This window comes from Streptomyces sp. NPDC093568 (genome assembly GCF_044764945.1).
Classification (GTDB): Bacteria; Actinomycetota; Actinomycetes; order Streptomycetales; family Streptomycetaceae; genus Streptomyces.
In genome coordinates, this window is sequence record NZ_JBIWJD010000020.1 from 1 (window position 1) to 57107 (window position 57107).

51 protein-coding genes and 5 pseudogenes (1 of these 56 running past the window's edge) are annotated in these 57107 nt (G+C 69.6%); 37 read left to right on the plus strand and 19 right to left on the minus strand.

The genetic code is table 11. The features are described 5' to 3' along the window. The 4 genes and pseudogenes from ACIRD7_RS40070 to ACIRD7_RS40085 form a co-directional block, all read left to right on the plus strand. A pseudogene (locus tag ACIRD7_RS40070) lies at positions 1-206 on the plus strand (IS110 family transposase); the annotation flags it as partial. A 23-nt stretch (positions 207-229) separates the two neighbouring features. After that, a pseudogene (locus ACIRD7_RS40075) lies at positions 230-1116 on the plus strand (IS630 family transposase); the annotation flags it as partial. 384 nt (positions 1117-1500) lie between these two features. After that, entirely contained in the window at positions 1501-1722 is a 222-nt protein-coding gene (locus ACIRD7_RS40080; protein ID WP_403460997.1) for a hypothetical protein, read from the plus strand. A 291-nt stretch (positions 1723-2013) separates the two neighbouring features. After that, positions 2014-2463: a hypothetical protein gene (locus ACIRD7_RS40085; RefSeq protein WP_403460999.1), complete on the plus strand. Its 450-nt coding sequence runs from the start codon at positions 2014-2016 to the stop codon at positions 2461-2463. Positions 2464-2596: 133 nt separating this feature from the next. Here the strand turns inward: ACIRD7_RS40085 and ACIRD7_RS40090 are convergent. After that, positions 2597-2903, minus strand: a pseudogene (locus tag ACIRD7_RS40090) (transposase); the annotation flags it as partial. 183 nt (positions 2904-3086) lie between these two features. Here ACIRD7_RS40090 and ACIRD7_RS40095 point away from each other — a divergent pair. Then, positions 3087-3905: an SAM-dependent methyltransferase gene (locus ACIRD7_RS40095; RefSeq protein WP_403461000.1), complete on the plus strand. Its 819-nt coding sequence runs from the start codon at positions 3087-3089 to the stop codon at positions 3903-3905. 129 nt (positions 3906-4034) lie between these two features. On the opposite strand, the gene ACIRD7_RS40100 is transcribed toward ACIRD7_RS40095, so the two are convergent. Then, positions 4035-6959: an AAA family ATPase gene (locus tag ACIRD7_RS40100; protein ID WP_403461003.1), complete on the minus strand. Its 2925-nt coding sequence runs from the start codon at positions 6957-6959 to the stop codon at positions 4035-4037. Between the two features lie 152 nt (positions 6960-7111). Here ACIRD7_RS40100 and ACIRD7_RS40105 point away from each other — a divergent pair, with 152 nt between their 5' ends. Together ACIRD7_RS40105 and ACIRD7_RS40110 are read left to right on the plus strand one after the other, a co-directional pair. Next, positions 7112-8113 (plus strand): GNAT family N-acetyltransferase, encoded by a 1002-nt coding sequence (locus ACIRD7_RS40105; protein ID WP_403461004.1) that lies wholly within the window; start codon positions 7112-7114, stop codon positions 8111-8113. 319 nt (positions 8114-8432) lie between these two features. After that, positions 8433-9659, plus strand: a complete 1227-nt coding sequence (locus ACIRD7_RS40110; protein ID WP_403461005.1) for a glycosyltransferase — start codon at positions 8433-8435, stop codon at positions 9657-9659. Between the two features lie 24 nt (positions 9660-9683). Here ACIRD7_RS40110 and ACIRD7_RS40115 read toward each other — a convergent pair whose 3' ends face one another. Then, a complete protein-coding gene (locus ACIRD7_RS40115) occupies positions 9684-10736 on the minus strand; it encodes an ABC transporter ATP-binding protein (RefSeq protein WP_403461007.1) in 1053 nt (350 codons plus the stop codon). 181 nt (positions 10737-10917) lie between these two features. On the opposite strand from ACIRD7_RS40115, the pseudogene ACIRD7_RS40120 reads away from it, so the two are divergent. Then, a pseudogene (locus ACIRD7_RS40120) lies at positions 10918-12193 on the plus strand (RNA-guided endonuclease InsQ/TnpB family protein). Here ACIRD7_RS40120 and ACIRD7_RS40125 read toward each other — a convergent pair. Together ACIRD7_RS40125 and ACIRD7_RS40130 are read right to left on the minus strand one after the other, a co-directional pair. Beyond that, a complete protein-coding gene (locus ACIRD7_RS40125) occupies positions 12173-13663 on the minus strand; it encodes an ABC transporter permease (RefSeq protein ID WP_403461009.1) in 1491 nt (496 codons plus the stop codon). The pseudogene ACIRD7_RS40120 and the gene ACIRD7_RS40125 sit on opposite strands and share 21 nt — an antisense overlap. Before the next feature lie 171 nt (positions 13664-13834). Then, positions 13835-14881: an iron ABC transporter substrate-binding protein gene (locus ACIRD7_RS40130; protein WP_403461012.1), complete on the minus strand. Its 1047-nt coding sequence runs from the start codon at positions 14879-14881 to the stop codon at positions 13835-13837. Positions 14882-15102: 221 nt separating this feature from the next. Between ACIRD7_RS40130 and ACIRD7_RS40135 the strand changes: the two genes are divergently transcribed. The 8 genes from ACIRD7_RS40135 to ACIRD7_RS40170 all read left to right on the plus strand — a co-directional run bounded on the left by ACIRD7_RS40135 (position 15103) and on the right by ACIRD7_RS40170 (position 26138). After that, entirely contained in the window at positions 15103-17673 is a 2571-nt protein-coding gene (locus ACIRD7_RS40135; protein WP_403461013.1) for an AMP-binding protein, read from the plus strand. A 415-nt stretch (positions 17674-18088) separates the two neighbouring features. Then, the gene (locus ACIRD7_RS40140; RefSeq protein WP_403461014.1) at positions 18089-18973 is read left to right on the plus strand and encodes an alpha/beta hydrolase; all 885 of its coding nucleotides are present in this window, start codon (positions 18089-18091) and stop codon (positions 18971-18973) included. A gap of 592 nt (positions 18974-19565) precedes the next feature. Then, complete coding sequence (locus ACIRD7_RS40145; protein ID WP_403461016.1) at positions 19566-19847, plus strand: hypothetical protein; 282 nt, start codon at positions 19566-19568, stop codon at positions 19845-19847. A 258-nt stretch (positions 19848-20105) separates the two neighbouring features. After that, the gene (locus tag ACIRD7_RS40150) at positions 20106-21122 is read left to right on the plus strand and encodes a DNA-directed RNA polymerase subunit alpha (RefSeq protein WP_403461017.1); all 1017 of its coding nucleotides are present in this window, start codon (positions 20106-20108) and stop codon (positions 21120-21122) included. A 1378-nt stretch (positions 21123-22500) separates the two neighbouring features. Beyond that, entirely contained in the window at positions 22501-23109 is a 609-nt protein-coding gene (locus tag ACIRD7_RS40155; RefSeq protein WP_403461019.1) for a hypothetical protein, read from the plus strand. Between the two features lie 13 nt (positions 23110-23122). Next, entirely contained in the window at positions 23123-24463 is a 1341-nt protein-coding gene (locus ACIRD7_RS40160) for a Dyp-type peroxidase (RefSeq protein ID WP_403461021.1), read from the plus strand. Positions 24464-24490: 27 nt separating this feature from the next. After that, on the plus strand, positions 24491-25579 hold the full coding sequence (locus ACIRD7_RS40165) for a catalase family protein (protein WP_403461023.1): 1089 nt from the start codon (positions 24491-24493) through the stop codon (positions 25577-25579). 58 nt (positions 25580-25637) lie between these two features. Continuing rightward, positions 25638-26138, plus strand: coding sequence for an LmeA family phospholipid-binding protein (locus ACIRD7_RS40170; RefSeq protein WP_403461025.1), 501 nt, complete (start codon positions 25638-25640; stop codon positions 26136-26138). Here the strand turns inward: ACIRD7_RS40170 and ACIRD7_RS40175 are convergent. Continuing rightward, the gene (locus ACIRD7_RS40175; RefSeq protein ID WP_403461027.1) at positions 26099-26734 is read right to left on the minus strand and encodes a TetR/AcrR family transcriptional regulator; all 636 of its coding nucleotides are present in this window, start codon (positions 26732-26734) and stop codon (positions 26099-26101) included. The two genes, ACIRD7_RS40170 and ACIRD7_RS40175, sit on opposite strands and share 40 nt — an antisense overlap. Positions 26735-26868: 134 nt before the next feature. Between ACIRD7_RS40175 and ACIRD7_RS40180 the strand changes: the two genes are divergently transcribed. The 8 genes and pseudogenes from ACIRD7_RS40180 to ACIRD7_RS40215 all read left to right on the plus strand — a co-directional run bounded on the left by ACIRD7_RS40180 (position 26869) and on the right by ACIRD7_RS40215 (position 35100). Beyond that, complete coding sequence (locus ACIRD7_RS40180) at positions 26869-28014, plus strand: VOC family protein (protein WP_403461028.1); 1146 nt, start codon at positions 26869-26871, stop codon at positions 28012-28014. 29 nt (positions 28015-28043) lie between these two features. Next, a complete protein-coding gene (locus tag ACIRD7_RS40185) occupies positions 28044-28982 on the plus strand; it encodes a fumarylacetoacetate hydrolase family protein (RefSeq protein WP_403461030.1) in 939 nt (312 codons plus the stop codon). A gap of 19 nt (positions 28983-29001) precedes the next feature. Continuing rightward, positions 29002-30585 (plus strand): bifunctional 3-(3-hydroxy-phenyl)propionate/3-hydroxycinnamic acid hydroxylase, encoded by a 1584-nt coding sequence (locus ACIRD7_RS40190; RefSeq protein ID WP_403461032.1) that lies wholly within the window; start codon positions 29002-29004, stop codon positions 30583-30585. After that, positions 30582-32561 carry an acetoacetate--CoA ligase gene (locus tag ACIRD7_RS40195; RefSeq protein WP_403461033.1) on the plus strand — a complete coding sequence of 660 codons (1980 nt, stop codon included), beginning with the start codon at positions 30582-30584 and terminating at the stop codon, positions 32559-32561. Before ACIRD7_RS40190 ends, ACIRD7_RS40195 begins: the two co-directional genes overlap by 4 nt. Next, a complete protein-coding gene (locus ACIRD7_RS40200) occupies positions 32558-32902 on the plus strand; it encodes a DoxX family protein (protein ID WP_403461035.1) in 345 nt (114 codons plus the stop codon). The genes ACIRD7_RS40195 and ACIRD7_RS40200 overlap by 4 nt, the downstream gene beginning before the upstream one ends. Before the next feature lie 226 nt (positions 32903-33128). After that, positions 33129-33329: pseudogene (locus ACIRD7_RS40205) on the plus strand (hypothetical protein); the annotation flags it as partial. A 340-nt stretch (positions 33330-33669) separates the two neighbouring features. After that, positions 33670-34590, plus strand: coding sequence for an NADP-dependent oxidoreductase (locus tag ACIRD7_RS40210; protein ID WP_403461036.1), 921 nt, complete (start codon positions 33670-33672; stop codon positions 34588-34590). 381 nt (positions 34591-34971) lie between these two features. After that, positions 34972-35100 carry a hypothetical protein gene (locus ACIRD7_RS40215; RefSeq protein WP_403461037.1) on the plus strand — a complete coding sequence of 43 codons (129 nt, stop codon included), beginning with the start codon at positions 34972-34974 and terminating at the stop codon, positions 35098-35100. Between the two features lie 288 nt (positions 35101-35388). Here ACIRD7_RS40215 and ACIRD7_RS40220 read toward each other — a convergent pair whose 3' ends face one another. The 5 genes from ACIRD7_RS40220 to ACIRD7_RS40240 all read right to left on the minus strand — a co-directional run bounded on the left by ACIRD7_RS40220 (position 35389) and on the right by ACIRD7_RS40240 (position 38312). Then, entirely contained in the window at positions 35389-36030 is a 642-nt protein-coding gene (locus ACIRD7_RS40220) for an MMPL family transporter (RefSeq protein WP_403461082.1), read from the minus strand. A 189-nt stretch (positions 36031-36219) separates the two neighbouring features. Then, the gene (locus ACIRD7_RS40225) at positions 36220-36795 is read right to left on the minus strand and encodes an MFS transporter (RefSeq protein ID WP_403461038.1); all 576 of its coding nucleotides are present in this window, start codon (positions 36793-36795) and stop codon (positions 36220-36222) included. Positions 36796-36931: 136 nt separating this feature from the next. Continuing rightward, the gene (locus tag ACIRD7_RS40230; RefSeq protein WP_403461040.1) at positions 36932-37102 is read right to left on the minus strand and encodes a hypothetical protein; all 171 of its coding nucleotides are present in this window, start codon (positions 37100-37102) and stop codon (positions 36932-36934) included. Positions 37103-37182: 80 nt separating this feature from the next. Beyond that, entirely contained in the window at positions 37183-37977 is a 795-nt protein-coding gene (locus tag ACIRD7_RS40235; RefSeq protein WP_403461042.1) for an SDR family oxidoreductase, read from the minus strand. Next, positions 37878-38312 (minus strand): MarR family winged helix-turn-helix transcriptional regulator, encoded by a 435-nt coding sequence (locus tag ACIRD7_RS40240; RefSeq protein WP_403461043.1) that lies wholly within the window; start codon positions 38310-38312, stop codon positions 37878-37880. The genes ACIRD7_RS40235 and ACIRD7_RS40240 overlap by 100 nt, the downstream gene beginning before the upstream one ends. A gap of 173 nt (positions 38313-38485) precedes the next feature. Here ACIRD7_RS40240 and ACIRD7_RS40245 point away from each other — a divergent pair, with 173 nt between their 5' ends. Continuing rightward, the gene (locus ACIRD7_RS40245) at positions 38486-39025 is read left to right on the plus strand and encodes a GNAT family N-acetyltransferase (RefSeq protein WP_403461083.1); all 540 of its coding nucleotides are present in this window, start codon (positions 38486-38488) and stop codon (positions 39023-39025) included. A gap of 405 nt (positions 39026-39430) precedes the next feature. Here the strand turns inward: ACIRD7_RS40245 and ACIRD7_RS40250 are convergent, their stop codons facing one another. From ACIRD7_RS40250 to ACIRD7_RS40270, 5 genes are all read right to left on the minus strand, one after another. After that, a complete protein-coding gene (locus ACIRD7_RS40250; protein WP_403461044.1) occupies positions 39431-39910 on the minus strand; it encodes a diadenosine tetraphosphate hydrolase in 480 nt (159 codons plus the stop codon). A 272-nt stretch (positions 39911-40182) separates the two neighbouring features. Beyond that, positions 40183-40968, minus strand: a complete 786-nt coding sequence (locus ACIRD7_RS40255; RefSeq protein WP_403461045.1) for a hypothetical protein — start codon at positions 40966-40968, stop codon at positions 40183-40185. Between the two features lie 519 nt (positions 40969-41487). Further along, complete coding sequence (locus ACIRD7_RS40260; RefSeq protein ID WP_403461046.1) at positions 41488-42237, minus strand: hypothetical protein; 750 nt, start codon at positions 42235-42237, stop codon at positions 41488-41490. Positions 42238-42687: 450 nt separating this feature from the next. Next, positions 42688-42909, minus strand: coding sequence for a helix-turn-helix domain-containing protein (locus ACIRD7_RS40265; RefSeq protein WP_403461048.1), 222 nt, complete (start codon positions 42907-42909; stop codon positions 42688-42690). Then, positions 42909-43400, minus strand: coding sequence for a DUF2975 domain-containing protein (locus ACIRD7_RS40270; RefSeq protein ID WP_403461049.1), 492 nt, complete (start codon positions 43398-43400; stop codon positions 42909-42911). Before ACIRD7_RS40270 ends, ACIRD7_RS40265 begins: the two co-directional genes overlap by 1 nt. Positions 43401-43449: 49 nt before the next feature. On the opposite strand from ACIRD7_RS40270, the gene ACIRD7_RS40275 reads away from it, so the two are divergent. The 4 genes from ACIRD7_RS40275 to ACIRD7_RS40290 all read left to right on the plus strand — a co-directional run bounded on the left by ACIRD7_RS40275 (position 43450) and on the right by ACIRD7_RS40290 (position 46825). Then, positions 43450-43941, plus strand: a complete 492-nt coding sequence (locus tag ACIRD7_RS40275) for a hypothetical protein (RefSeq protein WP_403461052.1) — start codon at positions 43450-43452, stop codon at positions 43939-43941. 598 nt (positions 43942-44539) lie between these two features. Next, on the plus strand, positions 44540-44950 hold the full coding sequence (locus ACIRD7_RS40280; RefSeq protein WP_403461086.1) for a hypothetical protein: 411 nt from the start codon (positions 44540-44542) through the stop codon (positions 44948-44950). Positions 44951-44988: 38 nt separating this feature from the next. Then, a complete protein-coding gene (locus ACIRD7_RS40285) occupies positions 44989-45525 on the plus strand; it encodes an MFS transporter (protein ID WP_403461084.1) in 537 nt (178 codons plus the stop codon). Between the two features lie 352 nt (positions 45526-45877). Further along, complete coding sequence (locus ACIRD7_RS40290) at positions 45878-46825, plus strand: PLP-dependent cysteine synthase family protein (protein ID WP_403461054.1); 948 nt, start codon at positions 45878-45880, stop codon at positions 46823-46825. A gap of 109 nt (positions 46826-46934) precedes the next feature. On the opposite strand, the gene ACIRD7_RS40295 is transcribed toward ACIRD7_RS40290, so the two are convergent. Further along, positions 46935-47615, minus strand: coding sequence for a type III effector protein (locus ACIRD7_RS40295; RefSeq protein ID WP_403461055.1), 681 nt, complete (start codon positions 47613-47615; stop codon positions 46935-46937). A 129-nt stretch (positions 47616-47744) separates the two neighbouring features. On the opposite strand from ACIRD7_RS40295, the gene ACIRD7_RS40300 reads away from it, so the two are divergent. From ACIRD7_RS40300 to ACIRD7_RS40310, 3 genes are all read left to right on the plus strand, one after another. Next, on the plus strand, positions 47745-48176 hold the full coding sequence (locus ACIRD7_RS40300; RefSeq protein WP_403461056.1) for an Hsp20/alpha crystallin family protein: 432 nt from the start codon (positions 47745-47747) through the stop codon (positions 48174-48176). A gap of 98 nt (positions 48177-48274) precedes the next feature. Further along, positions 48275-48670 carry a DUF2267 domain-containing protein gene (locus tag ACIRD7_RS40305; protein WP_403461058.1) on the plus strand — a complete coding sequence of 132 codons (396 nt, stop codon included), beginning with the start codon at positions 48275-48277 and terminating at the stop codon, positions 48668-48670. Between the two features lie 113 nt (positions 48671-48783). Beyond that, positions 48784-49164: a DUF2267 domain-containing protein gene (locus ACIRD7_RS40310; protein ID WP_403461085.1), complete on the plus strand. Its 381-nt coding sequence runs from the start codon at positions 48784-48786 to the stop codon at positions 49162-49164. An 866-nt stretch (positions 49165-50030) separates the two neighbouring features. Here the strand turns inward: ACIRD7_RS40310 and ACIRD7_RS40315 are convergent. Together ACIRD7_RS40315 and ACIRD7_RS40320 are read right to left on the minus strand one after the other, a co-directional pair. Continuing rightward, the gene (locus tag ACIRD7_RS40315) at positions 50031-51320 is read right to left on the minus strand and encodes an MFS transporter (RefSeq protein ID WP_403461059.1); all 1290 of its coding nucleotides are present in this window, start codon (positions 51318-51320) and stop codon (positions 50031-50033) included. Between the two features lie 120 nt (positions 51321-51440). After that, positions 51441-52406 carry a LysR family transcriptional regulator gene (locus tag ACIRD7_RS40320; RefSeq protein WP_403461061.1) on the minus strand — a complete coding sequence of 322 codons (966 nt, stop codon included), beginning with the start codon at positions 52404-52406 and terminating at the stop codon, positions 51441-51443. A 141-nt stretch (positions 52407-52547) separates the two neighbouring features. Here ACIRD7_RS40320 and ACIRD7_RS40325 point away from each other — a divergent pair, with 141 nt between their 5' ends. From ACIRD7_RS40325 to ACIRD7_RS40345, 5 genes are all read left to right on the plus strand, one after another. Next, the gene (locus ACIRD7_RS40325) at positions 52548-53546 is read left to right on the plus strand and encodes a fumarylacetoacetate hydrolase family protein (RefSeq protein WP_403461062.1); all 999 of its coding nucleotides are present in this window, start codon (positions 52548-52550) and stop codon (positions 53544-53546) included. Beyond that, positions 53543-54538 carry a cyclase family protein gene (locus ACIRD7_RS40330; RefSeq protein WP_403461063.1) on the plus strand — a complete coding sequence of 332 codons (996 nt, stop codon included), beginning with the start codon at positions 53543-53545 and terminating at the stop codon, positions 54536-54538. The genes ACIRD7_RS40325 and ACIRD7_RS40330 overlap by 4 nt, the downstream gene beginning before the upstream one ends. Before the next feature lie 104 nt (positions 54539-54642). Beyond that, positions 54643-55797 (plus strand): FAD-dependent oxidoreductase, encoded by a 1155-nt coding sequence (locus ACIRD7_RS40335; RefSeq protein ID WP_403461064.1) that lies wholly within the window; start codon positions 54643-54645, stop codon positions 55795-55797. Next, positions 55794-56819 (plus strand): amidohydrolase family protein, encoded by a 1026-nt coding sequence (locus ACIRD7_RS40340; RefSeq protein ID WP_403461065.1) that lies wholly within the window; start codon positions 55794-55796, stop codon positions 56817-56819. The genes ACIRD7_RS40335 and ACIRD7_RS40340 overlap by 4 nt, the downstream gene beginning before the upstream one ends. A 17-nt stretch (positions 56820-56836) precedes the next feature. Next, positions 56837-57107 carry the beginning of a VOC family protein gene (locus ACIRD7_RS40345; RefSeq protein ID WP_403461066.1) on the plus strand. Its footprint extends 692 nt past the window's final position, so the window shows 271 of its 963 coding nt (coding positions 1-271); it begins with the start codon at positions 56837-56839; its stop codon lies beyond the right edge, outside the window.

Below are 57107 nucleotides of genomic sequence, written 5' to 3' on the forward strand. Positions count from 1 at the left end.
GCTACCTGTGGGCCTTCTCCGCTCTGCGGTCCTCTCCCGGCGCGGACGCCCACTACCGGCGCCGACGCGAGCAAGGAGACTGGCACGCCGCCGCCCAGCGACACCTGTTCAACCGCATGATCGGCCAGCTCTACCACTGCCTTCAGGCAGGCGAACTGTTCGACGAACACATCGCCTTCCCCTCCGAACTGGCCGCAGCAGCTTGACGACTTGGCATCGTGAGATGTCTCAGTGGGCGGGAGGCCGTCCCCGCCAACTCAGCGATGACGACGAGGACTTCGTCATCCAGACGGCCACCACCCGCCCCACCAAGCTCGGCCAGCCTTTCACTCGCTGGTCACTGCGCAAACTCGTCGCCTACCTGCGCAAAGTCCACGGCCGGGTGATTTCTCATCGGCCGCGAAACCTGACGCGGCCTCTCGCCCGCCGCAGAATCACCTTCCAGCGCACCAAGACATGGAAGGAATCCCCCGACCCGGATCGCGAGGCGTAACTGGACCGGATCGAGGAGGTCTTTGACCGCTTCCCCGACCGGCTATTCGCCTTCGGCGAATTCGGCCCGCTCGGGATCCGGCCCATCGCGGGCTCGGACTGGGCCGAACGGAAGCACCCCGACCGGGTGCCGGCCACGTACCACCGCACCCACGGGGTGCGGTGCTTCCACGGCTGCTACTCGGTCGCCGACGACCGTCTGTGGGGCGTCAACCGCCGCAAGGAAGGCGCCGCGAACACGCTGGCCGCACTGAATTCGATCCGCGCCGCCCGGCCCGCCGGGGCTCCGGTCTACGTGATCCTGGACAACCTGTCCGCCCACAAAGGCGCCGACATCCGCCGCTGGGCCGTGAAGCACAAGTTCGAGTTGTGCTTCACCCCGACCTATGCCTCGTGGGCCAACCCGATCGAGGCACACTTCGGGCCGCTGCGGCAGTTCACCATCGCCAAACCCCACCACCCCAACCACACCGAGCAGACCCGGGCCCTACACCCCTACCTCCGCTGGCGCAACGCCAACGCCTGTCACCGGGACGTCCTGGCCGCTGAACGCAAGGAACGCGTCCGCATCGAAGGGAGAAGGGCATCCGCTGGGGCGGACGCCCTCTCAAAGCCGCAGCCTGACCGCAACCCGGCGAACCTGCGCGGTCACAGCGCTGTCCCGGGGTGGTCATGTCTACGCTGGCGCCGTGACATTGGTGTGGGTGACGGGCAATTCAGGAACTGGTAAGTCCACGGTCTGCGGGGTGTTGCGAGCGCGTGGCTACGTCGCGCTCGACGCCGACGAGGACGGCTTCAGTCGCTGGATCGACCGGGCTAAGGGCGAAATTGTGGTGGATCCCCCGGATCCGGTTCCTGGGGGCTGGCTCGACCGATACGGGTGGGCGATCGTCCGTGAGCGCGTTGAGAGCCTCGTCGAGGAATCTCGTTTCCGAATCGCGTTCTTGTGCGGGTCGGCGGAGAACGAGGCAGACGTCCGCGATCTTTTCGACCCTCATCGTGTGCCTGGTGATCGACGAGGACACCCTCCGCCACCGACTCGCGACCCGCACTACGAACACATTTGGGCAACACCCCGAAGAGCTCGCAGCGGCCCTGAAGTGGAACCCTCGGATGCGAGCGATCTACGAAGGCCATGGCGCGACGATCATCGATGCGTCTAAGCCGCTGACCGAGGTGGTGGACAGCGTGATCGACGCAGTTCAGGGGCTGAGAGGGTCCACCCAATAAGGGGAAGCAGTACTTCACCGCATCGCTCATCGGCAGCCCAACCGCCATGACCCCCGACCCGCCGAACCTATGTGGCCGAGCACCAGCAGCCAGGTGTTCGATCTGACCAGCACCCACACACCAGACAGGCCGTTCGCCCGGGCCTCGACCCCAACGACCGTGTCGGTCACTCCGACCGACTCCACTCTGAGAGCACTCTTCGGTGTGTCGGGCTAGCCTCGAGGTCAGCGCCGTCCGTGAGTGGCGAGGCTTGCTTGGGGTGGGCAGCGGACGGCAGGACAGGAGTGCTCGGTGGGGACGATCCTCAAGGGCATGAGTCGCGTTCGGTGGCACGAGCTGACGCATGCCTACGGATCCGCACGAGACGTTCCGGGCCGGCTGTCGAGGGTGGCTTGGGGCGACGCCAGGACGAGCGCCGATGCGCTGAGCGATCTCGGCCTGTGGATCGGTGAGCTGGCAGTCTTCGACGCGACCGTCGCAGCGGTTCCGTTCCTCTGGGACCTTGCCGTGACCGATTCGGTCACCAGCCGACCCGGAGTGATCGAACTGCTGCAGGCGATCCTCGAACACGGCAATCCTCCGCAGATCACCGTGCAGCGCGCAGCTCACCAAGCCGTGCTCAGCGGCAGTGGCACAGTAGTCGTACTGACCAGCGACGAGGATCCCTCGGTGCGGGCAGCGGCTCGCGACCTGGCGACCGCGATGGACAGCCACGCCTGTGAAGCCTGCCCTCCAGCCTGATAGTCGTTGGCAGGCCCCGGCTCTTCTCGTGTAACGCAGCCGTCCCGAGGCAGGCACCCAGGCGCTTCCAGAACTCGGCGACGTGCTCTCCCCCCGCGAGACCGGCCCCCTCGCCCTCGAGTAACAAGCGTATTCAGCGTGTCTTTTGGCCTCTGCAACTGTTGTCGCGTTCAATGCTGCTCTCGCGGCGCCTGGTCTCCTTCCTGACGTCGAAGTGGATCCGGGGGGACTGCTTCGTGAACCAAGTGGCTCTCTTGGTCCGGGTGTTGCGGGGTTTCGACCGCGGGCCGGACAGTGCAGGTGCGGGCGGAGGTTCCGAAACCCTCGGCGGACTCGGGCCGGGGTGAGCCGTGCGGGCGCCGGCTGGCTTGTCCTGGGGGCGGCGGAGGGCCGCTGGGGTTACGTGTGAGCCGGAGTCTTGTGTGGGCGGCGATTATCAGTCACATCGGCGGTCTCCGGCACCTTCGGGGTGAGCGGTGCTTGCCTTGTAGGGACGGTGGCGCTATGGCCGGATCGGCCCGCGGGACGACACGCTCACACACGCGGGACAGTTCGCCGCCGACCCTGACGACCCTTCCGTTCCGGGTGGTCAGGAAGGTCTGTCGCGGGCGAAGATGGTGGTCATGACTGGTGAGGGCACCTCGATCGACTCCACCACGCCCAGTATCGCGCGTGTCTACGACTATCTGCTGGGCGGCAAGGACAACTACGCCGTGGACCGGGAGATCGGCGATGTGTTCAAACGGGACCTTCCCGGCTCGGTGGGAATCGCCTTCGCCAATCGCGCCGCACTGACGCGAGCGGTGAAGGAGATCGTGACGACGACCGACGTACGGCAGTTCATCGACCTGGGCAGCGGTCTGCCGACGGCCGACAACGTCCACCAGGTGGCGCAGCGGCACGCTCCGGAGTCCCGCATCGTGTACGTCGACATCGATCCCCAAGTGCTGGTCCACGGCCGCGCACTGCTGGAGCAGAACGACCGCACCCGCGTCGTCGCGGCCGACGTACGCAACCCCGAAGACGTCTATCAGCACCCGGACACCCAGGAACTGATCGACTTCGAGCGCCCGGTGGCCGTGATGTTCAGCGCCATCCTTCATCACGTCAACGACGACGAGGACCCGGCACGGATCGTCCGCTACTGGCGCGACCGTGTGCCCTCCGGAAGTTGCTTCTTCGTCAGCCACTTCCGCTCCGGCAACAACTCCGAGACGAGGGAAGCGGAGAAGGTTCTGCAACAGACCTTCGGCCGTGGCCGGTGGCGCAGCGACGAGGAGATCGAGCATCTGCTGGACGGTCTGGAGATCCTCGACCCCGGCATCGTTCCCGCACCCCTGTGGCGCCCTGAAGCGGTCGACAGTCAGTGGCCCGACGCCGGTGAACGGGAACTCACCGTCTGGGAGCACCTGATCACGGCCGGGCTGGCACGCAAGCCCTGAGCCCGCGCGCCGGCGCGGTCGTGAGGGATCTCAGCACCGTGCAGGCGAGGGTCCCGGCTGGGGGCGGTGACGGCCACGCCGCGGCGCACGCTGGCTGGCCGGTTCCGTGGACGGGTGGCCTGAGCCAGGTCACAGACTCGGGTCGGCCTCGGCGTCTTGGCCCAGCAGCTGGGGAAGTTCGGTCCGGGAGGTGATGCCGAGCTTGGGAAAGGCTCGGTAGAGGTGATGGCCGACGGTGCGGGGGCTCAGAAAGAGCTGGGTGGCGATCTCGCGGTTGGTTGCGCCGGTGGCGGCCAGCCGGACGACCTCGCGTTCCTGGGGGCTGAGCCGGGCCAGCGGGGCGTCCGCGCGGTCGTCCGGGCCGAACTGTTCGCCGGTGGCCTGGAGTTCGGTACGGGTACGGGTGGCCCAGGGCCTGGCGTCCAGGGTCTCGAGGGCTTCGAGAGCGGCACGGAGGTGGCTCCTGGCGTCGGTGCGGCGACGTTCGCGGCGCAGCCACTCGCCGTACAGCAGCTCGGTACGAGCACGCTCGAAAGGGCGGCCCTCGTCGTTTCCGCCCGCCTCGTGGCGGCTATCATCATGGTGGCGCAGCGCTTCGTCGAAGTGCCGCTCGACGTCTCCGGGTTGCTCGAAGGGCCCGGTCAACGCGCGGCAGCGATGGAGCAGGGCGAGCACCGCCGGGTGCTTGGATGCCGTCGCCCACTCGGTGAGGCGGCCGATCGACTCGGCGGCCCGGTCCGGGTGGCCGGCGCGTACCGCTGCCTCGACGAGATCGGGCAACAGCCAGGCCGACAGCACCGGATGGCCCAACCGGGCGCGCGCTCCCTCCAGGTGGACGAGCGCGCTCTCGGCAGCGCCGAGCCCGAGGTCGAGCAGCCCCAGGGCCCGGCGGGCGTGGGCGGCGGCCAGCGCGATGCCGTGGGCGTCGGCGTGCTCTAGGGCCGCCTCGGCGAGGGCGACGCACCGGTCTTGGTCGCCGCGCAGCGCGGCCAGCGTTGCCAGGGTCGCCCGCAGGTACGTGCCCCGGTGGTCGCGGCCGTACTCCTCGGCGATCGCCAGGCCCTCCTCGGCGGCGACCTGCGCCTCGGCGTAGCGTCCCAGGGCCAGTTGGGCCTCGGCGAGCAGGTGCAGAGCGGTATGGAGCCAGCCGACCACGTCCTGGGCGCGGCAGTCTTGTACGCAAGCGGAGGCTATCTCGTACGCGGTGCTGTGGTGGGCGAGCAGTTGGGCGTGCAACCCGGCGGTGATCCGCTCGGCGAAGTCGGCGGCGGGGGTCGTCGGGACCGCGATGGCCGCCGTGCCGGCCGTCACGGTGGGGACGCTTGCTGCGGCTGGAGCGCCTGCCGGGTTCCGAGCCTCGGCGGTGCTCAGGGCTCCGGCCACGTCCGGGGCGCCCTCCCCCGCCCGCAGTGCCGCGCCCGGCACGGCACCCGCCGTGTCATGGGATCGCGGCGCTTCGCCGGCGGACAGGTCCGTCATCGCACGCATCACCACGTACTCCGGCGTGTCAGGGATTCGGGCCGCCACCTCGGCGAGGAGGTGCCGGTCGCCGGAGGAATACGCTGCCTGGACGGCCTCGGCGAGAAGGGCGCGGAGGTCGCCGCCGTCGCCGATCCGGTCCGCGCAGGCGAGGAGGATACGGGTAGCCTCGCCCGGTGATCCGCGGTCCAGTTCGACGATGGCTCGGACGCGGGCGAAGTCCGCGAGCGTCTCCGGGGCGAGCGCGAGCGCGTTGATCCGGTCGGTCAGGGCCGCCGTACGGGCGAACTGCCCGGCCTCCGCCGACGTGAAGGCCGCCGCGGCCAGCAGTCGGGCGCGCCTGGCCGGGTCCGTCGTGAGCTGCGCCGCACGCTCGTACGCGGCGGAGGCGGCGGACGTGCCCTGCCGGCCGCCGGCCCGCCGCGCGGCGGCCACCATCTCGTCCGCGACCCGCTCGTCCGTCCCGGTGGTGGCGGCGGACAGGTGCCAGGCCCGCCGGTCGGCCTGCCGGTCGCCGCCGGACGCCCCCTCCAGCGCGTCGGCCAGCGATCGGTGGGCGGCGAGGCGGCGGGCCAAGGGGGCGTCCTGGTATGTGGCCGACCTGATGAGAGGGTGGCGGAAGGATAGGGTGTGCTCGGTCAGCAGGACGAGCGTGGCGCGTTCTGCCGGCTCAAGGTCCTCCAGCCTGGCGCCGAAGCGGGTCGAGGCCCGCAGCACGAGGTCGAGGTCGCCCGTGTCGTCGGCGGCTGCCACCAGCAGCATCGCCCGGGTGGCCTCGGGCAGCCGGCGGATGTGGTCCTGGAACGACTCCTGGATACGGCCGGCGGGCGAGGACAGTCCGGCGGGCAGGGTGACCGGGTTCAGCCGGCCCGCGCTCTGTTCCGCGGTGAGCGCCGCGGGCAGTTCGAGCAGCGCCAGCGGATTGCCCTGCGCCTGCTTGACGATTTGTTCCCGCGCGTAGGGCGACAGTCCGGCGGCCCGGTCGGTGAGAAGGGCGTCGACGGCCGCGGCGTCCAGTCCGCTCAACCGCAGACTCGGCAGGCCCGTGATCCGACCGCCCGGAACACCGTCACGGACGGCGAACAGCATCACCACACCCTCGGAGCGCAGGCGGCGCGCCGCGAAGGTCAGTGCGTCCAACGATGCCTGGTCCAGCCATTGCGCGTCGTCGATCAGACACAGAAGCGTCTCGTCACCGCCCGCGGCCTGCGTGAGGGTCGCCAGCACCGCCGTCCCCACAGTGAAGCGGTCGCTCACCGCCTCGCCCGCGAGCCCCAGCGCCGCCTTCAGAGCGGCGGCCTGTGTCTCCGGGAGCCGGTCGAGCCGGTCGGTCACGGGCCACAGCAACTGGTGCAGGCCGCCGAACGGCAGCTCCATCTCCGACTCGATGCCCACGGTCCGCAGTACCCGGGCGGGCCCGGCGGCCGCGGAGACGCACGCGTGCGCGTACGCCAGCAGTGCCGTCTTGCCCATGCCGGCCTCGCCGTGGATCACCAGCGCGCCGCTCTCGCCCTCTCGGGCACGCAGGAGCAACTGATCGATCCGGTCCTGTTCGGTCCCCCGCCCGTACAACATCCGGTCAACCTACCTAACGTTCACGAGCTTTCGGCGTCGTGTTACGTCGTGCCGACCGATGCGGCGGTCGGTCAACCGTCCCTATCTTCATCGGGGTTGAACATCTCCAAGCTCGTTCACCTCGATCCCTCCCCGTCTCAGGAGTCGCCGTCTTGGCCGCACACGTGCACATCACCCCTCTCCACCGCATCACCGTCACCGAGACCACCGCCTGGCATCAGGTCGTCGCCGCCTCAACCGCCCACGATCTGCCGGGAGTTCCACCGCCCGGCCCCGGGCAGATCCACGCCCAGCTGACCAAGCCGGCCCTGGGCAGCCAGCGGCTGGCATGGATGGCGACGGACGAGGACGGCACCGCGGTCGCCGTCGCCGGCCTGCGGCTGTTCACCCAGCCCGGACAGGAGCACCTGGCCGAGCTGGAACTGCACGTCGCCTCCGAACACCGCCGCCGGGGCACCGGATCCCGCCTGCTGGCGGCCGTCGTCGCCGCCTGCCGCACGGAGAACCGGCGCAGCCTGGTCGTCGCGACCGGCGCCGACGGGCCGGGCGAAGCCTTCGCCGAACGGTGGCATTTCAAGCCGGTCCTGACCCTCGACCACCTGATCCTGGAACTCGACCAACTGGACCGCGACGCGATCCGGGGCGTCGCCGACGCCGAACACCCTGGCTACCGGCTCACCCGCTGGACCGGCACGGTCCCCGACGACCTCGCCACAGCCTTCGCCTGCGCCAAGAACGCGATGAACGACATGCCCATGGGCGACGTGGACTACGGGCACGTCGCATGGGACGCCGACCGCGTCCGCGAGATGGCCCGCGTCGTCGTGGACCGCGGCGACACTCTCCTGACCGTCGCCGCCCTCCACGACGACGCCACCATGGCCGGCTACACCGAAGTCGTCCTCCCCCACGGCGCCTCGCCACGGGCCCAGCAGTACGACACCGCGGTCGTGCCCGCGCACCGAGGGCACGGTCTGGGCCTGTGGCTGAAGGCCGCGATGGTGCGCCGCCTGCGCGCCGAACACCCCGGTGTCACCGAGGTCGAGACCGACAACGCCGAGGACAACGTACACATGCTGGCCGTCAACCGGGAGCTGGGCTTCCGCGCCTACCGGCGTACGCGCGAGTTCCAACTCGACTTGACCGCAAACTGATCCGCCAACCGAAACGCGCCTGGCCGTCCGCCGCTCCTCATCCACCTCCCGCCCGGAAATGAGGTGCACCATGACCATCGAGCACTCCGCCTGGACCGGCATAGTCCCGGTCGACGACACCGCCCTGGCCGCACGGATGGGCACGGTTCCAACATGCCGAGGCCAACCTCGAACTCCCCGGCCGTCGACCGCGTGAGCGTACCGACCCGGTACGTGATCGGCACCGGCGGCAACCGGGCCATCGGCGAGGAGGAGTACGCGCACCGTGCCACACAAAAACAAGCGACCATTGCTTGATCGGACGAAAGGGAACTGTCACATGCGAGTGGTGTTGTCGTCTTACGGATCGCGCGGGGACGTCGAGCCGATGGCGGCGCTGGCGATCTCCCTGCGCGCACTCGGGGCCGAGGTGCGGGTGTGTGCGCCCGAGGACGAGGAGTTCGCCGAGCGGCTTGCCGGCGTGGGGGTGGAGATGGTGCCGGTCCGTCTTTCGATCCGCAAGCTGGCGGCCGGCGCGAAGTCCACGGCCGCGCCCTCCATGACCGAGCGGGTGGCGATGCTGGCCGCCGCCCAGTACGAGGCCGTGACCCTGGCCGCCCAGGGAGCGGACACGGTCGTCGCGACCGGCCTGTTCCCAGCCGTGGCCGGGGCCAGGACAGCCGCCGAGATGCTGGGGCTGCGGTTCGCTTACGTGTCCTACTTCCCCGGCATGCTGCCATCGCCGCACCACCCGCCGTACCCGCTGCCCGGCCGTCCCCTCCCCGAGGGCGTGACCGACAACCGGACGCTGTGGGACTTGGACGTCGAGGGCCAGAACGCGGTCTACGGCCCCGGACTCACCTCCTTCAGAAAGGAGGTGGGGCTGCCGCCGCTGGACAGCGTCCGTGATTACGCGATCACCGGTCGGCCCTTGCTGGCCGCGGACCCGGTGCTCGGACCGTGGCTGGAGCCGGCGGATCTCGACGTCCTGCAGACCGGCGTCTGGGTCCAGCCCGACGAACGCCCCCTCCCCGCCGACGTCGAGGCCTTCCTCCAGGCCGGGGAAGCACCGGTGTACGTAGGGTTCGGCAGCATGGCCATGCAGGGTTCGTCCGACGCCGCCCGGGTGGCCATCGAGGCCGTACGCGCCCAGGGCCGCCGTGTGCTCGTCTCCCGCGGCTGGGCCGACCTGGCGCTCATCGACGACCAGGACGACTGCCTGGCCGTGGGAGAGACGAACCACCAGGCGCTGTTCCCGCGCACGGCCGCCGTCGTCCACCACGGAGGAGCGGGCACGACCACGACGGCGGCGAGGGCAGGCGTGCCCCAGGTGGTGATTCCACAGCTCGTGGACCAGCCGTACTGGGCAGGCCGGGTGGCCACCCTGGGCATCGGCGCGGCCCACGACGGCCCGGTCCCGACCATGGAGTCCCTGTCGGCCGCCCTGGCAACGGCCCTGACCGCCCAGACCACCGCCACAGCAAGGGAGTTGGCGACCGCCATCCGCACCGACGGCGCGGAGAAGACCGCCAAGCTCCTCCTCGACGGCTTCGGCGAACACGCCTGACCAGACCCACCCGTCCCCACACGGCTACGGGTGGAGGTCGGCCTCGCCCACCACGCGGATGCCCGTCTCCTCCCCCGGCCGCACGGACAGGGGGCCCGCCACTCGGATGCCGACCGGGGTGTCGTGGCCCTGGACGGTCACAGTGACCATGGCGTCGTGGCCGTAGTACGCGACGTCCGCCACCGTGCCTCGGGCCGATCCCTCGGAGTCCGCGTCGGTCAGCAGGAGTTGTTCAGGGCGGAGCAGGACCGTGCCGGTGCGCAGTCCTTCGGGCAGAGTGGCGAGGGGGACGGCGCCCAGGGCGGTCAGGGCCGTGCGGGCGCCTTCGACGGTGCCGGGGAGCAGGACGGCGTCGCCGACGAAGTCGGCGATCCAGGGGTCGGCGGGGTGCCGGTAGAGGTCCTGGGGGGTGGCGCACTGGGCGACCTGTCCGTCTCGTACGACGGCGACGAGGTCGGCAGTGGACAGGGCTTCCTGCTGGTCGTGGGTGACGAGGACCGCCGTGGCGCCGGTCACCCGGAGCGCGGCCCGTACGTCCGCCCGCACTCCTGCCCGCAGGGCGCTGTCGAGGGCGTTGAACGGTTCGTCGAGCAGCACGAGCCCGGGTCGTGGGGCGAGTGCGCGGGCCAGGGCGATGCGTTGTTGCTGGCCGCCGGACAGTTCGTGCGGCATGCGGTCGCCGTAGCCGGCGAGGCCGACCAGTTCGAGCATCTCCTCGGTGGTGCGCCGCCGCTCGGCCCGGTCGGTGCCGGTCAGTCCGAAGGCGACGTTGCGGGCCACGCTCAGGTGCGGGAAGAGGGCGCCTTCCTGGGGCACGATGCCGATACGGCGCCGCTCCGGCGGGAGGTGGACGCCGGGCCCGCTCAGGAGCCGGTCACCGAGTCGGACGGTGCCCGCGTCGGCGTGCAGGAATCCGGCGACGACTCGCAGCATGGTGGTCTTGCCGCAGCCGGAGGGCCCGAGGACCGCCGCCAACGCGCCTGCGGGGACGGAAAGTTCGAGGCCGCGAAGGACCGGCTCTCCGGCTCCGTAGGACTTGGTGAGCCCGTCGACGTGCAGTGCGTTCGCGTCGTTCATCAGGTCTCCTTCGTGGATACCCCCGGCTTCAGCCGGGAGGAATCGAAGCTCCCGCGGGAGCGGGGTCGGGGAAGGCGATTCGCTGGCAGGGCGGATCGCCGTACACCAAAAAGCGCAGGTGAGGCAGCCCGCTCAGGGCAGGAGCTCTCAACTGTCAGTCCTGCCGGGTAGGTTCGGATGCATGACGACAGAAGCGATCACGGAGAGGTCCGGGCATTGCCGGTACACCTACCGTCTGCGTTTTTCGTCTACGGCCCGCTCTGCTCTTGATGCGGAGTGGGACCGGTTGCGCTGGGTGTGGAATGAGTGCGTCGCCAAGTCCAAGGCTGTGCACGCGCACAACCGGGCGACCGGCGAGAGGACGACGTGCGGTCCGGTGCAGCTCGCGGCGATGCTGACCGAGGCCCGCGCCCGGACACCATGGCTCCGGGAAGGCGCGTGCGTTCCTCAGCAGCAGGTGATACGAGACTTCGGCAGGTCCCGCGCCAAGGCGCTGAAGGACATCAGGGCCGGTGTGCCGATGCGGCGGCGGGCCGGGATGCCGAAGTGGAAGAAGAAGCGTGAGGCGCTGCCGACGCTTGAGTACACCCGGCGGGGGTTCCGTCTGAAGGATGGTCACCTGTATCTGGCTGGCGGGATTGTGGTGCGGCCGGTGTGGTCGCGGCCACTGCCCAAGGCCCCGTCCAGCGTGCGTGTGTACCGCGATGCGGTCGGGCACTGGTGGGCATCCTTCGTCGTCCCTGCCGTGACCGAACAGCTCCCCTCCACCGGGCGGGTGATCGGGATCGACTGGGGTGTCAAGGAGACCGCGACCACCACGTCCGACGACCACGACCTTCCCCACCCGCAACACGGCCGGACGGCCGCGCAGAAGCTTGCCCGCTACCAGCGGATGATGGGCCGGCGCCGTCCGGCCAAAGGACAGGCGGGATCGAAGGGATACCGCGAGGCGCAGCGGCAGACCGCGAAGCTGCACCGGAAAGTTGCCGCCCAGCGGCAGGACACCAGCCGTAAGTGGGCCAAGAAGGTCGTACGCGACCACGACCAGATCGCCGTGGAAGACTTCCGGCCCAAGTTCCTCGCGAAGACCACCATGGCGCGCAAGGTTGCGGACGCGGCCGTCGGCACGACCAAGAAGGCGTTGATCGAGATGGCCAGGAAGCACGGCAGGATCGTGCACCTGGTCCACCCCGCGCACACCACAATGGACTGCGCCAAGTGCGGAACGAGAACCAAGCACGCACTACCTCTTTCCGAACGAACGTATACCTGCACCGCGTGCGGCGCCGTCTGTCCGAGAGACAAGAACAGCGCCCGCCTGATGCTGGTCCGGGCTGGTCTGCAACCCGGCTAGTGCTGATCGTGTAAGACCTGCACCCCCGCCGGGGATGAGGCAACGTGAGCTAGGAATCCCCCACCTTCAGACGGGGGAGGCGTCAATTCCGGTGCCTGCCTAGAAGGTAGGAGGGGACGGCGGCCAGCAGGATCAGCACGGCGGCGTACGGGGCGGCGGCCGCGAAGGAGCCGGCGCCGGTCTCGGTCCACAGCCGGGTGGCCAAGGTGTCCATGCCGGTGGGGCGCAGGAGGAGGGTTGCGGGTAGTTCCTTCATGCAGACCACGAAGGTGAGTGCCGCCCCGGCGGCGACACCGGGCGCGGCCAGCGGCACGGTGACCTCGCGCAGTACCTGCCAGGGTCGTCGTCCGAGCGAGCGTGCGACGTCCTCCAGGACGGGCGGCGCCTGGAGCACGGCCGCGCGGGTGGCGGCCACCGCGACCGGCAGGAAGAGGACGGCGTAGGCGCAGACCAGCAGCGGTAGTTGCTGGTACAGCGGGTAGGCGTAGCGGACGGCGAAGAAGACCAGGGCGAGGGCGACCGTGATGCCGGGCAGCGCGTGGCCCGCGTAGGCCGCCTGCTCCAGCAGTCGGGCGCCGCGCCCCCGGTGCCGGGCCGCGATCACCCCGACCGGCAGGGCGAGGAGCGTGGTGAGTCCGGCGCCCGCCGCGGCGACCCCGAAGGTGGCCCATGCTGTCGTCGCGAGCCCGCCCAGATCCCAGGTGGCCGAGCTGCCGATGGCCAGCCAGTACCCGAGGGTGCCGAGCGGGAAGGCGACGGCTACGGCCGTCACCGCCGCGCACCACAGCAAGGCGAGTGGTCGCCATGGGCCGAGGGCGATCGGAACGGCCGGGCGGGCGGTGCCCGTTCCGGTCCGTGCGTGCCCTGCGCGTCCGCGTGTACGGGCCTCGGCGGCCACGAGCGCGATGGTCATCACGACCAGCACCACGCTGAGGGCGGCGGCCGGGGTCCGGTCGAAGGAGGCACGGTAGGAGGTGTGGATGGCGCGGGTGAACGTGTCGTACCGCATCAGTGACACCGCGCCGAAGTCGGAGAGCACGTACAGCGCGACGAGCAGTGCTCCGCCCGCTGCCGCAGGCCGCAACTGTGGGAGCGTGACGCGGACGAAGGTGCGCAGCGGGCCGTGGCCGAGGGAGCGTGCGGCCTCCTCCTGTGCCGGGTCGATGCCCCGCAGCGCGGCGGCGACCGGAAGATGCACGTACGGGAAGCTGACCAGCGTCAGCGCGAGTGCGGCACCACCGAAGCCGGCGAGATCCGGCTCGGCCGACAGCCAGGCGAACGCGGCCACGTAACTCGGTACGGCGAGCGGCAGCGTGGCCAGCACCGACCAGGCGCGGGCCCCGGGCAGGGCTGTGCGCACGGTCAGCCAGGCCAGGGAGATACCCAGCACCAGACACGCCGCCACGACCACGGCGGTCAGGCCAAGGCTGCGGCCGAGGAGGTCGAGCGTCCGTTCGTCGGCGACGACGTCCCAGGCGAAGGCCGGGCCCCGTTCCAGGGCGCGGACGGCGAGGTAGCCGAGCGGCAGCAGGGCGAAGAGGGCGGCGACACAGGCGGGGACCAGCAGGATCAATGCCGGTCGGCGATCGAGCCCGCGGGCTTTGCCCGGCTTGCGAAGTACCCTGATCCGCGTGCGGATGGAGCGGGCCGTACGGCTCCCGCTTGCTTCGCGCACGCGCTCGCGCCCGGTTGGGTCCGAGGCTCCTTTCGGGCGCGAGGTGGACGACGGTGTGTGCACGGCGGGTCAGACCAGTCCGGCGTCCTGGAGCATGGCCAGTGTCTCCTGGAGGGACTCCAGCTTGCCGAGGTCGATGTCGGGTGATTCGAGCGAGTCGAACGCCGGCAGGCCCTCCACGGTGCTGGTGACGCCTGCGGCCAGCGGGTACTCCTTGGTGTTGTTTGCGAAGTAGGTCTGTGCCTCCTTCGACAGCAGGTAGTCCACGGCCTTCTGGGCGGTCGCGCTCTGTCCGTTGTCCTTGAGGATGCCCGCTCCGGCGACGTTGATGAGCGCGCCGGGGTCCTTGCCGGGCAGGAAGTTCAGCTTGGAGTTGACCTTGTCCTCGCCCTTCTCGGCGACGCGCTCGTACCAGTAGTAGTGGTTGACCAGGCCGAGTTCGACCTCGCCGGCCTCGACGGCGTCCAGGGTGGCGAGGTTGTGGGCGTAGGTCTTGGCGCCGTTCGCCTTCAGGTCCTCGAGCCACTTGCGGGTGACGTCGTCGCCCTTGAGGACCCGCATGCCGGTGACGAAAGCCTGGAAGGAGGCGTTGGTGGGCGCGAAGCCGACCTTGCCCTTCCACTCGGGCTTGACCACGTCGAAGACACTGTCCGGAGCCTTGTCCTCGGTGACCTTGTCCGGGTTGTAGGCGATGACGCGGACGCGCCCGGAGAGACCGACCCAGTCACCTTCGGAGCCGCGGTACGCCTCGTCGACCTTGTCCAGGGTGGCCGTGGGCAGCTTCTGCAGCATGCCCTCCTTGGACAGGGCGCCCAGTGCTCCGGCGTCCTGGGAGAAGAACAGGCCGGCCTTGGTGCGGTCGCCCTCCTCCAGGATCTGCGCGGCGAGTTCGGCGCTTTCGCCGTAGCGGACCTCGACCTTGCTGCCGACGGCCTTCTCCAGCTTGTCCAGCAGCGGCTTCACCAGCTTCTCGTTGCGGCCGGAGTAGATGACGAGGGCGGAGTCGCCGCTCCCGCTCCCGCTGTCCTTGTCGTCGGAGCCGCATGCCGCGAGGGCGGGGAGCAACAGGCCGGCCGCGACCAGCGCAGTGATCCGGCGAACCGAGGGGCGTCGCATGGTGTGTGCCTTCCTACGAGGCTCGCGGCGAAGCGATCCTATGGATTTGCTGTGGCTTGTTTTTGACCATGCTATGAATAAGGTAAAGCTTACCTAAACGTCAAGGGCCTCTGTGCTGATAGCGGACGTTGCCACAGAAAGGGCTCCCCGTGGTCCACCTCTCCGGATCCCTTCCGGCACCTGCCGCCCCCGGCACACCACCCGCACCGTGGCCGAAAACCGTGCCGTTCGCGCGCCAACTCCCGGCCTACGGCGACCGCCTCGCACTCATCACGCCGGACGGAGAGCTGTCGTACCGCGAACTGGCCCGGCGGGTGGCCGCTACCGCCGACCGCCTTGGGCCGGTACGGCGTCTGGTGCTGCTCGCCGGTGCAAACCGCACCGACGCGCTCGTCACGTACCTGGCCGCCCTGTCCGCCGGCCACCCCGTCCTGCTCGTCCCCGGCGACAGCGAGAGCACCATCCGCTCGCTGACCGAGGCATACGCCCCGGACGTCGTGGCCCGCCCGCACGCCGACGGGACATGGGACCTCGACGAACGGCACCCCGAGAGCGCCCACACCCTCCACCCCGACCTCGCCCTGCTGCTGAGCACCTCCGGCTCGACCGGCTCGCCGAAGCTGGTGCGGCTCTCCCACGACAGCCTCCAGGCCAACGCGGAGTCCATCGCCACGTACCTCGGCATCGACGAGACCGACCGCGCGGCCACCACGCTGCCCATGCACTACTGCTACGGCCTGTCCGTCATCCACAGCCACCTGCTGCGCGGCGCCGGACTCGTCCTCACCGAGCGGTCCGTGTCCGACGCCGCCTTCTGGGAGGAGTTCCGTGCCGCGCGCGGCACCTCGCTCGCCGGGGTGCCGTACACCTTCGACCTGCTCGACCGTGTCGGCTTCGAGCACAAGCGGCTTCCGCACCTGCGCCGCATCACCCAGGCCGGGGGCCGGCTCGCGCCCGAACGCGTCGCCCGGTACGCCGAACTGGGCCGCGGCTCCGGCTGGGAGCTGTTCGTGATGTACGGCCAGACCGAGGCCACCGCCCGCATGGCCTACCTCCCGCCGCACCTCGCCGCAGAACGCCCGGAGGCCATCGGCGTACCGGTACCCGGCGGCTCGTTCCGGCTGCAACCGGTCGACGGCCACGGTCCGGATGTCGGTGAACTGGTCTACTCGGGGCCGAACGTGATGCTCGGTTACGCCGAGAGCCCGGCCGACCTCGGTCTCGGCCGGATCGTGGAGGAACTGCACACCGGGGACCTCGCCCGGCGCGCGTCCGACGGGATGTACGAGATCGTGGGCCGCCGCAGCCGCTTCGCGAAGATCCTTGGACTACGGATCGATCCGCAGCAAGTGGAGACACTGCTGGACGCCCGGGGGGTCACCGCCTACTGCGCGGGCGACGGGGAAACGCTGGCGGTGGCCGCGCTCGGCAACACCGGCGAGGAAGCACGGATCCGGCGACTGGTCGCGCAGGAGTGCGGGCTCCCGCCTCGCGCGATACGCGTCCGAGTCCTGTCCGAACTTCCCCGCCTGGCCACGGGCAAACCCGACTACGAGGCCGTCAGACACCTCACGTGCGCCGAGCAGGAGGAGACGACCAGCACCGGTGAGGACCTGCGCAGCCTCTTTGCGGAGATCCTCGACCGCACCGACGTCACCGAGGAGAGCAGCTTCGTCAGCCTGGGCGGCGATTCCCTGTGCTACGTCGAGATGTCCCTGCGTCTGGAAGAAGCGCTCGGCCATCTGCCAGCCAACTGGCATACGAGGACCATCCGCGAGCTGAGGCCCTTGGCATCGCCCACAGCAGAGAGGCCCGAGGCCCAGGAGTGGCCGGCACCGACACGGCGAGCCCGGTCCGCGCCGGGACTCATGCGGGCGCTGCGCTCCTGGACCGCCCCGCGGTCCTGGCGGACCCGCCGCACCCTGGAAACCGGCATCGCCCTGCGCGCGGTCGGGATCGTCCTCATCGTCGGCTCACACATCCAGATCTTCGACATCAAGGGCTTCGCCCACATCCTCCTCGGCATCACGGGCTACAACTTCGCCCGCTTCCAACTGACCGACGCCGAACGCCGAGAACGCGTACGGCATTTCTGGCGCAGCATCGCCCGCATCGCGGCACCGAGCATGGTGTGGATCACCGGCGCGGTCGTCCTGACCGACTTCTACGACCCGGCCAACGCGGTGCTGCTCAACAGCCTGCTCTCCCAGGGCAACGACCGCTTCGACTGGGCCTACTGGTTCGTAGAGGCGCTGGTCTACTACCTGGTCATCCTCGCCGGGCTCATGGCCCTACCGCTGCTGGACCGGTTGGAGCGGCAGTACGCGTTCGGAGTGCCGCTCGCGCTCATGGCCGTCGGCCTGGTCGGCCGCTACGACCTGCTGGGTCTGGCCTCCGCCCGCCCCCAGCTGAGCCCCTCGGTGGTCTTCTGGCTGTTCGCACTCGGGTGGGCGGCCGCGCGGGCGGCCACCGTGCCGCAACGGGCCCTGCTCACGGCCGTGCTGCTCCTCACCGTGCCCGGACTGTTCCAGGACCAGCCCCTGCGAACAGCCCTCGTGATCACCGGGCTGGGGCTGCTGATCTGGGTACCGACCCTGCCCAGCATCGGCCCGCTCAGCGCCCTCGCCGGCGTCCTGGCGAGCAGTTCCCTCTACATCTACCTGACGCACTACCAGGTCTACCCCTACCTCCAGGAGGACTTCCCGCTCACCGCCCTCTTCGCCTCCCTCGTGCTCGGCGTCGGCTACGCGGCGGTCGTGACCCGGGCCGCCCGAACGATTCGGTGGCTGTGACGACAACCCTCGGACTGGGGCGCAGGCCGCCAGGCCGCCAGGCCGCCAGGCCGCCAGGCCGCCAGGCCGCCAGGCCGCCAGGCCGCCAGGCCGCCAGGCCGCCAGGCCGCCAGGCCGCCAGCAGAGGCTCAACAGGTGAGAGGACGAGCAAGCCATCAACCATCCGTGTGCCGTGCTCCACCAGACGGCGGAGGAATGGACCGCCCAGGTGGCTGGCACCGGCTTCACCATGAAACATGAGGGCGGGCCTGCCGAACCGGCGTGGCTCGGGCGACATGAGGACTGATGCCGGAGGACCTACGGTGCCATTGGCGTCCACCAGGGTGTCAGCGATTCGGCACTGCCGGCGAAGTCGAGGAGGGGCACCGTGACTGATGCCTCCACCGCCCAGGCGCCCCCGACTGACCCATCAGTCATGCTGGAGTCGCGTCATGGGCCGCTCTCCACGGACGTACGTCCGGTGACCCTCAAAGCGAACGGCATCACGCTGTCCGGCCTGCTCAGTGAGCCCTCGCACGGCTCTCCCCGTGCCGTCATCCTTGCTCTGCACGGCAGTGGCATGAACGCACGATATTTCGCTGGCCAGGCACATCCTGACGTGTCCCTGCTGTCCATCGGGGCCCGTCTGGGCTACACGGTGCTGGCACTGGACCGTCCGGGCTACGGAGCCTCGGCGGTGCGCCTGCCCGTAGGGCAGAGACTGATGGCACAAGCCTCCACCGTGCGAGCCGCAGTCGCGCAGTTCACCGCACGCCACGCGCAGGGAGCCGGGACGTATGTGCTGGCGCACTCCTTCGGAGCCAAGGTCGCCTTGGCGGCCGCCGCCGGCTGGGAGGAGACGAGTCTTCTGGGGATGGATGTCTCGGGGTGCGGACGCAGGCTGGCAGTCAGCCCCGGCCGGGTCGGTCGTGAAGGCGGCATGGGCCACCGAAAGTTGAACTGGGGCCCGTTGCACTTGTATCCGCCGGACACATTCCGACTGGCCCGAACCGTGGTGGAGCCCACGCCCACACTTGAGACCAGCACGGTGGTTGGTTGGGCGCGGCTGTCGGCGGCGATCCTGCCCCGCGTTCGCGTCCCGGTCCGGCTTACTTTCGCCGAGCACGAAGCCTGGTGGAGCCACGACGACGACGCTCTCGACGACCTGACCGCACGCCTGTCCTCAGCTCCACGGGTCGTCATCGACCGCCTGCCTCACGCCGGCCACAACATCAGCCTCGGCTGGGCCGCACGCGCCTACCACCTCAAGGCTCTCGCATTTGCCGAGGAATGCCTGAACTCCAATCCCGTACAACGCTGAGGGCGTCGGCGTAGTCGGCGGGCGTCCGTTTTGTGATCACGTGCGCTGAAGGAGGGTGAGCGGACGGTTCCCGGCTCACGGACGCTACGCCTCAGAGCTGTTGCGTCTGCCCGCACCGCCGGGTGGAGCCAGCCGAGTGGCCTGGGGGATGATCTCCTGCGTGGCTGTAGTGGCAGGTGCAGGTGCGGACGACGCTTGTGCATGGGATGAGCGACTGGGCTGGGCGTTCGGACTGATAGCGGATGATCCGGCTGCGAGGACCGCAGCGCTCGGCCGGCTGACCGAGGCACGGAGGCAGGTCTCGGACGCGCTCGTTCGGTCGAACGAGATGTGGCGGCTGACGTTGCCCCTGGGAACGGAGGAGCAGTACCGGGAGCCGGCCTTTCTTCAGGCACTTCAGAGGCATCACCAGGCGCAGAGACGTTCACTGCCTGACGGACTGTGGGATCGCCCTGCGAGCGGAGATCTGGCGACTTGGCCGGGGTTGCCCTATGCGTTGCTCTTCCTGGAGTGGGAAGCGAGATACCCGCGGGAGTGGACGCAACACGCGAAGGCGTGGGGTACGAAGCAGAGTCTTATCCGGGATATGGCCATGGCCCACCAGGAGGAGGCGATCAGGGCGAAGCTCACCGATCTGGTCGAGATCGTCGTCCTCCGCGCGTATCGCTGCAAGGACCGCGAGTACGTGCGGGTTGCCCGGGCTGTCGACAGCGCTGACCTGCGCGGCAGGCTCGATCGTGCGGCCGATTCGGACAGTCCGTGGGCCCGGTGCCATGCGGGGTATGTGCTCTGGCTCCTTGACCGCCCTGACATGCCGAACACACCTCATGTCTGGCGGGCCTGGGTGGCAGGCAAGGCTGCGGCGTTGATGTGACCTGGGGACGGTGCCGACAAGGTCCCGTGATCATGGAGTGCTCTACGCGCTCGTGACCGTGCGAGCACCGGAAATCAAAATCAGAAGCAGAAGCGGCGGCGGGCGGCGGCGGGCGGAAGGGAGGCCCGAAGCCTCCTCACCGCGTCAGACATTCGGGCGGTTCCGATTCCGTCGAGACCTTGTCGCTCGTATTCGCCCGTATCCTTCGTGGTCTACGGCGTCACATAGCGGGCGCCAAACCACTGGAGGCTACATCACGTGCTGATCGCTCAACGTCCCTCGTTGACCGAAGAGGTCGTCGACGAGTTCCGCTCCCGGTTCGTGATCGAGCCGCTGGAGCCGGGCTTCGGCTACACCCTCGGCAACTCCCTTCGCCGGACCCTCCTGTCCTCGATCCCGGGTGCGGCGGTCACGTCCATCCGTATCGACGGCGTGCTGCACGAGTTCACCACCGTGCCGGGCGTCAAGGAGGACGTCACCGACCTGATCCTCAACATCAAGCAGCTGGTCGTCTCCTCGGAGCACGACGAGCCGGTCGTGATGTACCTGCGCAAGCAGGGTCCGGGTCTGGTCACCGCCGCCGACATCGCGCCCCCGGCCGGTGTTGAGGTGCACAACCCCGACCTCGTCCTCGCCACGCTCAACGGCAAGGGCAAGCTGGAGATGGAGCTCACGGTCGAGCGTGGCCGCGGTTACGTCTCCGCCGTGCAGAACAAGCAGGTGGGCCAGGAGATCGGCCGTATCCCGGTCGACTCCATCTACTCGCCGGTTCTGAAGGTCACGTACAAGGTCGAGGCCACGCGTGTCGAGCAGCGCACCGACTTCGACAAGCTGATCGTCGACGTCGAGACCAAGCAGGCGATGCGTCCGCGTGACTCCATGGCCTCTGCCGGTAAGACGCTGGTCGAGCTGTTCGGCCTGGCCCGCGAGCTGAACATCGACGCCGAGGGCATCGACATGGGCCCGTCCCCGACGGACGCCGCCCTTGCCGCGGACATGGCGCTGCCGATCGAGGAGCTGGAGCTCACCGTTCGGTCGTACAACTGCCTCAAGCGTGAGGGCGTGCACTCCGTGGGTGAGCTCCTGGCTCGTTCCGAGGCGGACCTCCTCGACATTCGCAACTTCGGTGCGAAGTCCATCGACGAGGTCAAGGCGAAGCTGGCCGGCATGGGCCTGGCCCTGAAGGACAGCCCGCCCGGATTCGACCCGACCGCCGCCGCCTTCGGCGCCGACGACAACGGGGATGCGGGTTTCGTGGAGACCGAGCAGTACTGAACGCTTCTCTTCGCCGGGGTCGCGGGGGGCCGATGGTGGGGAGACGGCGTAGCAGACGATTGCACCCCCTTCCCCGAGAGGGGGTGTTTCGGCAGCCAGCCTCAGACGAACCCTGAATCACTCGATGTCGCGCACAGGCGCGATCAGCCAAGTTGCGGAGTCTGTTGCTCGACCGCAGTGAGGGCGCCGCGACCGAGCGAATCTACGGCCGGATTCTGGCGCAAGGATTCGGCCTGGGCGCCGACGGAGTGGGCCTGAAGGTGTGGCAAGGGTGGCTGGCGCTGATCACCCGGCCGCGGGAACGAGTCCCATGGGGAGCGTCTTGTGGGCGCTGATACCGCTGTTCACGCCCGGGCTGCTGACGAGATGGGCGTTCACCGACGCCGCTCACGTGGCCTCGCCGCCGGCGCCGTGGTGGGTTGCGGGTGCGGGCGGCGGGGAGGCCACTGTTGAACGGCACTGAACAGTTCAGTTGCGCACGACAGAGTTCAGTGGTCAGTTCACTAGCGCAGTGAACTGTTCAATGCCGTATCTAGCATCGTGGAGCGGATGAGGCTCCCGGACGTCGCGCCGCGCGGGAAGTCGGGTTGCCCCCGGAAAGCCGCGCGGTGCAGCGCGCCGAGGAATGTGCGCATATCCGGCATGGCCTGCGGGCCGCAGAGCAGGGTCTCCCACAAAGTGGCGAAAGGCCTCACCCCAGGTCCACCAACCACTCCGAGGACGTCGCGCCGTTCAGGTCGCGAGGAACCGGAGCTGCTCGACGATTGACTGACCGCCCGCGGCTTCTGAAATCGATGACTGTGCATAAAGCGGTCACACCCACGCCAGGGAGCGGCCACCCCTCGCGTCGGCCAAGACGCGGACAGCTCAACTACGCCGTCCCGAAGTCTTCCAGCTCCAGCGATGCGTGCGCTGCTGCAACGCCGAGGCCGACAGCCCGCACGGAGACATCGTCGCTCTTGCCCTCGACACCTGGCTCCGATCCAGGCTGCACCAGGCAGCCTGGCCGGTCCGGTCCGGTCCGGGCTGGGCTGGGCTGGGCTGGGGCGCGAAGACGTCGGCGACGTCGGACGCGGGATCGAAGAGGATGCGCGGTCCGGAGAAGTGATCCGCCATCGGGAACTCCTTCGAGTGATGGACGTGTCGGGGTGCACCACCATGAGGCGGGGTGACTCACAGAGCGGCCGTGAGTCACCCCGCCTCATAGTTGTATGGGCCACGCGAGTGGCGCGTTGACAAGCCGGAGGAGTGCACTGATGATATAATCAGTCATGCGGAGATGGTCAGAATAGGGGTCTCTTCCCGCTTGCACACCATCTCACCAAGGCCTATTTGTGGCGGTATGCGAAGTATCGCCACACCCGTCAGGAGAGGCGCCATGAGCGAAAACGCCCTGCATGCGAAGTTCCAGCAGTTCCCCGAAGCCGTCCGCGAGAGGGTGGACGCCGCGCTCTCGGACGCCAAGATCGCCCTCAAGCTCAAGGCCGCCGAGATCCTCGCCGACAAGGAGGAGATGGCCGAACACGCCGTCACCACCGCCGGCCGGATAGGCGCCAAGAGCGGTGAGGTGTCCGAGCTGACGACGATCCTGCCGCTGAAGCCGAACGGCGCCGAGCGGCTGCGGAAGTTCTTCGGCCTGGTCGGCGGGAACCTGGCGGGCGCCGGTCAGGTCGGCACCCTGCACAACATGCGGTTCGTGTTCCTCGACAACGACACGAAGCTACTGTTCGCGACCGCCTTCGACGGCGAGTGGGACCCCTACATCGACGACTTCGCCACCAAGATCCCCGAGTTCATGGACTACCTGTTCAGCAACGTCGAGGGCTGGCCCGGCATCACCTCGCCGGACGTGAAGGACTTCATCGTCAAGTACCAGATCCCGGCCGAGGCGTGGTTCGTCGCCCACCCCAACCTCACCGTCGCTGAAGGCCACCGGCTCAAGCGGCAGGAGGCCGCCGTGCAGCGTTTCCTGTCGGACCTCAACTGAAGGCAGGCACGCCATGCCTTCCCCGCTGTTCCGGCGGCTGCGCCGACCGCCCACCCTGGACCTCGACGACATCCAGGCGACCCTGCTGCGGGCCCGGCCCGAGCCTTACTTCGGCACCCACGCGATCCTGGAGATCACCGAACCGGCCGCGGGCAGGGAACTGCTGCGCCGGCTGGCCCCTCGGGTGACCTCGGCGGCACGCTGGGACGAACCGCAGCCGTCCTGGCTGGCCCTCGCCCTCAGCTACCAGGGACTGGTCGCACTGGGGCTGCCGGAGGCCTCACTGGCCTCCTTCCCGGCCAACTTCCGCGCCGGGATGGCGGCCCGCGCCGAGCGGCTGCGGGACACCGGCGTGAACGCGCCGGACCGCTGGGAGTTCCCCTTCGGCACCCCGCGCGTGCACGTGGCCGTCACGGTCTACGCCGCGAGCGAGGACGACTGGCGGGCCGAAGTCGCCGCCTACGAGAAGGAGTTGGGCGAAGTCCCGGGCGTCCGGCTGCTGTCGCACCAGGACTTCGCGGCCGACGGGTTCAACGTCTTCGGCTACCGGGACGGCTTCAGCCAGCCGGTGGTCGAGGGCAGCGGCGCCGAACCCCTACCCGGCGACGGACGGCCCATCAAGGCCGGGGAGTTCGTCCTCGGCTACCCGAGCGAGACCGGTGTGCCGCTGCCCGTGCCGGCTCCGGATGTCCTGGGCCGCAACGGCACGTACGTCGTCTTCCGCAAGTACCACTCCCACGTCGCGGCCTTCAACAAATGGCTGCACGACAACGCCTCCTCCGAGGCTGAACGCGAGCTGCTGGCCGCCAAGTTGGTCGGCCGCTGGCGCAGCGGCGCACCACTCGCCCTGACCCCGGAGCGCGACAACCCCGCCATCGGTGAGGACCCGAACCGGATCAACGACTTCGACTACGCCGCCGACCCGCGCGGGCTGCGCACCCCGCTCGGCTCCCACATCCGCCGGATGAACCCGCGCGACACCAAGCTCACGGTCCTCAGCGACGTCAACATCCGCCGCATCATCCGGCGCGGCACCTCCTACGGCACCCCCCTGCCCCCGGACCGCCTCAAGGACGACGGCCGGCCGCGCGGCCTGGACTTCATCGCCCTCGGCGCCCGAGCCATCGACAACGTCGAGTTCCTCCAGAGCGAATGGGTTGGTTCCGGCAACTTCATGGGCCTGGGCAAGGAGAAGGACCCGATGATCTCGCTCCAGGACAAGGGTGCCTACTTCACCGTGCCCGGGACCCCGCCTCGCCGGGTGCAGAACATCCAGTCCTTCAACACCCTCCTCGGCGGCGAGTACTTCTTCATGCCCAGCCTGTCCGCCATCCGCTGGCTCAGCAGCAACTGACCCCCACCTCGCGCGGAGACACTCCCCATGACCTCGTACGTCCGCTACAGCCCCGACCTCGAGCAGCCCTTTCCGGACGAGGACGAACTCGTCCGCCAGGTCGTCGCGGCCATGGGCAAGGCCAACCAGCAGGTCGCCGACAAACACCGGCACGGCCTGCGCGACGCCCACGCCAAGAGCCACGGCGTCCTCGCCGGCGAGCTGCGCATCCAGCCCGACCTGCCCGCCCACCTCGCCCAGGGCCTCTTCGCGGAACCGGTCACCTACCCGGTGATCGTCCGCTTCTCCTCCGCCCCCGGCGACCTGCGCTCCGACCAGGTGCCCGTCCAGCGCGGCCTCGCGATGAAGGTGATCGGCGCCCTGGGGCCCCGCGCCCTCGACGACGGCTTCACCACGCAGGACTTCCTCCTCGTCAACCACCCCACCCTGCCCTTCGGCAACATCGCCGAGTACGCCAAACTCCAGGACCTCCTGGAGAAACAGCCCGGCCAGAGCGACCAGCAGCTCCAGCTCACCGGCGCGGCCGCCCGCGTGGCCGCCAAGGCCCTCACGCGCGTCGGACGTCCGCTTCCGCCCGCCGTCGAGACCCTGGCCGCCGCCAACGACCACATCCTCGGCGAGACCTTCCACTCCATGGCCGCGCTGCGCTACGGCGACCACGTGGCGAAGATGTCCGCCGCGCCCCGCTCGGCGAACGTCAGGGCCCTCACCGGCAGCCACGTCGACAAGAAGGCCGGCGAGTCGGCTCTGCGCGACCTCGTCGTCGACTTCTTCGCAGACAACAGCGCCGAGTACGACATCCGTGCCCAGCTGTGCACGGACATCGACCGGATGCCGGTGGAGGACGCCTCGGTCCTGTGGCCCGAGGAACTGTCACCGCACCAGACCGTGGCCGTGCTGCATCTGCCCGCCCAGGACGCCTACAGCGACGCCCGCCGCCGCTACGCCGACGACGTCCTTTCCTTCAGCCCCTGGCACGCCCTGGAGGCCCACCGCCCGCTGGGCTCGATCATGCGCTCCCGGCGCGCCGCGTACCCCGCCTCCAGTCACTTCCGGCACCGCTTCAACGGCATCGAGCCGCAGGAGCCGTCCGACATCAAGGAACTGCCCGCCTGATTCCCCCCTGTCCAGGCCGACCGATTCCGGATTCAGCCGCGGATCGGTCGGGGCCTGCATGCCAGAACGGAGAAGTCCGTTCTCCGTTCCGCTTCTTCGAGGCTCGGGAAGCGCCGACGAGGCTCACGCGGACAGCGTCACGGCGACCGCGTTCCATTCCTACGCCGACGGGTCGAGCGCGCTCGGCGTGCAGGTGTCGCAGGGCGAGGAGTCCGGCCGGGTCGACGCGACCGCGAGTCTGCCGCTCGTCGGCGACGTGACCGTGAGCGCGGCCGTCTCGGCGGCGAGCGGCAACCGCATCGCCTTCACGGACGTACAGGCGGAGCGCGGTGAACTGCTCCCCTGGCTGAAATCACTGCTCGACAAGGCCCTGGACCAGCCCATCACGCTGCGGAACATCCCCGAGGGGCTGCGTCTGCGGTCGGTGACCACCACCGAGGACGGGATCGACGCCCGCTTCACCGGCCACTCGGTCACGTCCCGCCCGGACTCGTCGTCGAGTGCCTGGAGGCAGGGCGGTCAGTCGAGGTCGGGCAGCGGGCGCCGGGCCACCTCGTGAGCGTCGTCCGCCGACAGACCCAGCATGCGCAGCACCATCTCGGCGAGGTTGACCGCCGCCTCGTCGCCGTCCACCTCGGGGCGGGCGAAGCGCAGCTCCACCAGGGACAGCAGGGTTCCGCCCAGTGCGGACAGGGCGACCACGGGGTCGAGGGCGGTGAAGCGGCCGGAGGCGATGCCGACCTGGAGGTCGCGCAGGGCGCGTCGGGCCAGGCCGTTGTCCGAGTGGATGTGGCCGAGGCCGCGGCGGCGCAGGACCTGCATCAGCTCCGGGTGGGAATCGGCCATCCGGGCGCTGAGTCGGAAGCCGGCCGCGAGGAGTTCCGCCGGGTCGTCGATCCCGGTCAGCCGCTCGTCGAAGGCCTGACCGAACTCCTCCAGGGCATCCACCACTGCCGTCTCGAACAGCTCCGCCTTGGAGTCGAAGTGGTTGTAGAAGGAGCCGAAGCCCACGTCCGCGCGCTCGGCGATCGCCTGGATGCTCGCGCTGGTGTCACCGCTCTCGGCGAGTATCTCCCGGGCCGCTCGCACGAGAGCTCCACGGGTCTCTGCGCGACGCCGCTCGAACCGGTTGCTGGGCGGGGCTGACGTAGACATGCGCAGAGTCTAACCGCCGGGCGACGGGGATCGCAGTCCTGATGGATTCATCATTTCCTGCCGCGAACACCTTGACGACAGAACTGTCACAGTTGATGATTTCCTCATTACGGCAATGTTGCTCGGAGGGCACCATGTCTGAAATCCGCGTCAACGGGGCCGACGTCATCACGGCCCATCAGGACCTCCACAGCGAGCAGGGCGCCCTGCGGGGCGAACACCCCGGTCGCTCCCGGAACCCGGTGATCAAGGTGGCCGACCTGGCCTGGCTGGAGTTCCAGAAGCCCGATCTGGACCGGGCCGAGGTCTTCGCCCGGGACTTCGGGTTCCAGATCGCGGCCCGCACCGACTCCGAACTGTGGCTGCGGGGCACTTTCGGCGGCTCGCCCTGCATGGTGATCCGGCGCGGCCGCACGTCCCACTTCATCGGTCCGGCGTTTCGCGCCGCCGAGCGGGGCGACCTGGACCGGCTGGCCCGCGCCACCGGATCGTCCGTGCGGGACTCCGACGTTCCCGGCGGCGGCAAGGTGGTCGACCTGCTCGACCCGTCGGGCTTCCCGGTCCGGGTCGTGCACTGCGGCGAACAGCTCCCGGCACTGCCGGAACAGCGACCGCTGTTGCTCAACTTCGGCACCGATCACCGTCGTACGAACGCCACGCAGCGCCCGCCGCGCGAGCCCTCGCGCATCCAGCGTCTCGGCCATGTGGTGCTGGAGACACGGGTGTTCGGCCAGGCCCTGGACTGGTATCTGGACACCCTCGGGATGATCGTGTCCGACTTCCTGTTCCTGGACGGGCAGCGCGGGCGCGGTCCGACGATGGCGTTCATCCGCTGCGACCTGGGCAGTGTGCCGGCCGATCACCACACGTTGGCGATGCATCTGGGGCCGGGCACCGGATACGTCCACTCGGCCTACCAGGTCACGGACCTGGACTCGATCGCCGCCGGTGGTGAGTACCTCAAGGAGCGTGGCTACAAGCGCAGTTGGGGCATCGGCCGGCACATCCAGGGCAGCCAGCTCTTCGACTACTGGCGTGACCCCGACCACTTCATGCTGGAGCACTTCGCCGACGGCGACCTGTTCTCCTGCGACGTCGAGCCCGGCTGGGCGCCGATGTCGACCAGCGGGCTCGCCCAGTGGGGCCCGCCCGCGACGCGTGACTTCCTCGGCGCCAGTCCCTCCCCTCAGCGCGTCCGCGACGTCATCCAGGCCCTGCGCGGCGACAACGAGATGGACCCCGCGCGCCTGCTCGGCCTGCTCAAGGCCGCCTCCTCCTGAACCCCCGGCTCCTACACAAAGGCACTGACATGAGTACCGATGTCCTGCGTACCGCCGACGGCTGGTGGGTCGTCCGCGGTGACCACGCCGTCCCCGTCGACACCAAGGCCGCCACCACCGCCGAACTGCTCGCCGACCGGGACGCCGTGCGAGAGGCGGCCCGCTCGGGTGAGGCGGGCACTCCCGTCGCCGACCTGGTGGCCCTCTCGCCGGTCACCACCCCCTGCCGGGTCGTCGCCCAGATGGTCAACTACCGCAGCCACGCCCGCGATTCGGGTTTCAAGGGCGACATCCCACCCGCCTTCTTCCGCAAGGCCTCCGGCTCAGTCAGCGGCCCGGGCGACGCCGTCGTCCGCCCCTCCCACGTGAAGTTCCTCGACTACGAGATCGAACTCGGGCTCGTCATGGGCGCGCCGCTGCCAGTCGGCACCGTTGTCGAGGAGCGGGACCTGCCGGCGTACGTCGCCGCACTGGTGATCACCAACGACGTCAGCGCCCGTGAGGTGCAGCTGACGAAGACGCAGTTCTACGAGAGCAAGTCGTACCCCACCTTCACGCCCACCGGCCCGCACCTCACGCTGCTGGAGCCGGAGGACTTCGCCCATCTCCTCGATCTGCGGCTGAAGTTGAGCGTCAACGGTGAGCTGCGGCAGGACCGCACCCTGGCCGACATGATCGTCCGTCCGGCGCAGGCACTCACCCTGTTGGCCCGATTCCAGACCCTGGACGCCGGCGACCTGCTGCTCACCGGCACCCCCGGCGGCACCGCCCTGAAGGCCCCGCCGAAGGCCGTCGAGAAGATCGGCGCGCTGCTGCCGCCCGCGCTGAAGTGGAAGGCGTTCTTCAAGAGCCAGGCGAAGAACCCGCACTACCTGCACCCGGGCGACGTGATCACGGCGACGATCGCGACCCCGGACGGCCGCATCGACCTCGGCGAGCAGCGTACGCCCGTCGCGGCCGCGAACTGACACCCGAGGTGAGCCGCACATGACCGTCGATGAAGCCGCACGTGTGCCCGTCGTGATCGTCGGGGCCGGGCCGGTGGGCGTGACCGCCGCCCTCCTCCTGGCCCGGCGCGGAGTCCGCAGTGTCGTCCTCGAACGCCACCAGGACATCTACCCGCTCCCCCGCGCCGTCGCAGGCGACGACGAGATCCATCGCATCCTCCAAGCCGCGGGCGTCGGCGAGGAGTTCACCGCAATTTCCCGCCCGGCGGGCGGGCTGCGGCTGCTGGATGCCCGGCACCGGGTGATGGCCGAGTTCCAGCGCTCCCCGCACGGCCGCCACGGCTACCCGCAGACCAGCATGTTCGACCAGCCCGGGCTGGAACGCGTGCTGCGCGACGCCCTGGCCCAGCGCCCGGAATGCGAACTGCGCGCCGGCGTGGAGGTCACCGGCGTCGGCCCGGACACCGCCGGCCCGGTCCGGGTGACCTACCGTGACGAGGACGGCGGCGAGCATGAGCTGTGGGCCGACGCGGTCCTGGGCTGCGACGGCGCCAACAGTCTCACGCGCGAGGCGATCGGCGGCGCCTGGGAGGACCTGCGCTTCGAGGAACGCTGGACGGTCATCGACGTCGATACGACGGGCCCCGTCCGTTGCTGGGAGGGGGTCGACCAGGTCTGCGACCCGGTCCGGCCGGCCACCTTCATGCGCGTGAGCGAGAACCGTTACCGCTGGGAGTTCCGGCTCGGCGAAGGGCGGGAGACGGTCCGTGAGCTGGTCGCTCCGTGGCTGCCGTCCTCGTACGACGGTGACTTCGAGGTCGTCCGCGAGACGCAGTACACCTTCCGGGCCCGGGTCGCCGACCGCTGGCGCAGCGGCCGGGTCTTCGTCCTCGGTGACGCCGCGCACCTGACCCCGCCGTTCGTCGGGCAGGGCCTGTGCTCGGGACTGCGGGACGCCTACAACCTCACCTGGAAGCTCGCCCGCGTCCTCCTACAGGGCGGCGATGAACGGCTGTTGGACACCTACGAGAGCGAACGCAGGCCGCACGCCCGGCATGTGGTCCGGCTGGCTGTCGCCATGGGCTGGGCGATGACCGGCGGTCAGGACGGCGCCGCCGCGATCCGCCGCCGGGCGCTGGCCGCCGCCTGCCGGGTACCCGGCCTGACCGAGCTGGCCGGCCGCGACCTCAGCCCGCCCCTGACCGCCGGGCCGCTGGTGCGGCGCGGGGTCCGCCGGGGCCTGGCGGGCACGCACTGTCCGCAACCGTGGGTGAGCGTCGGTGGACGGCCTACCCGGCTCGACGACGTGCTCGGAGACTCCTTCGCCGTGCTGACCGCCGCCGAGCCCGGGCCTGCGCTGACCGCGCTCGCCCAGGGCCTCGGCGTGCCCGCGGTCCCGGTGGCCGACCTCGGCGACGACGGCACCCTCGCCGCCTGGCTGCGCGCCGGCCGCGCGGACGCGGTCCTGCTGCGGCCCGACCGCGTCGTGATCGACGTCGTCCCCTCCGGTGGCCGCGACTTCACGTCGACCGCCGCCTTGGCCTCCCTGCTGCACACCACTCGAAGCCCTGTTCCTGCCGAACGGGCGGCCCCGAAAAGCCTGTTGAGGAGCACCACACGATGAGTACGTCGTATCCGGACCCGTTCTTCACACCCGATCCAGAGACAGCGGCGACCAGCCGTATCGCGGACTTCGCCCGCTACGTCGGGGTGGATGGCACCGACTATGCCGCCCTGCATCGCTGGTCGGTCACCGACCTGGAGGACTTCTGGGGCGCGGTGTGGGAGTACTTCGGCATCGACGCCAACACCCCCTACGAGCAGGTCCTGGCCGAGGAGACCATGCCCGGCGCCCGCTGGTTCACCGGCGCCACCCTCAACTACGCCCACCACGCCCTGCGCAACCTCCGCGACGACGACGCGGCGATCCTCGCCCTCGACGAGACCGGCTCCGGATACGAGGTGACCGGCGCACGGCTGCGTGCCCTCGTGGCCTCCATCGCCGCCACCCTGCGCGACCTCGGCGTCGGCAAGGGCGACCGGGTCGTCGGCTACCTCCCCAACACCCCCCACGCCATCGTCGCGTTCCTCGCCGCGGCGAGCCTGGGTGCCGTGTGGTCGGTGTGCGGGCAGGACTACGCACCCAAGGCGGCCGCCGACCGCTTCGCCCAGCTCGAACCCACCGTGCTGATCGCGGCCGACGGCTACCTCTTCAACGGCACCACCCACGACCGCCGCGACGCCGCCCTCGAACTGGCCCGCGCGCTACCAACGTTGAAGGCGACCCTGCTGGTGGACCACGTGGGGCTGCCGTGGCAGTCGCAGGCCTACCCGTCGCTGGTGATTCCCTGGGAGGACGCCTCCACCCGAACCGAGCCACTCACCTGTGTACCCGTGCCGTTCGACCACCCCCTGTGGGTCGTCTTCTCCTCCGGCACCACCGGTCTGCCCAAGGGCATCGTCCACGGCCACGGCGGCGTGGTGCTGGAACATCTGAAAATCCTGTGCCTGCACTCGGACTTGGGCCCCGGCGACCGTCTGCTCTGGTACACCACCACCCACTGGATGATGTGGAACCTGGTCGCCTCCACCCTCCTCACCGGTGCCACGACCTGCACCTACGACGGCAGCCCGGCGCCCTTCGCCAAGCTCGACGTCCTGTGGGAACTGGCCGCCCGCCACCGGGTCACCGTCTTCGGCACCAGCCCCCAGTACCTGCTGGGCATGGCCAAGTTCGGCATCGACCCGTCCGCGCACGACCTGTCCTCGATCCGCGTCGTCGGCTGCACCGGCTCCGCCCTGCCCGCCTCCGCCTACCCCTGGGTCCGCGACCACGTGGGCGAGGACGTCCTGCTCGCCTCGATCAGCGGCGGCACCGACGTGGTGTCCGGCTTCGCCGGCAGCGCCCCCAACACCCCGGTCTGGGCAGGCGAGTTGTCCGCGCCGCACCTGGGTGTGGCGCTGGCCGCGTACGACGCCGAGGGCTTCCCCGTCATCGACCAGGTCGGCGAGCTGGTCGTCACCCGGCCCATGCCCTCGATGCCGCTGTACTTCTGGAACGACCCCGACGGCACCCGCTACCGCGACGCCTACTTCTCCTCCTACCCCGGCGTGTGGCGACACGGCGACTGGATCACGGTCACCGGGCACGGCTCGGTGATCATCCACGGCCGCTCCGACTCGACGCTCAACCGCAACGGTGTACGGCTCGGCAGCGCCGACATCCATGACGTCGTCGAACGTCTCCCTGAGATCGCCGAGGCGCTGGTCATCGGCGCGGAGGAACCGGACGGCGGCTACTGGATGCCGCTGTTCGTGGTGCCGGCGGCCGGTGTCGAGCTGGGCGACGCCCTGCGCGACCGTATCCGCGACGCGATCCGCACCGGCGCCTCACCCCGCCATGTCCCCGACGAGATCCTCGCAGTGCCGGGCATCCCGCACACCCGCACCGGCAAGAAGCTGGAGGTCCCGATCAAGCGACTCCTCCAGGGCGCCCCGGTCGAGCAGGTCGTCAACCCTGCCACCGTGGCGGACCCCGATCTCATCGACCACTACGCCCGGCTGGGCACCGAGCGACGCAAGGGCAGGTCCACCTCATGACAACGGTGCTTGCCGTCGCCCTGTCCCTGGTCTTCCTTCCGCTGGGACTTGCGAAGCTCGCCGCGGCGCCAATCATGCGCCAGGCGGCGGCCCATCTCGGCATGTCGGTCCGCCTCTATCGCGTCGTCGGCGCGCTGGAGGTGGCCGGGGTCGCCGGTCTGCTGACGGGTCTGACCTGGACGCCACTGGGCGTAGCCGCCGCCACAGGCCTCGCCCTGCTGATGGCCGCGGCAGCGGTGGTCCACCTGCGCCACGGTGACCCACCGCCCCGGGCCGTCCCGGCGGCCGTACTGGCCCTGATCTCCTTGACGTACGCGGCAACGGCGATGGCTGCCGGCTGACGCGTCCTGTACGGCCGGGCACGGGCGGCCTCCTGTGAGGGTGGCGGCCGCCCCTCCCCGGCTCCGCGCGGGCTGCCATCGCACACTGGCCTCCCCCTCCCCCCGAGGCCGGGCGGCCCGCGCCGACGTCCGGGGCTTGCGAGACGGCTGGGCTCGGCAGGCCCCGGACGTGACACCCCGCTCCCGGGGATGTCAGTCGCCCTCGGAGGCAGTGGCGGGCGTCTCGCTCGAGGCCCTCGCGGACCGGGGGCGGCTCGGGCAAGGGCCGCTGACCTGCCAGGAGATGGCCGCAGCGTTTGGCATGGACGTGGTGCCGGCCCGGGTGGAGGCGCTGCGGTCGAAGGCGAAACGCCTGGTCGCGCGGGGCTGGCTGGCCGAGCCGGCGCCGGGCCGGTTCATGCTCGCCCGCGGTGGGGCCGGGCCAGGAGCGGCCCCCGGAAGGGGACGGCCCGCTGACGTCGTGCATGCCGCGCGCACAAAGCCGCGGCTCAGACGCCCGCCGTGCGCCCGCGGCGCCCAGCCCCCAAGTGGCCCACTGGAACTGGGTGCAAGTGGCCCAGATGTTTGGGCTGCTTCCCTCCTACAGTCGGAAGCGTCATCGCGACGGCACCTGTCAGCCGTGCTGCGTCCGCCGCTGTGCGCGTTTGCCGGGCGGGCGAGCGCTGGAACTGGTCATGGCGGGCGTTCGGCTTCCTGTGGGCCGGTGCCTGCGCCCATCAGGCGCGGCTGTGGCCCCCCTGAACGTCCCCTACGCAGAGGAACCTCTCATGCAAGCCATCACCGTCCAGGACCGTGACGCCGGTGTCAGCGGCCTGGCCCTCTCGGACCTGCCCCACCCGTACGCCGCCGAGAACGACGTGATCGTGGAGGTCCACGCCGCCGGATTCACCCCCGGCGAGCTCGACTGGCCCAGCACCTGGACCGACCGGGCCGGCCGTGACCGCACCCCCAGTGTGCCCGGCCACGAGCTGTCCGGCGTGGTCACCGAGCTCGGCTACGGCACCACCGGCCTGACGGTCGGGCAGCGCGTGTTCGGTCTGACCGACTGGACCCGCAACGGCTCGCTGGCCCAGTACACAGCCGTCGAGGCCCGCAACCTCGCCCCACTCCCGGCCGATGTCGACCACGTCACGGCCGCCGCGCTGCCCATCTCCGGGCTCACCGCCTGGCAAGCCCTGTTCGACCACGCCCACCTGAACACCGGCCAGAGCGTCCTCATCCACGGCGCCGCGGGCGGAGTCGGCTCCCTCGCAGTGCAACTGGCCCGCGAAACCGGCGCCCGGGTGATCGGCACCGGCCGGGCCGCCGACCGCGACACCGCCCTCGAGCTGGGCGCGGACGTCTTCGTCGACCTCCAGGCCGAGAAACTGGAGGACATCGGCGAGGTCGACGTCGTGTTCGACGTGATCGGCGGCGAGATCCTCGAACGCTCCACCGCACTGGTCCGCCCCGGCGGAACCCTGGTCACCATCGCCGAACCGGTCACCGTCCACCCTCACGACGGGCGAGCCATCTTCTTCGTCGTCGAACCCGACCGGACCCGCCTGGCCGACCTCGCCCAGCGCCTGCGGGACGGCCGCCTCAAGCCCATCATCGGCGCCGTCCGCCCACTCGCCGAAGTAGCCTCCGCGTTCGCGCCGGACAAGCGCACCCCCGGCAAGACAATCATCCGTGTCACCGAAGACTGAGCCAAAAGGCCCCCGCAGTCCTGCGTGCCAGAGCGTGTCTGTTTGATGGGTTGGCCCGTTGAGCTGATCCACTGCGTGGGCGGCGGTAAGCCGATCACCGCCGCACCCTTGAGATCATCACCCTTGGCGCAGGAGTCGTCGGACCTTCGCCGCGGTGAACTGGTGCGACCGCAGTCTGCGGGTGGGCCCCCGGTCGGCTGCCGCGCGAGGTCGGCTCAGCCTGGAAGTTGTACGACACGATCAAGGTCGACCGCCCGGGCACGTTCCAGTACGAGTGCTCCTGCGACAACGCTTACACGCTCAACGTCGGCTCGGGTCATCAAGGGCGATAACCCTTCCGATGGGACGGCCTGGTGCGACGGCCAGGTCTGGCTCCGTGTGATGGGTGGCAACTTGGGCGAGTGGCGCAACGACGCAACGGAGGTCAAGCTCACCAGCCCCAGCGGGATGTTCCGCTGGGCGTACATCAAGGGCTGCAGCAACTGCTACACCTACATCTTGTACCCGTAGGTTGTACCGGACTTTGAGCGGGCCCACGTCACCGACGGCGACGGGGCCCGCACGCATGGAACGACAAGGCACCGGTATGGCCAGCGAACGGCGAACTCACCGGCGTCGGCGCCATAGGCGTTGTGTTGGGTGGCGATGCCACCGTACGCGCACCGGTGACCGCGGCGAGGCTCCGGTACGTCGGAGTGCTGGACGCGCAGGGCGGCCTCATGCGCGGCCGACAAGTCCCCTGTTCCGAAGAGCACGTGGGTGCGCGAACAGCGCCTATGGCACAGGCTTTGGGGAGGGCTATCCGACTGGAGTGAGGTCCTTGGGTTCTTCGGCCTCGGTGAGTCCGACGTGGTCGTGGCGGCGGCGCAGGGGGCCGGGAGCGGTCCAGGCGTGGCGGCCGAGGAGTCGCGTTGCGGCCGGCACGAGGATGCCGCGGATCAGGAGGGCGTCGAGAAGGATGGCCAGTCCGCAGCCGAGGCCGAACATCTGCAGGAAGCTGACCGAGGCGGTGCCGAAGGCGAAGAAGCTGACCGCGAGGAGGACGGCTGCGGTCGACACGATCCGTCCGGTGCGCGCCAGTCCTTCGGTGACGGCGCTGAAGGTGGTGGCGCCGCTGTCGTGCAGTTCCTTGATGCGGCTGGTGAGGAAGACTTCGTAGTCCATCGACAGGCCGAAGGCGATGCAGAACAGGGCCACGGTCATCGCTGTGTCCATCGGGCGCGGGGTGAAGCCGAGCAACGAGGAGAGGTGGCCGGCTTGGAAGATCCACACCATCGTGCCGAGGGCGGCGGTCATGCCGAGGGCGTTGAGGATGAGGGCCCTGAACGGTTGGGCGATGCTGCCGGTGAACAGGAAGAGCACGATCAGTGTGGTGAGTGCGATCAGGCCGTGTGCCGAGTGTCGACCCGAGCGCGACGGAGACCGCGACCGGGAACAGATGGACGCCGGCCGACAGAGGGCTGTATCCGCGGACGAACTGGAAGTACTGCGTGATCAGGAAGATGAATCCGAGCAGCGTGAAGTACGCGATGGTGACCGAGGCGCTGGCGGCGCTGAAGCGCATGTCCTTGAACAGTCGCACGTCGAGCATCGGTTCGGGAGCACGACGCTCGGCGACGACGAACACGATCAGCAGGACCAGGGCCCCGGCGAAGCCGCCGAGCGACGCTGATGACGCCCAACCGCGGTTCGGGGCCTCGATGATGGTGTAGACGAGCAGCCCCATGAAGCCGCGGACAGGACCAGACCCGCGAAGTCCAGGCGGCGCGGGACCGGGTTCCGCGCACCTGGGACGCACAGCGTCACCAGAACGACGACGATCGCGGACACCGGGCCCAGAAGATAGAAGATGCTCGACCAGCTGAAATGCTCAAGCAGGAACCCGCCCACGATCGGCCCGAGCGCGATGGCGATCCCGGCCGTCGCGCCCCACAGGCCGATGGACAGCGCCCTCTCCTTGCGGCTGGTGAAGGCGCCGGTGAGCAGCGCGAGCGTGGCCGGGAACACCATCGCTGCGCCCAGGCCCATCACCGCCCTGGCCGCGATCAGCTCCGCCGAGGAGCCGGCGTAGCCGCCGACGAAGCTCGCCACACCGAACACCAGCAGGCCGGCCATGAGCATGCCCTTGCGACCGAACCGGTCCGACAGGCTCCCCGAGGCCAGCAGGAGCGCGGCGAAGACGAGATTGTAGGCTCCACCACCCACTGCAACTGCGTGTTGGAGGCGCCCAACTCCCGGGACAGCGTCGGGAGCGCGACATTGACCAGCGTGGTGTCGAGGTTGATCAGGAACGACGCCAGGAGGAGCGCGACCAGCAGCAGCACCCTCGACGACGTACGCGTCATGTACCGGCGTCGCTTCGTCGGCCCGGGTATCCCGCGATCGTCTCGTGATAGGTCGTCCCGCTGCTCATCCTGAGCAGCCTGGCGATGCGCCGCTTGGTCAGAGCGGTTGCGATCAGGTCGCCGATGCGGGGCGACAAAGCCTCGCCGAGCAGCAGCATGTTCGCCATGCGCGGCAGCACTACACGTCGCTTGCCTTGCCGGACTGCGGCCACCACAGCTCGGGCCACTTCGTCCGCCGACAGGGGCGTCATGTGCCGGAACGGCGCGGCATCTCCGCCTCCTTCGCCTCCCGCAGCAGATCAGTGGCGGTGAGCGCCGGATAGATCACCGATACGCGGATCCCACCGCCGACCACCTCCTGGCGGAGGCTGTCCGAGAAGGCAGAAACCCCGTGCATGACGATCGCGTACGAGCCGAATCGGGTGAAGGCCTTGCGTCCCATCACGGAGGACATGTTCACGATCGCCCCGGAACCTTGGCGCCGAAGCACCGGCAGCACGGCCTGCGTTACGTTGATCATGCCGAAGAGGCTCGCCCGCATCGTCTGACGAACGTTGTCCTCGAACGCCGCCGACTCGACAGAGCCCACCTTCCCGATCCCGGCGTTGTTCACCAGCACGTCGATCCGTCCGAACCGGTTCACCGCGGCGTCCACCAGAGCCGTCACCGCTTCGGGGGAGGTCACGTCCGTCGGGATTACCAGCGCTTCCGAGCCCAGAGCGCGAACTTCACCCTCGACCTCAGCGAGCCCCTCGGCCGAGCGGGCCGCAAGAACCAGCAGTGCCCCCTCCCGGCGAACGCCAGCGCAACGGCTCTGCCGATTCCTCGAGATGCACCCGTGATCAGTACGACCCTGTTTGCAAAGGAGACATTCATGGCAAATCCTCTCGTTGTATATACAACATTTGCGCGTAGAGCGGGCCGCGGACCGACCCCTAGGCGTTATGCGCGTGGCGGATAGCCCATGTCGCTCGCAATTTCCTGGACCGCCGTCACGCCGGCCCCCAGAAGCCGAGCAGCCTGCTCCTGGGCCTGCCGCCACGCCGGCATCACGGATTCGATCTTGGCCCGACCGGCACCGGTCAGCACCACTTCGCGCATGCCCTTCGCGTCGGACACCGCGGCCTCGACCCACCCCTGCTTCAGCAGCAGATGCAGGTTCCGGCTGACCGTGGACCTCTCCAGCTGGAGCACCTCACCCAGCCTGGCCGGCGGACACGGGCCCACCTTGCCCAGAGCGGCGAGCAGGTTGACCTGGGCAATCGTCACCCCGTGACGCTCAAGGGCGCCATCGTAGAGACCGGTGACCGTCCGGCCTATCAACCGGATACGCACCGCCAGGCAGTCCTGCACGATTTCATCGACCGAGGTACCCACCCCTCCAATGTTGTATCTACACCAACCTCATGTAAAGTGCTCCACCCGCCCACTCACCTGCCGAGATTCCTTAGGCGGCTGAACCCGATGTTGGTTGGCGTGTTTGGGCGGGTGGGGCCAGCGAGTCAATGGCGCTCTTGATCGCTGCCGAGCCTGCTGATTGGGTGGCTGGCATGATTGGTCTCGAATCCGTCGCCTGGCCACCTGCCCCGATCAAAACCGAGAGGCTCGTGCTCCGGGAGCCCGAGACCCGTGACCGTCCGGCGTTCATCGAGCTGCTGTCGTCGCCCGAGGTGCACACCTACCTCGGCGGCCCCCGCCCTCGAGACGAGCTTGAACGTGAGATGCCCGGCGTGCCCGGGCGGTGGCCCGGCAGTTTCGTCGTTGATCTCGACGGGGCCATGATCGGCCAGGTCCTGCTCAGGAGAGCAACGGGACACCGTCGCCCGGCTGCCGCGGGGAAGGCCGATCTCGGCTACCTGTTCCTGCCGCCGGCGTGGGGATTCGGATACGCGACCGAGGCGTGCGCGGCGGCACTCGACTGGTTCGACGGCGTCCTTCCCGGCGAGCCGGTGGTGCTCACGACCCAGACCGCCAACATCGGCTCGCTGCGCCTCGCGGCAAAGCTGGGGTTCACTGAGGTAGAGCGGTTCCAGGCCTGGGACGCCGAGCAGTGGCTCGGACTCCGGTCCCCGGTCACGTCCTCCGATTGAGCTCGCGCTCGACAGCACGGCGAGGGCGGAGCCCAGCGCTGCCGAGAAGCACCGCGTACATCCCAGGGCAGGTACGGTGATCGTGCGGAGCTACCACATCGGCGTCAACCAACGCTGGGCCCGAGCCTATGCAGAGGTGTGAAGCCGGCCGCAGTTGGTCGCGGTCGCCTTCATCTCCAGTTGCCACTGCCTTTCGGAAGTCTGTCTCGGCCTGATCGCTCCCCCTGAACCCAGCGGGCTCGTCGACGCCTGTAGGCCCCACAGCGAACCTGGCATCCGTGCCGACCAACAGCAGGTAATTCCGGGCCAGGGCATTCATCTGTCACCAACGTCGCGCTTCAGGCGACCCCGGAAGCCGCCGGCCCTCTGACGCCCTGCCGACCTGATGGTCGGGGGTACGCGCCGTCAGCCCACCGAACGCAACTGGTCCAATTCGCTGCCGATCGCATCCCGCAACACATCGTGCTGCGGACCGAGTCTGAACCGCTCCTCGCTCCACCGCTCACGCGGATACAGCCACACCGGCTTGCCCACCAACTCGGCCGGCTCCCACTCGAAGCGCGGCCAAACATGGGCATGCAAGAACGGCTCGGTGTTCCCCAGGATTTCCAGGTTGACCCGGCGGAAATGAGGGTCCAGTTGCCGACAGGCCCGCTCAACCGCTTCCCCGAGTCGGTCCATGTCGGACAGAAACGACAGCCGCTTGACCCTCGGCAGGTCGGACAGCCGCTGAACATTCAGTTCATCCACGAGGAGAACCGCGTAGCCCGGCAGGAACTGAACGTCGCCGATCACCGCAAATCCCGACCCAAGCCGCCGCAGCACTGTCGGGTTCTCGCCCCGCAGAGCAGCCCCGACCCGATCCGTCCGCCAGTCACCAGTCATGCTCCGAACCTATCCACGGGCGATCAAGGCCTACCCTTCGCTCCCCACCCTCGCCACTCAATTCAACAGCCCGCGACCCCAGGGTCGTGGTCCGACGGTACGGCGTACCTCTGACAGTCCGAGGTCGTCCTATGTGCCACCGCTACCTGCGCTTGGGACGGAGGCCTGCGCTCCGGGGACCGCCATGGGGTGCGGCCCCGCAGGAGGGCAGCAGGCACAGGTCACGTCGGAGGCCGACGCGACCCGGGCGCAGAACTTCTGCTGAATTGCTGCTACTTCAGGGCTATCGCGTCTCCGGCCGACACGACCCGCGCGGTCGTCGTCGTGCCGGGGAAGTACCACCGCCAGCTACCCGCCGAGGTGGCAGTGACCTTGGTACTGAGCTGCCCAGTGTCGCCGGTCTTCACCGTCTTGACCGTGGTGTAGGAGGCGGTGCCGGCCTTCTTGAACTGAAGCTTCACCTCCTGCCAGGGATATCCGTGGTACTTCAGGTCCTCCCAGTTGGCCCGCGACAGCTTGCCGGTGACGGTGAGCGTGGCCCCCTTGGCCACGGGCTCGGGCGCGGCGTTCGTCGTGAGCTTGGAAGCACGCTTCATCTTGAACTCGGCGATGTGGTCGGAGATCCAGTAGTCCCCGTCATTGGCCTTGACGGTGGCGTTGACCTGCCAGACGCCCGCGGTGCGGTTCACGTCCTCGGGCACACTGCCCGGAAGCCAGTCCGGAGCAACCGTCATGGTGGCCGTGCACACCGAGGTGGTGGAGCTCTTCCTCTCGCACCGGGTGCCCACCCAGTCGCTGAAGCCCCAGCCGTTCGTCTTGTTGAACACACTGATGTCCGACAGGCCTTTCACGCCGGAGTCGTCCCGGATCGTGATGGCGATCGGATAGGTGACGCGCGCCGATGTGCCGATGATGACGTTGTTCCCGCCGTTGACCACGGTCTTGGTGACCCGGATGTCCCCCCTGCCCTCCGCATGGGCCCCCGCCGCGGACAGCAGCGTGATGGCTACCGCCCCACTCGCCAGGATCCAGGCCGTTCCGGCCGTTCTACCTCGCATGATCCCTCCCCTGTGATGTGACAGGGGAGATTACACAGCCAGCCGCACCAGGTTCACACGGAGGTTCGCCTCGTCCCGTGGCACCGTGTCGGCCGCTGCCGCCGCCGCGATCTTGGCGCCGGTCGGATTGGCAGCCGCGCCTTCGGGCGCAACCACCACTGGTGGTGGAGTTCGACGTCGATGCCGCCCGCGATGGCGGCGGACAATAAAATCATCCGGCGCACCGGCACCGGATCCGCGCGGACGTCAACGTCCAGGAGGTGCCGCCGTTCGACGAAGGCGGCGCCCAGCCATGAGTCAGGGCCGGGCCGCGGCCGGCTTCAGGGTCGCGCGAAACGGATCGTCCTCAACCGCCGTCGACTGCTTCTGACGGGCGTAGAGCATCCGGTCTGTGCATGCTCTGAGTCAGCCAACCGGGGCGGGGATCACGCTGCGCTGCTGTGACCGCGCACAACTGTCGGCCCACTGGGCCAGGGACGGGTTCAGCCATGGGACAGACTCCAAAGGCGTCCCGTCGGGTCAGGGTGTGGGCGAGGCCTCGGTGAGTGCCATCCACTCGCGGACCGTCTCCTGGTGCGAGCCGCTCTCTGTGCTCGCCGCCACGGCCTCGGCGTCCTCGGCGGAGCACGGGGTTCCTGCCCGGGTGAGCAGGACGAGCGGCCACGCAGGGCCCTCGCCTGCCGGCTCTCCATCGAAGGGGGACCAGTCCCAAGGCCCCTCGAACCGCCATGCCCGGCCGGCGGCGTCGGCGACCTCGTCGCCCATCTGGAGTGACGGGTATGGACGCATCAACAGTTCGAAGGTGAAGGGAATCCCGTCGCCAGGGTGAATGGTGTACCCCGAGCCGTCGAGATGGCTCTCCTCCGGGAACTCGCGATAGGACAGACCTCGGCGCAGCACGGTCACGGTCTGGGTGGGATGCGGCAGCCAGGCCGTCTGCAGCGGAGGATCGTGGCGGTCGACGGCCGTCACATGCACGACGGTGGGTGGCACGCCGACCCGACAGGCATCTCCCGCCTTCAGCTGTTCGGGCGGGGGATCCGTTCGAAACAGCTCGGCTTCAATCTCAGGCGCGACGTGCCCGCCGCTGCCCACGCCGAGCGCGACGATCCCGTTCCAGCGCGCGAACGCACTGTCGTTGTCGATTTCCCACCACGGCCACCGCACCGACACGCAGTCCCACGTGACCCCCTGCTCGACCGTCGTAACCGTGAAGGGACACGCAACCGACAGCACATCGCCGGCCCGGAAATCCCCCTCATCCATCATTTCGCCAGGGTAGCCGGGGCCCCTCCGCGGTCCACGAAGGCCTGCCGGCCCCGGTGCCGCACGATTCCGTGGCACCTACCGCGCCCACCCGGGACCAAGACGCTCACGGGCCGGCTACGGCGCTCGGCCACAGCGGCTGTGACGGTTCGCATCGGCGGTTCGCCCGTGGATCCGTCGCAGGTCATGGCACCTCTGTTCGTCGAAGTTGGCGAGAACCTGTACACGGCAGTTGGCTGATCCGAGATCCGGCCATCGTGCCGTACGCCGCGCGGATCGCGAGGTCGGATATCTCGGTCGTTCGCTTCAGCAGGCCGGGGCTCCTAGGGCACGGTCCTGACCCGCTCGCGGAGTGGGTCGACAGGCAAGTGTGATCGGGATGCGGCGTCGGCGGGCACGGTCTTCCACTCTGATCTCAGGGCGTCGGGATGTCCATGATTTTGGAAAGGCCCGTCATCCGCCTGCAGTGTCCTCGGCCTCCCAGCGCAGCAGGTCACCCGGCTGGCACTTGAGCACCTCACAGAGCGCGGCGAGCGTCGCGAAGCGCACCGCCTTGGCGCGGCCGTTCTTGAGTACCGCCAGGTTGGCGGGCGTGATCCCTACGCGGTCCGCGAGCTCGCCCACGGACATCTTCCGCTTGGCCAGCATCACGTCGATGTCGACGGCGATCGGCATCAGATCACCTCGTCCAACTCGGCCTGCATCTGCGCTGCTTCGACGTCGCGCGCGACGGCCTGCGCGAGCAGCATCCGCAGCACAAGCACGATCAGCGCGACCCCGAGGATGGCCACGCCAACTCCGCCCATGATGACGGTGACGCCCGGGTCCTCCCGCTGGCCCGGCGCGTTGATGGCCGTGACCGCGAACCACAAGAGGGCAGCCGCCACGATCGCGCCGATCACTCCGTCCACGTACTGGAAGGCGGCGTGGGAGAACACGGTTCCGCGTCGCACCATCGTCACCAGCCGCCATACACAGACCAGGGCAACCTGGACCGACACCATGCCCAGAATCGTGATCACTCGCAGCGGGGTCAGTGGGAGCGACCCGTCCTCCGGGTCGCTCCCACTGACCAACGCCCAAACCATCCCTGCCTGCACGAACACGGTGCCGGCAAGCACCACCACGAGTACGGCGCGCAGCGCACGCACTGTCAGCTTTCCCACAGCCCACCCTTCCATCGAATGACGATGGGAATCTATCGAAATTCGATAGATGGAGCAAGTGCTGGAGGAGTGTGGAGACAAGTTCGCGCGACGGCAGGACGCCGTCCCTCATGACGCGGCGGTTGCGCGAAGCGCCGCGGTGGACGCCGAGGCCGACCGCGCCTTCATCAAGCACGTCCTCGGCTTCACCCACCTCGACGCGGGCCACGGCCGGCTGTCCTTCAAACCGCCGCCCGACGAGGTCGCCGTGCACCCCACCGACGGAGCCCCGAAGCACGAGTTCCACCTGATGTGCGACGCCCTCGACGCCGTACGCGCCCAGGTCGCCGAGCGGGGCGCGGAGATCACCGGCGAGGTGACCGAGGAGCGGTCGGGACGCCTGACCGCCGTACGCCTTCCCAGCGGCAGTGAACTGCCGCAGCTGGGTAAACCAGTTGTTGGTCTCATCGAATGTCGAGGCATGGTCGAAGTCGGCTACCGCGGCATCAAGGCGCCCAGGAGCCGGTGGGGCTCGCCTCGCCCGGCGATTGCCCACGCGTAGCAGGACTCGATGGCTGAGGGTTCGGTTGAAGTCGGCGAGGGCGTCGTCGGTAGCGGACCGGCTCTCGGTTGGCGATCCCGCGGCTGCTGATGGCCCCGGCCAGGTCGGGATCGAGTTCCACAGCGTGATTGAGGTCGCGTAGTGCGTAGCTGTGTTGCTTCAGGAGGCGGTAGGTCTCGCCGCGCGTGGCGAGCGTCCATGAGGGTTTCGGATGGGGGCGAGTGGTTCGTTGAAGTCGCTCCGCGCTTTCCTATGTTGAACACGTTGGCTGGCCTCCGGGGGCCTGGCTACCCACGGGGCAACGGTGTCAGCTCACACAGCTAGGGTTGCTGACCACTGACCTCAAGGGGCTTCACCATGGGCATTCATCCCGATGTCGCCGTACTGCTCGTGGCGGGGGCGCGACCTCGTGCCGGCAGACTTCGCAGGCGGCGAGCAGATTGACTGGACTGCGGCCGAAGTCGGGTTGGGCGCCAAGCTGCCGAGTGACTACAAAGCTCTCCTGGACACGTACGGGGTGGGCGATATCGGAGAGCTCATCATTCTGCCCCCACTCCCGAGTGACGTGCGCGGGTGGGAAGGATGTCACATCGGAGCCATGACGGACGCCCTGCGCAGGCTCTGGGAGGAGGGCACGGGGGTCTCAGGCGTGACGTTGGGTGCCGATGCCGTCCTGCCCTGGGGTTCTGGAATGAACGCCAACGAGATGGCTTGGCTCATGAACGACCCGGATCCGGACAAGTGGCCAGTCATAGCCTGGCGCCGGCACCACTCGTGGGACGAGTCGCCGTGGGCCCTGTTCGACTGCAACATGGTCCAGTTCATCACCCGAATGATGCTGGGCCAGTTCGACACCTGCCCGCTCGGCGATGCGTCGCTCTGGAAACGGACAGACACATTCGTCAGCTGGCGAGAGCAACATCGACGACTCAGGGCCGGCTTGGATCCTTCAACAGGCGAGCCCGATCCCTACTCCCACATGTTCCCCATCTCAGAGGACTGGCCCTGATCTGGCCCGGAGCCAAACAGATCCTCGGATACGACGCCCTGCAGACCGGCGCCGGGTTCCTGATCCCCACAGCGATCGTTGTGGCGGGCTCGACGGCGGCCGGCCAGTTCGTCACTCGGTTCGGGCTCAAGCGCACGCTGGTGGCCGCACTTGCCATCGGGGCGCTCGGCGCTGTGCTCCTCGGCCTCGCCAGCTCGCCGGATGGCTCGTACGTCGATCTGATCCCAGGGCTCGTCGCGCTCAGCATCGGTGACGGCGTGGTGTTCACCGCCATGTTCATCGCCGCTGCGACCGGAGTGGCAGACCGGGACCAGGGAACGGCCTCAGGTATCGCCTCGACCGGCTCCGGCGTCGGTGCCGCAGTCGGCCTCGCCATCCTCGTTCTCGTGGCGACCGCTGGTCTGGACGACCTCACCGGCGAACGTCTGCGTGTCGCGACCGCAGAGGGAATCAGCACCACACTGTTCGTGGTGGCCGGCGGCATCGTCGCCATGCTTCTCGTCGCTGCGACTCGATGCCCGACACCACCGGCACCCGAGGCCACCCCCGTACCTCGCCAGTGGCGTCGCTGTTAGCGACGTCGTTTTGTACTTCGCCGACGGAAGCCGCCGAGCCAGACGACGGGCGCGATCCACGACCCTCGGTGTCGTCCGAGTTGTTGGGGCGGGCGCCCCTCGTCAGGCGACGCGAGGAAGATACCTCGCGTCCGGTACCCAGCGGATGCGAATTCGCCACTGTCACCGCCGTAACGCGAATCCTTGGCTCAATACACAACTCGATTCACAAGCAGTTACCGAACGACACCATGACGCATAACGCCTCGGTCGGTGCGGGACGGCATTAGCCTTGACCTATTCGATCTATTCACTGCCGCCGCAGATTTGACCGGTCCGCATACTCGGATCGGAGAGGTGAGCGAGGAGTCCCATGGGTCTGCCCGGTATTCGGTCCTCGTCTCTGCAGGCCATCGGCGGAACGCCACTGGTACGCCTGAGCCGTGTCGTCCCTGACGGGGCGGCCGACATCCTGGTCAAGGTCGAGGGAAGCAACCCCACAGGCAGCTACAAGGACCGGATGGCTCTGGCCGTCATCGAGGGAGCGGAACGCCGCGGTACCTTGCGCCCCGGGCAGCGCGTGGTGGAGTTCACCGGCGGAAGTACAGGGTCTTCGCTGGCCTTCGTCTGCGCGGTGAAGGGCTATCCGCTGTCGATCGTGTCCTCGGACGCGTTCGCACCCGAGAAGCTACGCACCATGCGGGCGTTCGGTGCAGACGTGACGGTGGTGCCCAGTGAGGGCGGCCAGATCACGCCCGACCTGTTTGTCCGTATGCGCGGAGAGGTCGACCGGATCATCGAGCGCGACGGGGCCTTCTGGACCGATCAGTTCCATAACGTCGATGCCCTCACCGGCTATGCGGAACTCGGTCGCGAAATTCTTCAGCAGACCGGTAACGACGGGGTGGGAGTGGACGTCTTCTGTGCCGCCGTCGGCACCGCCGGAATGTTCGCCGGCGTCAGCACAGCCTTGCGCCAGGGCGGCCGGGTACGCGCCGTCGCTCTCGAACCGACCGCCTCGCCGATGCTGTCCGCCGGCACAGCCGGACCGCACCGGGTGGAAGGAGTCGCTACCGGGATCGTCCCGCCGCTGCTTACGGCGGACACGTTCGACGAAGCTCGCGCCGTCGACGAAGAGGAGGCCCGGCGGCTCGCGTTGCCGCTCGCTCGGCAGGAAGGCATCTTCACCGGTACCTCCGGTGCCCTGAACGTCCTCGGCGCTCTTCACCTGGCCGGCGAGATCGGAAAAGGGCACGCCGTAGTGACGGTCGCCCCGGACACCGGGCTCAAGTACCTCACGGGCGATCTGTTCAACGACTGACGGCACTCGCGCCCTCGCCACGAGGTGGCCGGCCATCTGCCGCGTCGTGAGCCCGCGGGGAGGCACGGGTCGGTCGGAGAGGACGAGGCGGTCTGGCCGTGCGCACGACTCAGGTGCGATTGCGGCGCTGGTCTCCGCTGTGCCGGCGGAGTTGGTCGGTGTGGCGGGTGAGGTCATCGACGCGTGCGGCGAGGTCGGGGTGGCCGGTTGTCAGGTACGGGAGCGTGTCCGTCAGGGGGGCGACGAGGGCGGCCGGGTCGTTGTCGGCGAGTGCGGCGGTGAGCTCGGCGAGTGGCGTACTCGCGGGCGCGGGGAGGTCGGTGAGGGTGGTGATCTGGCCGGCGAGCTGGCGCAGGTTGCCGGCATTGGCGCGCGCCCAGGCGGTGACGGTGCGGTCGGCGGCGCGGCGGTCGCGGGTGGCCTGTACCCGCTGTTCGCCTGTGGAGCCGGGGTTTCCGGGGCGGCCGCGCAGGTAGCGGCGTTCGGCGGCCTGGCGGCTGGCGACGCCCAGGGGGTGGGCGAGGTCGGCCCAGCTGGCTCCCGCGTCGCGGGCGGTTTCGATCAGGCCGGTCTCCCATCCGGCGAGTTGCTCGCGCACCTGCCGCAGCAGCAACAGCGAGGCCAGCGCCTGCTCCGGTCCGGGGCCGGGACCGTCGGGCGTGTCCGGGGTCTCTCGCTGGGCGTCTCGCAGGGCGTCGTCTATGGCGGTCAGGGCTGCCTCGGCGGCCAGGAACGAAGCCGGGCTGTGGGCGTTCGTGTGGGTCGTGGACGGCTGGTCGGCTGGGCTCACGGACACCTCCTCCTCAGGTTGTCATCATGATGACGACATCGCGCTTGTCATCCATTGGATGACATGTTACAACGGTGCCAGTGAGGCGCATTGGCAGCAACTGCCTGAACCGCTGGAGGTGTTTTCACGATGTTGATGCGCACTGACCCCTTCCGTGAGCTGGACCGGCTGGCGCAGCAGCTGACGGGCCCGGGCACCTGGTCGAAGCCGTCGGTGATGCCGATGGACGCCTACCGCGAGGGCGACGAGTACGTCGTGGCCTTCGACCTTCCGGGCGTCACCGCGGATGCGATCGACATCGACGTCGAGCGCAACATGCTCACCGTCAAGGCCGAGCGGCGCCCGGTGGCGAAGGCCGACGACGTGCAGATGGAACTGTCCGAGCGGCCGCTGGGTGTCTTCTCCCGCCAGATCATGCTGGCCGACACCCTCGACACCGAGCACATCAAGGCCGAGTACGACACGGGCGTGCTCACCGTACGCATCCCGATCGCCGAGCGCGCCAAGCCCCGCAAGATCTCCATCGGCGTCGGATCCGGCCGCAAGGAGATCTCCGGCTGACACCGGCCCGACGGGTGCGGAGGGCGAGCACCTGATCTCCCCCAGCCCCGCACGCCGCACCCCCTGGGCAGTCCGAAGAAGAAGGGGTGACGGCCGACATGACTCTGCGACGTGAAGCGTTCCTCGGCCACGTGAAGGAACGCGGCGAGTACGGCACTGAGGAGGAAGCCGAGCGCGCGGCGCGGGTGGTGCTCGCCTTGCTCGGCGCGCATCTGATCGGCGAGGTCCGCGCCCAGCTCGCGGCGCGTCTGCCGGAGGAATTCGCCCTGATCCTGCTCAACCCGCTGCAGAGCGCCGAGCCGCTTTCCCCGGAGCGGTTCGTGCGCGCAACCGCCGCGTGGATCGAAGGCGCTACCGAGCGGACCGCGGCCTGGGACGTCAGCGCCGTGCTGTCCACGGTCGCCGACGCCGCCGCCGAGGACCTGCTGGGCCAGATCCTGCTCCAGCTCCCCGCCGGCTACGACCTGCTCTTCGGCCGCCCTCAGCCCACCTGACCATTCCAGCCGCCGGTGTCCGAACACCGGCCACAGCAAGAAAGGCAACCACCCCCGTGATCTCCGACCGGCACGCATCGTCCCGGCAGCCGTACGGGACGGCATACGAGCAGATGCTGGAGAAGGTCCGCTACGAGGGCGCCTACCCCACCCGCGAGAGAGCCGACGAAGCCGTCCGCCTGGTCCTCTCCGGACTGGGGCGTCAGCTGACCGGCGACGAACGCGTCGACCTGGCACGCTGCTTGCCCTGGGAAGCGGCACGCGTGCTGACCGCACAGATCCCCGACACCCAGCCCCTGACCGGCTGGGCCTTCGTCAAGGACCTCGCCGCCCGCTCCGGCGCCTCCCTGGCCACCACCCGCTGGGACACCGGCTCCGTCTTCTCCGCCGTCGCCGCCCACGCCGGCCCCGATCTGATCACCCGCATCCTCCACCAGCTCCCCACCGGCTACGCCCTGCTGTTCGGTCGCGCCGAACTCACGCCGGCCGCGTAGACATCGTGCGCTCCCCAACAATTGGCCGAACTGGATCTCGCTCACCGCCAACGGCGTCGTCCTGCTCGGCCCCGTTTGCTCCGTGACCGCACGCAGAGCGGCCCGCGACGCGATGGACCGCCGTGAATTGCTGACGATCTCCCGTACCGCCCTGTCCGCGCCGGCCGCGGACTGGGCCGTCGGCCTCGCTACCGCTTCGGCCCCGCTGCCGTTCTCGCGCAGGACTACGAGGGCACGCCGGTCGGCGAGGACTTCGTCGCCTTTCTGTAGGCGACCGCGTGATAGCTCAACAGGGCTCGCCACCAAACAACGCCAGCAGACGGAAGCCCTGCTGACTGCCCATCTGGCCAGTGTGACCTGGCTCCTCGAACGGTGCCGCTTCACCCCTTGCGTTCGGCACCCGTCTGCATACCCTGGCGGCCTCGCTATCGCAGACCGTCCCCTGGCACAGCGACCACACCGCGGCGGTCGGCATCCTCACCCACGCCCTGCCTGCGCCTCCCGCTGCCTGCTCCAACTTCGGCTCGCCCGCTCCCTGGCTTCACGCGGCGACCGCAACGAGCGACGCGCAGTACTAGCGCCTTGGCATCGGCGGAACAGCACCTCAACGAGATCCGTGCTCGGCGGCGTTGCGCCCCTCAGACGTGGGCGTGATCGCCGTAGCCACCGAACCAAGCGACGCGGCCGCCCTCCGCAACGCAGGGGCATGACGACGTCCGGTCGGAAGCCGCGCATCAGGTCGGCTCTCCTCCTTTCTGCGAACCGGATATCTGTGAACCGGTCATCTGTGAACCGGCCTCACGGCCACGGCCTGGTCCGTACCGGACAACGCCGCCCTCGACTCACTCGTCGCGGGCGGACGGCTGTCACTGGGGCAACGGTGCGACGGCCGCGGCCCGGCGCCGGGTGGTCAGGAAGAGTCCTGCCGCGACGACGGCCGAGGACAGGCCGAGCAGACCGACGGCTGCGGCCAGGGTGCCGACGGCGGACGCGGCCGCGATCAGCACCAGCGGGCAGATGAACTGGCCGATGAAGAAGGACGCGGTCCACAGGCCGGTGCCACGGCCGCGGTCGGCGAAGTCCAGCTTGGACATGGCGATGGTGAGCAGGGAAGGGAGCAGGAGACCGGTGCCGAGGCAGTTGAGTACGGCGCCGGCGATCAGCAGCGGCGCGCTGTTCGCGAGCCACATCACCGCGAACCCGGCCGCGCACAGGGCGAAGACGAGGGGCAGCCGGGGGCCCGGAGCCCCACGCAGCTTGGCGAAGATGATCGCGCCGGCCACGGTGGCGGCGCTTGCGATGGCGGTGGCCGCCCCGATCACGCTGGTCGCCGTGACACCGAGATCGTCCAGCAGGAAGGACATCTCCACCGGGACGGTGTAGAAGACGAGAGCCCCGAACACGGTGAGTCCGCAGATCCCGGCCAGCCGTCTGAAGGGGAAGGGGCGCTTCGGGGTGACCGTGGCGTCCATGGCGTCCGTGGCGTCTCCGTCCTCGGCGGTGGCACCGGTGGCCGTGGTCGGCTTCGGCAGCCCGATGGCCATCAGGGGGGCGATGAGCAGGCTGACGGCGTAGATCCAGAACGGAGTCCGCCAGCCGGCCGACCCCGCGGCGCCGCCGATGGCGAAGAAGGCGGTCGCGGAGGCGGAGGCGCACATGGTCTGGAGGGCGAGGTAGCGGTCCCGCACGCGGCCGGTGTAGTAGTCGCCGATCAGCGTGGTGCAGCAGGTCATGATGGCGGCCTCGGCGAGACCGACCAGGGCGCGGCTGGCCACGATGGCGCCCAGCGACTCCAGCCACAGCGGGGCGGTGCCGAAGACCGCGTACAAGACGGTCGCGACGATCAGCAGACGCTTGCGGCCGAGCCGGTCGACGATGACGCCCGCGAAGGGTGCCAGCAGGCCCAGCGCCAGGGCCGGGACGGTGAGGGCCATCGGAACCAGGGCGGCCGCGCCGGGCACGTCGGCGAAGTGGTCCTGCATCTTGGGCAGCACGGGGGCGATCAGGACGGCCCCGAGGATCGGCAGACAGCTGCCGGCCATGAGGAGGGCGACGCGCAGCCGGTGCGCGGCACCGGACGTCGGAAGGGTCGCGACCGGCGGCACCGGTGCGACGCCGGTGGGCGGGGACGGTGGAGGTGGCGCGGAAGAGGGCATGCGGGAACTCCAAGCGGCGACGGGGGGAGGGGCGGGCACGCCACCGGGGGGCGGACACCCCGAGCAGGGGGAGCGTGCGGAGGAACTGGGGTCGACTATGAGTGAGCGGCCCCGGCCTGCCTAGCCTTTGTCCGATCGATCTGCCGGATCGCGGTCATCGTTGCCGTGGATGGTCTCGGCCTTGCCATGGATGGTCTCGGCGACCCGCGCCGCCGTCTCCCGCAGCCAGATGTGCGCCGCGTCGTGTGTGTGGACCGGGTGCCACCACAGGGCTTCCCGGAGCGGCACGGCGTCGTAGGGCGGTTCCATGACCCGTACGGGGACGAGTCCGTCCAGCCGGTCGGCGAGATGCCCCTGGATCAGGGCGACCCGGCGGGTGCCCGCGACCAGGAGGGGCATCAACTGGAAGCTGTCGACGGAGACTTCGGCGTGCGGCTCGATACCGAGCATGCCGATCTGGCGGGCGGCGGGTGCGTCGTACGTGCGCTGGTAGGTCACCCACGGCAGCCGGGCCAGGTCGTCGAGGGTGAGCCGCTCGCCGACCTCGGGGTTGTCGTCGGCGACGAGGTAGACCCAGCGGTCCCGGTAGAGCTCCACGGCGGGAAAGTCGCCGATGATGCCGTGCGGCAGCAGCAGCCCGTCGGCGGTGCTCAGCAGCGCCCCCGTGTTCTCGGTGATGTCCGTCGGTGCCTGTTTGAAGCGCAGCCGGATGCCCGGCGCCTCGGTGTGGACGACGCGGGCGAGGTCGGCGCCGAAGACGGCCACCGCGTAGTCGGAGGCGAGCAGGGTGAACTCGTGCTCCTCATGGGCGGGGTCGAACACCGCCTGGCTGGTGAAGACGCGTTCGAGCAGGTCGCAGGCGGTGACGGTGCGGTCGAGGAGGGCGAGGCCCAGGGCGGTCAGTTCGTAGCCTCCGCCGACCCGGGAGAGCAGGTCGTCGTCGAAGTGGCGGCGCAGCCGGGCCAGGGCGGCGCTCATCGCGGGCTGGCTGAGGCCGATGCGTCGGCCGGCTCTGGTGACGTTGCGCTCCTCCAGGAGGGCGCGCAGGGCGACGACGAGGTTGAGATCCAGACTGGCCAGGTTCACGCGAGATCCCTGTACGGAGTAGGAGGACAGGAGACTGCGCCCAGGTATTCACCGCGCAGATCCCGGTCATCCAGAGAATCGATTTCCCCGATCGCAATTTACGGGCCAGATTGGTGCCACCGCAATCGGGAGGACATCTCCGTGAAATCCGCAGCCGCGTCGGCGTCCCTCTTCGCCGGCCCGTTCGCCATCGGCACTCTCTCCGCTCCGGGCGGCGCCGCCTTCCCCGGCCTCGTGGTGCCGGACGGCCGCGTGCTCGACCTGCGTACGGCACTGGCCGAACCCGCGCTGACCACCCTCGCGCTCCTGGAGCGCTGGGATGAGGAACTGCCGCGCCTGCACGGCCTCGCGGGCGATCCGGCCGGCGACTGGCTGCCGCTGGACGACCTGTCCGTGCACGCGCCCGTCGAGCCCCGGCAGATCTTCCAGTCCGGCGCCAACTACCGGCAGCACGTGATCGACCTGGAAGTCGCGCACCGCGCGAAGGACGACCCGCGTACCGTCGAGGAGGCCCGCGCCGAGATCGCGGCGATCATGGACAAGCGGGCCGCCGACGACCTCCCGTACGTCTTCATCGGCCTGCCGACCACGATCGCCGGCCCCTACGACGACGTCGTGCTGCCGTCCTGGGCCGAGAAGCCCGACTGGGAGCTGGAGCTGGCAGCGGTGATCTCCCGCCCCGCCTACCGGGTCACGGTGGAGGAGGCTCTCGACCACGTCGCGGGCTACACCATCGCCAACGACCTCACCGACCGGGCCACCGTCTTCCGCCGGGACATGCCCGCCATCGGCACCGACTGGCTGCGCTGCAAGAACGCTCCCGGCTTCACCCCGCTCGGCCCCTGGATCGTGCCGGCGGGGTCCATCGCCGACCCGTCCGACCTGCGGGTCACCCTGAAGCTCAACGGCGACACCATGCAGGACGAGTCCACCAAGGACATGCTCTTCGGCGTGGCGCGGTTGGTCTCGTACATCTCCCAGACCTCTCAACTCCTGTCCGGCGACCTGGTGTTGACCGGCAGCCCGGCCGGGAACGGCATGCACTGGGGCCGGCTGCTGCGCGACGGCGACGTGATGGACGCATCCGTCACGGGGCTCGGTGCCCAGCGCACCCGCTGTGTCGCGGAGGAGGCGTCGTGAGCGACCGCGCCGCTGTGCCTGTTCCGAAGGCTGTGCCTGATCCGAAGAACCCCGAGGGTGCGATCGCCGAGGCCGCCAAGGCGTACTCGAACTGGGGCCGTTGGGGGGAGGACGACGTCCTCGGCACGCTCAACTTCCTGGACGCCGAAAAGCGCCGCGAGGGTGCGGCCCTCGTCCGTGACGGTGTCAGCTTCTCGCTCTCCCAGCGCTTCGACATGGACGGCCCGCAGAAGGGCTGGCGGCGGCGTACGAATCCGGTGCACACGATGCTCGACACCGGCACCGACGCGGCCCTGGGCAACCAGGGTTTCCCGCACGGCATCGGCGGTGCCGACGACGTGATCGCGATGCCGCTGCAGTGCTCCACCCAGTGGGACGGCCTCGGCCACATCTTCGACCACGGCAGGGCGTGGAACGGGCGGGCCGCCGAGAAGGTCGTCACCTCCAGCGGCGACCTCGTCACCGGCATCGAGCACATGGCGCCGTACGTGGCCGGGCGGGGCGTCCTGCTCGACGTGGGCCAGGTCGTCGGCCGGGACGGCGAACTGCCCGACGGTTTCGCCATCACCGAGGAGCACCTGACCGCCACCGCCGAGGCGCACGGCGTCACCGTCGGCCGCGGCGACCTCGTCCTCGTCCGCACCGGACGGCTGGCCCGCGCCAGGCGGGAGGGCTGGGGCGAGTACGCGGGCGGGCCCGCACCCGGGCTGAGTTTCACCACCGCCGGCTGGCTGCACCGCAGCGAGATCGCCGGGATCGCCACCGACACCTGGGGTTTCGAGGTCCGGCCCAACGAGTTCGACCACGCCTTCCAGCCGCTGCACCAGGTCGCCATCCCCAACATCGGCCTGCTCATAGGCGAGATGTGGGACCTCGACGCCCTGGCCGAGCACTGCGCGGCCGACGGACGGTACGAGTTCTGGCTCACCGCCGCCCCGCTGCCCATCACCGGAGCCGTCGGCTCCCCCGTGAACCCGATCGCCGTCAAGTAACGCCCCGGACCTGCGGAGCGGGCCACCCCCGACAGCCACATCCGCCCGACCCGCACCACCACCCCTGCCGCTCGATGTCGCGCGGCCCACCGCAGGGAGACCCCATGACCGACCCCCGCCCCCGCCCCCGCTCCGTCCTCGTCATCGGCGGCGGCGCCTCCGGCAACGCCGTGACCGTGCTGCTGCGGCGAGCGGGCATCACCGTGGACCTGATCGAGGCCAAGCCCGACTGGAACGTCCTCGGCTCCGGCATCACCCTCCAGGGCAACGCGCTGCGCGTACTGCGCGAGCTGGGCGTGTGGGACAAGGTCCAAGAGAGCGGCTACGCCTTCGACTCGGTGGGCCTGGCCACGCCCGACGGCCATGTGTTCCACGTCCAGCAGGACATCCGTACCGGCGGCGAGGACCTGCCCTCGACCATCGGCATGCGGCGACCCCGGCTCCAGGAGATCCTGTGCGAGGCGGTCCGGGCCAGTGGCGCGACGGTCCGCCTCGGCACCACCGCCGACGAACTGGTCCAGGACGACACGGGCGTCACCGCCCGCTTCAGCGACGGCACCGAGGGCCGCTACGACCTCGTCATCGCCGCCGACGGTCTCAACTCCCGGACCCGCGCGACGATCGGCATCAGTGAGAAGCCCGAGCCGACCGGCATGGCCATCTGGCGCGTCGCCGCACCCCGCCCGGCGAGCGTGGAGCGCACGGACCTGGCCTACGGCGGGCCCTGCTACATCGCCGGCTACTGCCCCACCAGCGAGAACACCCTGTACGCCTATCTCGTCGAGGCCAACCGCGACCGCGCCTCCATCGACCCGGCCTCGTACGCGGACGAGATGCGGCGCCTGGCAGCCCCGTACGGCGGCGCCTGGCCCGAGATCGCCGCGAGCATCACCGACCCGGCCGAGGTCAACTACACCTGGTTCGACCGGCTGCTCGTCGAAGGACCCTGGCACCGCGGCCGGGTCGTGCTGATCGGCGACGCCGCCCACGCCTGCCCGCCCACCCTCGCGCAGGGCGCGGCCATGTCGCTGGAGGACGCCTCCGTACTGGCCGAGCTGCTGAGCACGGAGAAGTCATGGGACTCCCCCGCGTCCCTCGACGACGTTCTGACCCGCTACCACGAGCGCCGCATCGACCGGGTCCGCATGGTCGTCGACGCATCGATGCAGCTCGGCCAGTGGCAGTTGGACGGCGTCAGCAACGCCGACGTGCCCGGCCTGATCGGCCGCACGATGGCCGTCCTGAAGGAGACCCCGTGACAACCCCGGACTCACTGGGAACCCCGGACGCCCCCACCATCGACGTCCACGCGCACCTCCTGCTTCCGCAGGTCGAGGAGGCCGTCGCCGGACACCCCGCACTGGACGCCGCCCGCGGTCTCGACGCCCGCCGCAACGGCCCCGAAGCGCTCGCCGTCAACGGCCCGATGGTCCGCGACCGCATCCCCCGGCTGACCGACGTCAAGGCCCGGCTCGCCGCGATGGACGCCTCCGGCGTCGACATCCAGCTGGTCTCGCCGTCCCCGTCGCACTACCACTACTGGGCCGACGAGAACCTCGCGCGCACGGTGTGGGAACTGGCCAACACCGGCACCGCCGCCCACATTGCCCAGGCCCCCGACCGGCTGCACGGACTGGGCCTCGTCCCGCTCCAGCACCCGGACCTCGCCGTCAAGGCCCTCGACCACGCCCTCGGACTGGGCCTGCGCGGAGTGGAGATCTCCAGCCACGCGCCCGGACGCGAGCTTTCGGACCCGGCGTACGCCCCGTTCTGGGCGCTGGCCGAGACGACCGGGGCGGTGCTCTTCCTGCACCCCTTCGGCTGCACGCTCGACGAGCGCCTGAACCGCTGGTACCTGTCCAACACCGTCGGCCAGCCCACCGAGAACGCCGTCGCGCTCTCCCACCTCATCTTCTCCGGCGTACTGGACCGCCACCCCGACCTGAACGTGATCGCCGCGCACGGCGGCGGCTACCTGCCCACCCACATCGGCCGCTCCGACCACGCCTGGCGGGCCAGACCGGACACGCGGGGCTGCGCGAACGAGCCGAGCAGCTACCTCAAGCGGCTGTACTTCGACTCGCTCGTCCACGACCCGCGCGTCCTGCGCGAACTGATCCGGGTGGCCGGCTTCGACCGGGTCCTGCTCGGCTCGGACTTCCCCTTCGACATGGGCACCGAGGACCCGGTCGGCGCGCTGCGCGCCGCCACGGACCTGCCCGATCCCCACTTCCACGCCGTACGCGGCGGCAACGCGGCAGCGCTGCTGCGCCTCTCCTGAGCCTGAGGAGCCCCGACATGACCAACGACCTGCCCAGCCCTCTGCCCCACCGCCTGCTCACCCATCTGCGGCACGTCGACCTCGCCGTGCCCGACTACGACAAGCAGCTCGACTTCTACGCCGGAGTCTGGGGCCTGGCCAAGGTCGCCGAGGACGAGGGCATCTCCTTCCTGGCCGCCGAGGGCAGCCCCGAGAGTTACGTCGTACGGCTCCGCAAGGCGGACGAGAAGCGGCTCGACCTCGTGTCCTACGGAGCCGCGTCGGCCGCCGACGTGGACACGCTCGCCG

What these genes read in the sequence shown, in the direction of transcription:
- ACIRD7_RS40260 (WP_403461046.1), bottom strand. Translation starts at nt 42,237, where the DNA reads ATGATGGATGAGGGGGATTTCCGGGCCGGCGATGTGCTGTCGGTTGCG.
- ACIRD7_RS40280 (WP_403461086.1), top strand. Translation starts at nt 44,540, where the DNA reads ATGACGGACGCCCTGCGCAGGCTCTGGGAGGAGGGCACGGGGGTCTCA.
- ACIRD7_RS40315 (WP_403461059.1), bottom strand. Translation starts at nt 51,320, where the DNA reads ATGCCCTCTTCCGCGCCACCTCCACCGTCCCCGCCCACCGGCGTCGCA.
- ACIRD7_RS40170 (WP_403461025.1), top strand. Translation starts at nt 25,638, where the DNA reads ATGCCAGAACGGAGAAGTCCGTTCTCCGTTCCGCTTCTTCGAGGCTCG.
- ACIRD7_RS40215 (WP_403461037.1), top strand. Translation starts at nt 34,972, where the DNA reads ATGGGTGGCAACTTGGGCGAGTGGCGCAACGACGCAACGGAGGTCAAG.
- ACIRD7_RS40155 (WP_403461019.1), top strand. Translation starts at nt 22,501, where the DNA reads ATGAGCGAAAACGCCCTGCATGCGAAGTTCCAGCAGTTCCCCGAAGCC.
- ACIRD7_RS40160 (WP_403461021.1), top strand. Translation starts at nt 23,123, where the DNA reads ATGCCTTCCCCGCTGTTCCGGCGGCTGCGCCGACCGCCCACCCTGGAC.
- ACIRD7_RS40195 (WP_403461033.1), top strand. Translation starts at nt 30,582, where the DNA reads ATGAGTACGTCGTATCCGGACCCGTTCTTCACACCCGATCCAGAGACA.
- ACIRD7_RS40305 (WP_403461058.1), top strand. Translation starts at nt 48,275, where the DNA reads ATGACTCTGCGACGTGAAGCGTTCCTCGGCCACGTGAAGGAACGCGGC.
- ACIRD7_RS40130 (WP_403461012.1), bottom strand. Translation starts at nt 14,881, where the DNA reads ATGCGACGCCCCTCGGTTCGCCGGATCACTGCGCTGGTCGCGGCCGGC.
- ACIRD7_RS40255 (WP_403461045.1), bottom strand. Translation starts at nt 40,968, where the DNA reads ATGCGAGGTAGAACGGCCGGAACGGCCTGGATCCTGGCGAGTGGGGCG.
- ACIRD7_RS40210 (WP_403461036.1), top strand. Translation starts at nt 33,670, where the DNA reads ATGCAAGCCATCACCGTCCAGGACCGTGACGCCGGTGTCAGCGGCCTG.
- ACIRD7_RS40250 (WP_403461044.1), bottom strand. Translation starts at nt 39,910, where the DNA reads ATGACTGGTGACTGGCGGACGGATCGGGTCGGGGCTGCTCTGCGGGGC.
- ACIRD7_RS40300 (WP_403461056.1), top strand. Translation starts at nt 47,745, where the DNA reads ATGTTGATGCGCACTGACCCCTTCCGTGAGCTGGACCGGCTGGCGCAG.
- ACIRD7_RS40290 (WP_403461054.1), top strand. Translation starts at nt 45,878, where the DNA reads ATGGGTCTGCCCGGTATTCGGTCCTCGTCTCTGCAGGCCATCGGCGGA.
- ACIRD7_RS40230 (WP_403461040.1), bottom strand. Translation starts at nt 37,102, where the DNA reads ATGGCGAACATGCTGCTGCTCGGCGAGGCTTTGTCGCCCCGCATCGGC.
- ACIRD7_RS40185 (WP_403461030.1), top strand. Translation starts at nt 28,044, where the DNA reads ATGAGTACCGATGTCCTGCGTACCGCCGACGGCTGGTGGGTCGTCCGC.
- ACIRD7_RS40245 (WP_403461083.1), top strand. Translation starts at nt 38,486, where the DNA reads ATGATTGGTCTCGAATCCGTCGCCTGGCCACCTGCCCCGATCAAAACC.
- ACIRD7_RS40140 (WP_403461014.1), top strand. Translation starts at nt 18,089, where the DNA reads ATGCTGGAGTCGCGTCATGGGCCGCTCTCCACGGACGTACGTCCGGTG.
- ACIRD7_RS40200 (WP_403461035.1), top strand. Translation starts at nt 32,558, where the DNA reads ATGACAACGGTGCTTGCCGTCGCCCTGTCCCTGGTCTTCCTTCCGCTG.
- ACIRD7_RS40180 (WP_403461028.1), top strand. Translation starts at nt 26,869, where the DNA reads ATGTCTGAAATCCGCGTCAACGGGGCCGACGTCATCACGGCCCATCAG.
- ACIRD7_RS40110 (WP_403461005.1), top strand. Translation starts at nt 8,433, where the DNA reads ATGCGAGTGGTGTTGTCGTCTTACGGATCGCGCGGGGACGTCGAGCCG.
- ACIRD7_RS40165 (WP_403461023.1), top strand. Translation starts at nt 24,491, where the DNA reads ATGACCTCGTACGTCCGCTACAGCCCCGACCTCGAGCAGCCCTTTCCG.
- ACIRD7_RS40310 (WP_403461085.1), top strand. Translation starts at nt 48,784, where the DNA reads ATGCTGGAGAAGGTCCGCTACGAGGGCGCCTACCCCACCCGCGAGAGA.
- ACIRD7_RS40275 (WP_403461052.1), top strand. Translation starts at nt 43,450, where the DNA reads ATGGAGCAAGTGCTGGAGGAGTGTGGAGACAAGTTCGCGCGACGGCAG.
- ACIRD7_RS40265 (WP_403461048.1), bottom strand. Translation starts at nt 42,909, where the DNA reads ATGCCGATCGCCGTCGACATCGACGTGATGCTGGCCAAGCGGAAGATG.
- ACIRD7_RS40145 (WP_403461016.1), top strand. Translation starts at nt 19,566, where the DNA reads ATGGCCCACCAGGAGGAGGCGATCAGGGCGAAGCTCACCGATCTGGTC.
- ACIRD7_RS40175 (WP_403461027.1), bottom strand. Translation starts at nt 26,734, where the DNA reads ATGTCTACGTCAGCCCCGCCCAGCAACCGGTTCGAGCGGCGTCGCGCA.
- ACIRD7_RS40100 (WP_403461003.1), bottom strand. Translation starts at nt 6,959, where the DNA reads ATGTTGTACGGGCGGGGGACCGAACAGGACCGGATCGATCAGTTGCTC.
- ACIRD7_RS40115 (WP_403461007.1), bottom strand. Translation starts at nt 10,736, where the DNA reads ATGAACGACGCGAACGCACTGCACGTCGACGGGCTCACCAAGTCCTAC.
- ACIRD7_RS40190 (WP_403461032.1), top strand. Translation starts at nt 29,002, where the DNA reads ATGACCGTCGATGAAGCCGCACGTGTGCCCGTCGTGATCGTCGGGGCC.
- ACIRD7_RS40335 (WP_403461064.1), top strand. Translation starts at nt 54,643, where the DNA reads ATGACCGACCCCCGCCCCCGCCCCCGCTCCGTCCTCGTCATCGGCGGC.
- ACIRD7_RS40095 (WP_403461000.1), top strand. Translation starts at nt 3,087, where the DNA reads ATGACTGGTGAGGGCACCTCGATCGACTCCACCACGCCCAGTATCGCG.